The sequence below is a fragment of the Paracoccus sp. MKU1 genome, from assembly GCF_001447385.1.
In the GTDB taxonomy this organism is placed as follows: domain Bacteria; phylum Pseudomonadota; class Alphaproteobacteria; order Rhodobacterales; family Rhodobacteraceae; genus Paracoccus.
The window spans coordinates 55,988-102,246 of sequence record NZ_LLWQ01000163.1 but is presented as its reverse complement, the minus strand read 5'-3'; the positions used below and the strand labels follow the sequence as shown (position 1 = coordinate 102,246).

General features: G+C 69.5%; 46 protein-coding genes, 1 tRNA gene, 1 pseudogene and 1 riboswitch (1 of these 49 cut by a window edge). Of the genes and pseudogenes, 15 read left to right on the top strand and 33 right to left on the bottom strand.

The window, feature by feature from the left end; translation table 11 throughout:
* Window positions 1-28: 28 nt before the first annotated feature.
* Window positions 29-745: pseudogene (locus tag AQY21_RS12960) on the bottom strand (rhomboid family intramembrane serine protease).
* A 103-nt stretch (window positions 746-848) separates the two neighbouring features.
* Between AQY21_RS12960 and AQY21_RS12955 the strand changes: the two are divergent.
* Window positions 849-2,117, top strand: a complete 1,269-nt coding sequence (locus AQY21_RS12955) for a 4-aminobutyrate--2-oxoglutarate transaminase (RefSeq protein ID WP_058098061.1) — start codon at window positions 849-851, stop codon at window positions 2,115-2,117.
* Between the two features lie 130 nt (window positions 2,118-2,247).
* Here AQY21_RS12955 and AQY21_RS12950 read toward each other — a convergent pair whose 3' ends face one another.
* From AQY21_RS12950 to AQY21_RS12930, 5 genes are all read right to left on the bottom strand, one after another.
* The gene (locus tag AQY21_RS12950; RefSeq protein ID WP_058098060.1) at window positions 2,248-3,204 is read right to left on the bottom strand and encodes an acetyl-CoA carboxylase carboxyltransferase subunit alpha; all 957 of its coding nucleotides are present in this window, start codon (window positions 3,202-3,204) and stop codon (window positions 2,248-2,250) included.
* Window positions 3,205-3,276: 72 nt separating this feature from the next.
* The gene (locus AQY21_RS12945; protein WP_058098059.1) at window positions 3,277-3,717 is read right to left on the bottom strand and encodes a molybdenum cofactor biosynthesis protein MoaE; all 441 of its coding nucleotides are present in this window, start codon (window positions 3,715-3,717) and stop codon (window positions 3,277-3,279) included.
* A 1-nt stretch (window position 3,718) separates the two neighbouring features.
* Window positions 3,719-3,970, bottom strand: coding sequence for a molybdopterin converting factor subunit 1 (moaD, locus tag AQY21_RS12940; RefSeq protein ID WP_058098058.1), 252 nt, complete (start codon window positions 3,968-3,970; stop codon window positions 3,719-3,721).
* Window positions 3,960-4,589, bottom strand: coding sequence for a CDP-diacylglycerol--glycerol-3-phosphate 3-phosphatidyltransferase (gene pgsA / locus AQY21_RS12935; protein ID WP_058098057.1), 630 nt, complete (start codon window positions 4,587-4,589; stop codon window positions 3,960-3,962). The genes moaD and pgsA overlap by 11 nt, the downstream gene beginning before the upstream one ends.
* Window positions 4,590-4,658: 69 nt before the next feature.
* Complete coding sequence (locus AQY21_RS12930; RefSeq protein WP_058098056.1) at window positions 4,659-5,099, bottom strand: helix-turn-helix domain-containing protein; 441 nt, start codon at window positions 5,097-5,099, stop codon at window positions 4,659-4,661.
* Window positions 5,100-5,187: 88 nt separating this feature from the next.
* Here AQY21_RS12930 and AQY21_RS12925 point away from each other — a divergent pair, with 88 nt between their 5' ends.
* Entirely contained in the window at window positions 5,188-7,440 is a 2,253-nt protein-coding gene (locus tag AQY21_RS12925; RefSeq protein ID WP_058098055.1) for a heavy metal translocating P-type ATPase, read from the top strand.
* A gap of 276 nt (window positions 7,441-7,716) precedes the next feature.
* Here the strand turns inward: AQY21_RS12925 and AQY21_RS12920 are convergent.
* The 10 genes from AQY21_RS12920 to AQY21_RS12875 form a co-directional block, all read right to left on the bottom strand.
* Window positions 7,717-7,792 (bottom strand) — tRNA-Ala (locus AQY21_RS12920).
* Window positions 7,793-7,921: 129 nt separating this feature from the next.
* Window positions 7,922-10,750, bottom strand: a complete 2,829-nt coding sequence (gene gcvP, locus AQY21_RS12915) for an aminomethyl-transferring glycine dehydrogenase (protein WP_058098054.1) — start codon at window positions 10,748-10,750, stop codon at window positions 7,922-7,924.
* Between the two features lie 157 nt (window positions 10,751-10,907).
* A complete protein-coding gene (gcvH, locus tag AQY21_RS12910; protein ID WP_058098053.1) occupies window positions 10,908-11,264 on the bottom strand; it encodes a glycine cleavage system protein GcvH in 357 nt (118 codons plus the stop codon).
* A gap of 10 nt (window positions 11,265-11,274) precedes the next feature.
* Window positions 11,275-12,387 carry a glycine cleavage system aminomethyltransferase GcvT gene (gene gcvT, locus AQY21_RS12905; RefSeq protein ID WP_058098066.1) on the bottom strand — a complete coding sequence of 371 codons (1,113 nt, stop codon included), beginning with the start codon at window positions 12,385-12,387 and terminating at the stop codon, window positions 11,275-11,277.
* A gap of 132 nt (window positions 12,388-12,519) precedes the next feature.
* Window positions 12,520-12,608: riboswitch (glycine riboswitch) on the bottom strand.
* 54 nt (window positions 12,609-12,662) lie between these two features.
* Window positions 12,663-13,445: an SDR family oxidoreductase gene (locus AQY21_RS12900; protein WP_058098052.1), complete on the bottom strand. Its 783-nt coding sequence runs from the start codon at window positions 13,443-13,445 to the stop codon at window positions 12,663-12,665.
* 58 nt (window positions 13,446-13,503) lie between these two features.
* Entirely contained in the window at window positions 13,504-13,842 is a 339-nt protein-coding gene (locus AQY21_RS12895; RefSeq protein ID WP_058098051.1) for a hypothetical protein, read from the bottom strand.
* On the bottom strand, window positions 13,839-14,450 hold the full coding sequence (locus AQY21_RS12890; RefSeq protein ID WP_058098065.1) for a hypothetical protein: 612 nt from the start codon (window positions 14,448-14,450) through the stop codon (window positions 13,839-13,841). The genes AQY21_RS12895 and AQY21_RS12890 overlap by 4 nt, the downstream gene beginning before the upstream one ends.
* Before the next feature lie 84 nt (window positions 14,451-14,534).
* Window positions 14,535-15,860 carry a hybrid sensor histidine kinase/response regulator gene (locus AQY21_RS12885; RefSeq protein ID WP_058098050.1) on the bottom strand — a complete coding sequence of 442 codons (1,326 nt, stop codon included), beginning with the start codon at window positions 15,858-15,860 and terminating at the stop codon, window positions 14,535-14,537.
* Between the two features lie 3 nt (window positions 15,861-15,863).
* Window positions 15,864-17,045 carry an FIST N-terminal domain-containing protein gene (locus tag AQY21_RS12880; RefSeq protein WP_058098049.1) on the bottom strand — a complete coding sequence of 394 codons (1,182 nt, stop codon included), beginning with the start codon at window positions 17,043-17,045 and terminating at the stop codon, window positions 15,864-15,866.
* On the bottom strand, window positions 17,042-17,752 hold the full coding sequence (locus AQY21_RS12875) for a response regulator transcription factor (protein ID WP_058098048.1): 711 nt from the start codon (window positions 17,750-17,752) through the stop codon (window positions 17,042-17,044). The genes AQY21_RS12880 and AQY21_RS12875 overlap by 4 nt, the downstream gene beginning before the upstream one ends.
* A 191-nt stretch (window positions 17,753-17,943) precedes the next feature.
* On the opposite strand from AQY21_RS12875, the gene AQY21_RS12870 reads away from it, so the two are divergent.
* From AQY21_RS12870 to AQY21_RS12860, 3 genes are read left to right on the top strand one after another with little or no spacing between them, the layout of a single operon-like run.
* Window positions 17,944-18,933, top strand: a complete 990-nt coding sequence (locus AQY21_RS12870; protein ID WP_058098047.1) for an ABC transporter substrate-binding protein — start codon at window positions 17,944-17,946, stop codon at window positions 18,931-18,933.
* Window positions 18,934-18,940: 7 nt separating this feature from the next.
* Complete coding sequence (locus tag AQY21_RS12865; protein WP_058098046.1) at window positions 18,941-19,723, top strand: ABC transporter permease; 783 nt, start codon at window positions 18,941-18,943, stop codon at window positions 19,721-19,723.
* The gene (locus tag AQY21_RS12860; RefSeq protein ID WP_058098045.1) at window positions 19,713-20,303 is read left to right on the top strand and encodes an ATP-binding cassette domain-containing protein; all 591 of its coding nucleotides are present in this window, start codon (window positions 19,713-19,715) and stop codon (window positions 20,301-20,303) included. The genes AQY21_RS12865 and AQY21_RS12860 overlap by 11 nt, the downstream gene beginning before the upstream one ends.
* Here AQY21_RS12860 and AQY21_RS12855 read toward each other — a convergent pair.
* From AQY21_RS12855 to pqqA, 6 genes are all read right to left on the bottom strand, one after another.
* Window positions 20,291-21,061 (bottom strand): quinoprotein dehydrogenase-associated SoxYZ-like carrier, encoded by a 771-nt coding sequence (locus AQY21_RS12855; RefSeq protein ID WP_058098044.1) that lies wholly within the window; start codon window positions 21,059-21,061, stop codon window positions 20,291-20,293. The two genes, AQY21_RS12860 and AQY21_RS12855, sit on opposite strands and share 13 nt — an antisense overlap.
* The gene (pqqE, locus tag AQY21_RS12850) at window positions 21,058-22,194 is read right to left on the bottom strand and encodes a pyrroloquinoline quinone biosynthesis protein PqqE (protein ID WP_058098043.1); all 1,137 of its coding nucleotides are present in this window, start codon (window positions 22,192-22,194) and stop codon (window positions 21,058-21,060) included. The genes AQY21_RS12855 and pqqE overlap by 4 nt, the downstream gene beginning before the upstream one ends.
* Window positions 22,191-22,499 (bottom strand): pyrroloquinoline quinone biosynthesis peptide chaperone PqqD, encoded by a 309-nt coding sequence (gene pqqD, locus AQY21_RS12845; protein WP_058098042.1) that lies wholly within the window; start codon window positions 22,497-22,499, stop codon window positions 22,191-22,193. The genes pqqE and pqqD overlap by 4 nt, the downstream gene beginning before the upstream one ends.
* Window positions 22,496-23,290, bottom strand: coding sequence for a pyrroloquinoline-quinone synthase PqqC (pqqC, locus tag AQY21_RS12840; protein ID WP_058098041.1), 795 nt, complete (start codon window positions 23,288-23,290; stop codon window positions 22,496-22,498). The genes pqqD and pqqC overlap by 4 nt, the downstream gene beginning before the upstream one ends.
* Complete coding sequence (gene pqqB / locus AQY21_RS12835) at window positions 23,287-24,177, bottom strand: pyrroloquinoline quinone biosynthesis protein PqqB (protein ID WP_058098040.1); 891 nt, start codon at window positions 24,175-24,177, stop codon at window positions 23,287-23,289. The genes pqqC and pqqB overlap by 4 nt, the downstream gene beginning before the upstream one ends.
* A gap of 66 nt (window positions 24,178-24,243) precedes the next feature.
* A complete protein-coding gene (pqqA, locus tag AQY21_RS12830) occupies window positions 24,244-24,336 on the bottom strand; it encodes a pyrroloquinoline quinone precursor peptide PqqA (RefSeq protein WP_024843519.1) in 93 nt (30 codons plus the stop codon).
* Window positions 24,337-24,475: 139 nt separating this feature from the next.
* Here pqqA and AQY21_RS12825 point away from each other — a divergent pair, with 139 nt between their 5' ends.
* From AQY21_RS12825 to AQY21_RS12800, 6 genes are all read left to right on the top strand, one after another.
* Entirely contained in the window at window positions 24,476-25,531 is a 1,056-nt protein-coding gene (locus AQY21_RS12825) for a quinoprotein relay system zinc metallohydrolase 2 (protein ID WP_058098039.1), read from the top strand.
* Between the two features lie 57 nt (window positions 25,532-25,588).
* The gene (locus AQY21_RS12820) at window positions 25,589-31,087 is read left to right on the top strand and encodes an alpha-2-macroglobulin family protein (protein ID WP_058098038.1); all 5,499 of its coding nucleotides are present in this window, start codon (window positions 25,589-25,591) and stop codon (window positions 31,085-31,087) included.
* Window positions 31,088-31,216: 129 nt separating this feature from the next.
* Window positions 31,217-32,215, top strand: coding sequence for a helix-turn-helix domain-containing protein (locus AQY21_RS12815; protein ID WP_058098037.1), 999 nt, complete (start codon window positions 31,217-31,219; stop codon window positions 32,213-32,215).
* Between the two features lie 105 nt (window positions 32,216-32,320).
* Window positions 32,321-33,847, top strand: coding sequence for an aldehyde dehydrogenase (gene adh / locus AQY21_RS12810; RefSeq protein WP_058098036.1), 1,527 nt, complete (start codon window positions 32,321-32,323; stop codon window positions 33,845-33,847).
* 91 nt (window positions 33,848-33,938) lie between these two features.
* The gene (gene adhP, locus AQY21_RS12805) at window positions 33,939-34,973 is read left to right on the top strand and encodes an alcohol dehydrogenase AdhP (RefSeq protein WP_058098035.1); all 1,035 of its coding nucleotides are present in this window, start codon (window positions 33,939-33,941) and stop codon (window positions 34,971-34,973) included.
* A 2-nt stretch (window positions 34,974-34,975) separates the two neighbouring features.
* A complete protein-coding gene (locus AQY21_RS12800) occupies window positions 34,976-35,332 on the top strand; it encodes a DUF779 domain-containing protein (protein ID WP_058098034.1) in 357 nt (118 codons plus the stop codon).
* Window positions 35,333-35,385: 53 nt separating this feature from the next.
* Here AQY21_RS12800 and AQY21_RS12795 read toward each other — a convergent pair whose 3' ends face one another.
* The 7 genes from AQY21_RS12795 to AQY21_RS30015 all read right to left on the bottom strand — a co-directional run bounded on the left by AQY21_RS12795 (window position 35,386) and on the right by AQY21_RS30015 (window position 39,084).
* A complete protein-coding gene (locus tag AQY21_RS12795) occupies window positions 35,386-35,577 on the bottom strand; it encodes a Trm112 family protein (RefSeq protein WP_058098033.1) in 192 nt (63 codons plus the stop codon).
* Complete coding sequence (locus tag AQY21_RS12790) at window positions 35,574-36,212, bottom strand: LON peptidase substrate-binding domain-containing protein (RefSeq protein ID WP_058098032.1); 639 nt, start codon at window positions 36,210-36,212, stop codon at window positions 35,574-35,576. Before AQY21_RS12790 ends, AQY21_RS12795 begins: the two co-directional genes overlap by 4 nt.
* A gap of 1 nt (window position 36,213) precedes the next feature.
* Window positions 36,214-37,131: a co-chaperone YbbN gene (locus AQY21_RS12785; RefSeq protein ID WP_058098031.1), complete on the bottom strand. Its 918-nt coding sequence runs from the start codon at window positions 37,129-37,131 to the stop codon at window positions 36,214-36,216.
* A gap of 91 nt (window positions 37,132-37,222) precedes the next feature.
* Window positions 37,223-38,008, bottom strand: coding sequence for an exodeoxyribonuclease III (locus AQY21_RS12780; RefSeq protein ID WP_058098030.1), 786 nt, complete (start codon window positions 38,006-38,008; stop codon window positions 37,223-37,225).
* A 107-nt stretch (window positions 38,009-38,115) separates the two neighbouring features.
* Window positions 38,116-38,205: an SWFGD domain-containing protein gene (locus tag AQY21_RS30190; protein ID WP_152988217.1), complete on the bottom strand. Its 90-nt coding sequence runs from the start codon at window positions 38,203-38,205 to the stop codon at window positions 38,116-38,118.
* Window positions 38,206-38,505, bottom strand: a complete 300-nt coding sequence (locus AQY21_RS28655) for a hypothetical protein (protein ID WP_152988216.1) — start codon at window positions 38,503-38,505, stop codon at window positions 38,206-38,208. It lies immediately after the preceding gene.
* Between the two features lie 453 nt (window positions 38,506-38,958).
* Window positions 38,959-39,084, bottom strand: coding sequence for a hypothetical protein (locus tag AQY21_RS30015; RefSeq protein ID WP_255374804.1), 126 nt, complete (start codon window positions 39,082-39,084; stop codon window positions 38,959-38,961).
* A 482-nt stretch (window positions 39,085-39,566) separates the two neighbouring features.
* Between AQY21_RS30015 and AQY21_RS12770 the strand changes: the two genes are divergently transcribed.
* On the top strand, window positions 39,567-39,749 hold the full coding sequence (locus AQY21_RS12770; RefSeq protein ID WP_152988215.1) for a hypothetical protein: 183 nt from the start codon (window positions 39,567-39,569) through the stop codon (window positions 39,747-39,749).
* A 101-nt stretch (window positions 39,750-39,850) separates the two neighbouring features.
* The gene (locus tag AQY21_RS12765) at window positions 39,851-40,324 is read left to right on the top strand and encodes a sigma-70 family RNA polymerase sigma factor (protein WP_058098027.1); all 474 of its coding nucleotides are present in this window, start codon (window positions 39,851-39,853) and stop codon (window positions 40,322-40,324) included.
* A 255-nt stretch (window positions 40,325-40,579) separates the two neighbouring features.
* Here the strand turns inward: AQY21_RS12765 and AQY21_RS29735 are convergent, their stop codons facing one another.
* Together AQY21_RS29735 and AQY21_RS12755 are read right to left on the bottom strand one after the other, a co-directional pair.
* Window positions 40,580-40,867: a uracil-DNA glycosylase family protein gene (locus AQY21_RS29735; protein ID WP_255374803.1), complete on the bottom strand. Its 288-nt coding sequence runs from the start codon at window positions 40,865-40,867 to the stop codon at window positions 40,580-40,582.
* Between the two features lie 317 nt (window positions 40,868-41,184).
* Window positions 41,185-42,015 carry a Ku protein gene (locus AQY21_RS12755; RefSeq protein WP_058098025.1) on the bottom strand — a complete coding sequence of 277 codons (831 nt, stop codon included), beginning with the start codon at window positions 42,013-42,015 and terminating at the stop codon, window positions 41,185-41,187.
* A 213-nt stretch (window positions 42,016-42,228) separates the two neighbouring features.
* Here AQY21_RS12755 and ligD point away from each other — a divergent pair, with 213 nt between their 5' ends.
* The gene (gene ligD, locus AQY21_RS12750) at window positions 42,229-43,008 is read left to right on the top strand and encodes a non-homologous end-joining DNA ligase (protein ID WP_058098024.1); all 780 of its coding nucleotides are present in this window, start codon (window positions 42,229-42,231) and stop codon (window positions 43,006-43,008) included.
* On the opposite strand, the gene AQY21_RS12745 is transcribed toward ligD, so the two are convergent.
* Both AQY21_RS12745 and AQY21_RS12740 read right to left on the bottom strand, forming a co-directional pair.
* Window positions 43,005-43,811 (bottom strand): Ku protein, encoded by an 807-nt coding sequence (locus tag AQY21_RS12745; protein WP_058098023.1) that lies wholly within the window; start codon window positions 43,809-43,811, stop codon window positions 43,005-43,007. The two genes, ligD and AQY21_RS12745, sit on opposite strands and share 4 nt — an antisense overlap.
* A complete protein-coding gene (locus tag AQY21_RS12740; RefSeq protein WP_065169927.1) occupies window positions 43,811-44,092 on the bottom strand; it encodes a hypothetical protein in 282 nt (93 codons plus the stop codon). Before AQY21_RS12740 ends, AQY21_RS12745 begins: the two co-directional genes overlap by 1 nt.
* Before the next feature lie 253 nt (window positions 44,093-44,345).
* Between AQY21_RS12740 and AQY21_RS12735 the strand changes: the two genes are divergently transcribed.
* Window positions 44,346-46,259, top strand: partial view of a catalase gene (locus AQY21_RS12735; protein WP_058098022.1) — the 5' portion only. Its footprint extends 135 nt past the window's final position; only the first 1,914 of its 2,049 coding nucleotides appear in the window; it begins with the start codon at window positions 44,346-44,348; its stop codon lies off the right edge, out of view.

The window sequence follows — 46,259 nt, the reverse complement described above, 5'->3', positions numbered from 1 at the left end:
GCAMGCGTCACATGAGCCGCGGCCGGCTCTAGCGCCGGACCGGCGGGATGCGCGAGGGGGCATAGGTCGGCGCATGCGGCGGCCGGCCATGGGTGCGGCGCCAGAAACCCGGCCCGGCCCGGCGCAGGAGGACCGGCACCGGCAGCACGTGCCCGGCGACGAGGCAGGGGGGAGGGGCGCCTTAGGCCACGCCGTCATTCAGCATGCTGGCGCTCGACAAAAGCTGGATGCCGAACCAGGCCAGCAGCAGCACCCAGGCCGGGATGGTAAAGCGGCGGATGATGACGATGATGATGGCGATCACATCGACGCGGGCGCGCGGGAACATCAGCAGATAGCCACCCATCACCCCGGCGATCGCGCCCGAGGCGCCGACCATGGGAATGTCGCTCATCGGATCGGTGGCGATCGGCCCCGGCGCCCCCGCGAGCCCGCAGGCAAGATAGAAGACCAGAAAGCCGAGGCGGCCGATCTGATCCTCCAGATTGTCGCCGAACACCCCCAGGAACAGAATGTTGCCGGCGATATGCATGATCCCGGCATGCAGGAACATATGCGTCACCAGCCCCCACAGCCAGTCGCCATGCGCGATCGCCACCGGATAGAGCGCCAGCCGGTGCCACAGTTCGACCTGCCCGCCCGCCCAGGGCATGGTGATCAGGAACATCGCCACGTTCAGCAGGATCAGCGCATGGGTCACATAGGGCGTGCGCTCGGAGGGGTTGTGGTCGCGGATCGGGAACATGGCCTCAGCCTGAAGCATCGCATGGGCGCGCGCAAGCGGGCCTGTTCGGATCGCCGACCCGCGTATAGCATCGGCTCCGAATCGCATCGAGGAGGGGCCCGAGATGACCAGCCTGACCGACCGCAAGAATGCCGCCATCTCGCGCGGCGTGGGCATGACCACGCAGGTCTATGCCGAGCGCGCCGAGAATGCCGAGATCTGGGACAAGGACGGCAACCGCTACATCGACTTCGCCGCCGGCATCGCCGTGGTCAATACCGGCCATCGCCATCCGCGGGTGATCCAGGCGGTCAAGGACCAGCTCGACCGCTTCACCCATACCTGTCACCAGGTCGTGCCCTATGAGAATTACGTCGCCCTGGCCGAGCGGCTGAACGTGCTCGTCCCCGGCGACGGCCCGAGAAAGACCGCCTTCTACACCACCGGCGCCGAGGCGGTGGAAAACGCGGTCAAGATCGCCCGCCACCATACCGGCCGCGCCGGCGTCATCGCCTTCGCCGGCGGATTTCACGGCCGCACCTTCCTGGGCATGTCGCTGACCGGCAAGGTCCAGCCCTACAAGGCGGGCTTCGGACCGATGATGAACGACATCTGGCACCTGCCCTTCCCCAACACCCTGCACGGCGTCACGGCCGAGGACGCGCTGGCGGCGCTCGACCGGCTGTTCAAGGCCGATATCGACCCCTCGCGGGTCGCAGCCATCATCATCGAGCCGGTGCAGGGCGAGGGCGGCTTCTACGAGGCGCCGGCCGGCTTCATCCAGCGCCTGCGCCAGATCTGCGACCAGTATTCGATCCTGCTGATCGCCGACGAGGTGCAGACCGGCTTCGCCCGCACCGGCAAGCTGTTCGCCATGGAGCATCACGGCACCGCGGCCGACCTGACCACCATGGCCAAGGGGCTGGGCGGCGGCTTGCCGATCAGCGCCGTGACCGGCCGCGCCGAGGTCATGGACAGCCCGGCGCCGGGCGGCCTGGGCGGCACCTATGCCGGCAACCCGCTGGCCGTCGCCGCCGCCCATGCGGTGCTGGACGTGATCGCGGACGAAGGCCTCTGCGACCGCGCCACCCGCCTCGGCCAGCGGCTCAAGCAGCGCCTGGCCGGCATTGCGGATTCGGTGCCCGAGATCGTCGATATCCGCGGCCCCGGCTTCATGAACGCGGTCGAATTCAACATCGCCGGCAGCGACAGGCCCAATCCCGATTTCGCCAACCGCGTCCGCGAGGAGGCGCTCAAGCGCAAGCTGATCCTGCTGACCTGCGGCGTGCATGGCAACGTGATACGCTTCCTCGCGCCGCTGACCATCCAGGAGGACGTCTTCGACGAGGCCCTCGACATCCTCGAGGATTCGATCCGGGCCGCCAGATCCTGAACCAAGGCCCCGCCCTCTGAGGGCAGTCGCATGGGTATTTGGGCAACGAAGAAATCGCGGCCTCGGCCAGTTCGGCCGGACCTGCCCTTTCACCGTTTCGCAAATACTCCCGCGACCGGGCGACAGGCGCTCAGCCCAACGCCTTCGCGCCCATGGCCAGGAATTTCTGCCGCCGGTCCTTGATCAGCTCGGCCGGCTTTTTGCCGGCCAGTTCGCCCAGCATGGCGGCGATCGCCTCGCCCACCGCCGCGATGGTCTCGGCCGGCGCGCGCTGTGCGCCGCCTACCGGCTCGGCAATGATGCGGTCGATCACGTCCAGCTTCTTCAGGTCCTGGGCGGTCAGCTTCAGCGCATGCGCCGCCTCGCGCATCTTCTCGGCATCCTTCCACAGGATCGAGGCGCAGCCCTCGGGCGAGATCACCGAATAGATCGAATGCTCCAGCATGGCGATGCGATTGGCGGTGGCAAAGGCCACCGCGCCGCCCGAGCCGCCCTCGCCGATGATGACCGAGACCAGCGGCACGCCGATTTGCAGGCATTTCTCGGTCGAGCGGGCAATGGCCTCGGACTGCCCGCGTTCCTCGGCGCCCTTGCCGGGATAGGCGCCGGGCGTGTCGACCAGGGTGATCACCGGCAGGCGGAAGCGGTCGGCGATGTCCATCAGCCGGATCGCCTTGCGATAGCCCTCGGGGCGGGCCATGCCGAAATTGTGAAAGATGCGCGACTTGGTGTCGTTGCCCTTTTCATGGCCGATGACCACGCAGGGCTGGTCCTTGAACCGCGCCAGCCCGCCCATGACCGCGTGATCCTCGCCAAAGGCGCGGTCGCCGGCGAGGGGGGTGTATTCGGTGAAAAGCACGTCGATATAGTCGCGGCAATGCGGCCGTTCCGGGTGGCGGGCGACCTGCGTCTTGCGCCAGGGATCGAGCTGCTTGTAGAGGTCGCGCAGCATTTCCTCGGCCTTGCGGTCCAGGGCCGCCGCCTCCTTCTCCAGATCGACGCCTTCGCCCTTTCGGGCCAATGCCCGCAGTTCCTCGGCCTTGCCCTCAAGATCGGCAAGGGGCTTTTCGAACTCCAGGTAAGTCATGCAAGGCTCCGCGCTGTCATCCGGTCGTCTGGTCCGCGCCCTATATGATCGCCGCAGGGCGGGATTGCAACGTCAGCCTTGCCACCGCGACAGCGCGTCCTCGTCCTCGGCGCGGGCATCGACCCAGACGCCGGCGCCGTCGGGGCCGATCTCGCGCTTCCAGAAGGGGGCGCGGGATTTCAGCCAGTCCATCAGGTATTCCGCCGCCTGAAAGGCCGCCGCGCGATGGCGGGCGGCGGTGGCCACCATCATGATCGGCTCGCCCACCGCCAGCCGGCCGTGGCGATGCACGATGCGCCAACCGTCCAGCGCAAAGCGTTGCGCCGCCTGCTCGCCATAGGCTTGCAGCGCCTTTTCGGTCATGCCGGGGTAATGCTCGATCTCCAGCGCCACCAGCCGGCCGCCTTCGTCGCGCACCAGGCCGGTGAAGGTGACGACCGCGCCGGAACCCGCGCCGAAGCCGGCCAGTTCGGCGGCCAGGTCGAAGGGCGCGCTCTGGACCCGGGCCGCCATCTCAGCCCCCGGTCATCGGCGGGAAGAAGGCGACCTCGCGCGCGCCCTCCAGCGGCGCGTCCAGATCGGCGAGTTCCTGATCGACGGCGACCCGCACCGCCGACAGGTCCGCCAGTGCCGCCGCATGCCATTCGTCCATGGCGGCAAGCTGCGCGACCAAGTCGCGCACGGTCGCGGCCTCGGTCTCGATCCGCTCGCGGGGCTGGCCGATGCGTTCGCGCAGCCAAGCGAAATACAGCACGTCAAGCGCCATGGTCATCCCTCAGGAAGGGCCGGGCCTTGGCGAAATAGTCCCAGCCGGTGATCGCGGTCAGCACCGCCGCGACCCAGATCAGCGCCAGCCCGGCCTGCGTCGCCAGATCCGACCAGCTGTCGGACCAGGGCAGGCTGGTCTCGCCCACCAGCGGCGGGTGGCCGGTCTCATAGTAATTCAAGCCGGTGCCCAGGAAAAGCACGGCGATGGCCACCATCTGCGCCGTGGTCTTCCACTTGGCCAGCTTGGTGACCTTGAGCAGCCGGGCCTTGTCGCCCAGGAACTCGCGCAGGCCCGAGACGAAGACCTCGCGGAACAGGATCACGGTGGCGGGCAGGATCAGCCAGGGATTCATCCCGGAATAGCCGGTGATGACCACCACGGCGATGATGACCATGGCCTTGTCGGCAATCGGGTCCATGGCGGCGCCGAAGCGGCTTTCCTGCCCCCAGGCGCGGGCCAGGTAGCCGTCGAACCAGTCGGTCACGGCGGCGATCAGGAACAGCGCCAGCGCCGCGAAATCGGCAAAGGGCCGGCTGAGGAAAAAGAACATCAGCGGCACCAGCGGCGCGGCCGCAAGTCGCAGAACGGTCAGGGAATTGGGCAAGGTCCAGCGCATGGTCGCAATCTAGGGCTTCGGCACGGCGGGGGAAAGAGGCGACCGACAAGCGGCATCGCATTCCCGTGCCTAGGTCGGGTGGTCCGCCTCGGTCGCGCCATGGTCATGGGCGCAAAGCCTGTGATCGCCCAGCACCTCGATGACGCGGCAAGCGGCGATGGTGTCGCTGGCGCAATGGTCCAGCATGCGCCGCAACTCGTCGCGCAGCACCGTCAGCCGGGCGATGCGGGCCTCGACCGCCGCCAGCTGGCGCCGGGCGATCTCGTCGGCGGCGGCACAGGGGCGGGCGGGATCGTCCGACAGGCTCAGAAGCTCGCGGATCGCCTCCAGCGGAAAGCCCAGGTCGCGGGCATGGCGGATGAAGGCCAGCCGCTCCAGCGTGGCTTGCGTGTAAAGCCGCTGATTGCCCGCGGTCCGCTCGGGCGCGGGCAACAGGCCGATCTGCTCGTAATAGCGGATGGTCGGCACCTTGACGCCGGTGGCCTTGGCCAGCCTGCCGATCGGGAACATGAGAAACCCCTTGAAGCTCCAGTCGCTAGAGGAATTAGGTTGCCGAATCATCAAGGACAAGGCCCGCCACCCGGGCAGGAGAAGGATGATGAGCGGAGAACAGGCCCAACGGCACGAATGGACGGTGACGGGCATGGATTGCGCGTCCTGCGGCGCCAAGGTGACGCGGGCGGTCGAAAGACTGCCCGGCGTCAGCAAGGTCAGCGTCGCGCTGATGGCCGAGCGGCTGTCGCTGATGCTGGAGCCCGGCACCACCGGCAGCGACGAAATCGAGGACCTGGTGCGCCGGCTGGGCTATGGCGTCGCCCCCCGGGGACAGGAGGCGCCGCGCAGGAAACCCTTCGTGCTGCCCGGCCCGCCGGCGGGGCCGGCGGCCGCGCCTGGCCCCGAACCGCAGCACGCACAGGGCCATGGCGGCAGGCATGAAGGCCACGGCGCGCCAGGCCATGTGCATGACCACCCGTCCGAGCAGGGCAAGGGCTGGCATCGGACGGCCAAGGGCCGGCTGGTGATCCTGACCGGCGCGCTGCTGGCGACGGCCTGGGGCTTCGAGCTGCTGACCTCGGCCGAGGCGGGCTATTGGGCCTTTCTCGCCGCCTGCCTGATCGGCGTCGCCCCGGTGGCGAAACGCGCCTGGCAGGCGCTGCGCATGGGCCAGCCCTTCACCATCGAGGCGCTGATGTCCATCGCCGCCATCGGCGCGCTCATCATCGGCGCGGCCGAGGAGGCGGCGCTGGTCGTCTTCCTGTTCGCTGTGGGCGAGGTGCTGGAAGGCGTCGCCGCCGGCAAGGCCCGCGACGGCATCCGGGCGCTGGCCGATCTGGTGCCCAAGACCGCATTGCTGGAGGTGAACGGCAAGACGCAAGAGGTTGCCGCCGACAGCCTGGAGATCGGCCAGCAGGTGCTGGTCCGCCCCGGCGACCGCATCCCCGCCGATGGCGAGATCGTCGAGGGCATTGGCGGGGTGGACGAAAGCCCGGTGACCGGCGAAAGCCTGCCCCGGACCCGCGGCCCGGGCGAGCCGGTCTTCGCCGGCTCGATCAGCGCCGAATCGGCGCTGCGCATCCGCGTGACCCGCGAGCCCGCCGACAACACCATCGCCCGCATCATCCGGCTGGTCGAGGAGGCCGAGGAGGCCCGCGCGCCTACCGAACGCTTCATCGACCGCTTCAGCCGCTGGTACATGCCCGCCGTCGTGGCGGTGGCGGCGCTGGTGATGCTGGTGCCGCCGCTGGTCTTCGCCGCCGACTGGGGCACCTGGGTGTATCGCGGTCTGGCGCTGCTGCTGATCGGCTGCCCCTGCGCGCTGGTGATCTCGGTCCCGGCCTCGATCGCCTCGGCCCTATCGGCAGGGGCGCGGCGCGGGCTGCTGATGAAGGGCGGCGCGGTGATCGAGGCGGCGGCCGATATCCGGCGCCTGGCCTTCGACAAGACCGGCACGCTGACCCATGGCCGGCCTGCGGTGGTGCGGATCCTGCCCGCCCCCGGCGTGACCGAGGCCCGGCTGCTGGCGGTGGCCTCGGGCATCGAGGCCGGGTCGAGCCATCCGCTGGCCCAGGCCATCCTGCGCCGGGCCGAGGCGGCCGGCGTCGCGCCGCTGCCGGCGCGCGAGACCCGCGCCCTGCCGGGCAAGGGGGCCGAGGCCATGGTGGAGGGGAGCCGTGCCTGGGTCGCCTCGCCCCGCCATGCCGCCACGCTGGGCGGGCTTCACGACGCGGCCATGGCCGAGTCGCTGGAGGCGCAGGGCATGACGGTGGTCGCCGTCTTTCACGAGGGCCGGCCGCTGGGCCTGATCGCCCTGCGCGACGAGCCGCGCGACGATGCCGCCGGGGCGATGCGCCGGCTCAAGGCCATGGGCATCGAGCCGATCATGCTGACCGGCGACAACCCGCGCACCGCCGAGGCCGTCGCCGGCGCGCTGGGGATCGGCTTCCGGGCCGGGATGCTGCCCGAGGACAAGCTGGCCGCGATCCGCGAGATGGCCGGGGATGGCGTCATGATGATCGGCGACGGCATCAACGACGCCCCGGCGCTGAAGCAGGCAAGCGTGGGGGTGGCGATGGGCTCGGGCACCGACGTGGCGCTGGAGACGGCGGACGCGGCGATCCTGCGCGACCGGGTGTCGGATGTGCCGGCGCTGATCGGGCTGGCGCGGGCCACGATGGGCAATATCCGCCAGAACGTCGCCATCGCGCTGGGGCTGAAGGCGGTGTTCCTGGTGACTTCGGTTCTGGGCGTCACCGGCCTTTGGATCGCCATCCTGGCCGATACCGGAGCCACGGTGCTGGTCACCCTCAACGCTTTGCGGCTGCTACGGCACGATCCGGAAAGGGTGGGCTGAGGAGACGCTGGCGGTGCCTTCTGCCGACTGGCCGCCCATCTGCGCCACGGGCGAAACCGGATGACGGGTGCCCGGTCCGCCATGCAGACACGACACCAACGGGCGGGCAGATGGCCAACGCCCTCTCCCCTGCCCCGAGGCCAAGCCGCGATCCCAATGCGCCCGGCGCGGCGCGTGTACGGCATCGGCCATGGGATCCGGGCAATGGGCCAACGCCAACCAGCCTCAATCCGGTGCCGAAGCGCCCCGAAGTTCAACCGTTTTTTGTGATTTAATTGGTGGAGCCGAGGGGAATCGAACCCCTGGCCTCATCATTGCGAACGATGCGCTCTACCAACTGAGCTACGGCCCCATCGGCGTGCTATCTCGCTGAACCGCCGGGGCTTGTCAAGGGGCCGCAAGGCCCGAAACCACAGCTTTCTGCAACCGCATCCGCGCGCAGAAAAACCCCCGCCGCAATTGCGGCGGGGCAAAGCGCGGCCTACTCGGCCGCCTCGGCGTATTCCTCGAGCGGCGGGCAGGTGCAGACCAGGTTGCGGTCGCCATAGGCATTGTCCACCCGTCCGACCGGAGGCCAGTATTTGTCCACCCGGAAGGCGCCCGGCGGGAAACAGCCCTGCTCGCGCGAATAGGCGCGGTCCCAGTCGGCAACCAGATCCTCGACCGTATGCGGCGCATGACGCAGGGGCGAAGCCTCGGCGTCGATCCGGCCCTCGGCGATCTCGGTGATCTCGTCGCGGATGGCGAGGAAAGCGGTGATCAGCCGGTCGATCTCGGCCTTTGTTTCCGATTCGGTCGGCTCGACCATCAGCGTGCCGGCGACCGGCCAGCTCATCGTGGGGGCATGGAAGCCGTTGTCGATCAGCCGCTTGGCGATATCGTCCACGGTCACGCCATGCTCCTGGAACGGCCGGGTGTCCAGGATGCATTCATGCGCCACCCGGCCGCGATTGCCCATGAACAGCACCGGATAGGCCCCGGCCAGGCGGCTGGCGATATAGTTCGCGTTCAGGATCGCGACGCGTGTCGCCTGCGTCAGCCCCGCGCCGCCCATCATCAGGATATAGGCCCAGGAGATCAGCAGGATCGAGGCCGAGCCCCAGGGCGCCGCCGAGACCGCCCCCGAGCCCTCGCGCGGGTCGGCGGGCAGGAAGGGCGCCAGATGCGCCTTGACCCCGATCGGCCCCATGCCCGGCCCGCCGCCGCCATGCGGGATGGCAAAGGTCTTGTGCAGGTTCAGGTGGCTGACATCGCCGCCGATCTCGCCCGGCCTCACCAGGCCGACCAGGGCGTTCATGTTGGCGCCGTCGATATAGACCTGACCGCCATGCTCGTGGGCGATGCGGCAGACCTCGCGCACGGTGTCCTCGAAGACGCCATGGGTCGAGGGATAGGTGATCATCACCGCCGCCAGCCTGTCCCCGGCCTTCGCGGCCTTGTCGGCGAAATCCTCCAGGTCGATATCGCCGTTCGGCGCCGATTTCACCACCACGACCTTCATCCCCGCCATCTGCGCGCTGGCCGGGTTGGTGCCATGGGCGGACACCGGGATCAGGCAGATGTCACGATCCTCGCCGCGCGACTTGTGATAGGCGGCGATGGTCAGCAGGCCCGCATATTCCCCCTGCGCGCCGCTGTTCGGCTGCAAGGAAAACGCATCATAGCCGGTGATCGCGCACAGCTTCTCGGTCAGGTCGGCAAAGACCTCATGATAGCCGGCCGCCTGGTCCTCGGGCGCAAAGGGATGCAGCGCGCCGAATTCCGGCCAGGTGATCGGCATCATCTCGGCCGCCGCGTTCAGCTTCATCGTGCAGGAGCCCAGCGGGATCATCGCCCGGTCCAGCGCCAGGTCGCGATCCGAGAGGCGGCGCATATAGCGCATCATCTCGGATTCCGCCCGGTTCATGTGAAAGACCGGATGGCTCAGGTAGTCGCTTTCGCGGATCAGCGCCTCGGGGATCGCCGGCACCTTGGCCGGCGCGGCCGGATCGGTGATGCCGAAAGCGTCCAACACCCGGGCGATCACATCCGCATCCGTGGTCTCGTCAACCGAGATGCCGACGCGGTCGCGCCCGACCTTGCGCAGGTTGATGCCGCGATGCCGGGCGGCGGCCAGGATGCCCGCCTGCCCCACGCCCACCCGCACGGTGATGGTGTCGAAGAAGGCCTCGGGCTGCACCTCGGCCCCGGCGGCGCGCAAGGCCTCGGCCAGGGTAACCGCGTTCAGATGCACTCGCTGGGCAATGGCGCGCAATCCCACCGGCCCGTGGAACACGGCATAGAAGCTCGCCATCACCGCCAGCAGCGCCTGGGCGGTGCAGACGTTCGAGGTCGCCTTCTCGCGGCGGATATGCTGCTCGCGGGTTTGCAGCGACAGCCGATAGGCCCGGTTGCCCTTGGCATCGATCGAGACACCGACGATCCGCCCCGGCATGGCGCGCTTCATCTCGTCGCGGCAGGCCATGAAGCCGGCATGCGGCCCGCCATAGCCCATGGGCACCCCGAAACGCTGCGCCGAGCCGATGGCGATGTCGGCGCCCATGGCGCCCGGCTCCTTCAGCACGCAAAGCGCCAGCAGATCGGTGGCCATGATCGCCACCGCGCCCGCCGCATGCAGCGCCGCGATCTCGGCCGAATAATCGCGAATCTCGCCGAATGTGCCCGGATACTGGAAGATGGCGCCGAAGACCTGCGCGGGATCGCATTGCCGGCCGCGGACGATCTCGATGCCCAAGGGCGCGGCGCGGGTCTCGATCACGGCGACGGTCTGCGGATGCAGGTTCTCGCTGACGAAGAAGGCGCGGGCCTTGGACTTCGCCGCGCGCTGCGCCATGGCCATGGCCTCGGCGGCGGCGGTCGCCTCGTCCAGCAGCGAAGCATTGGCCACCGGCAGCCCGGTCAGATCGGCGACCATGGTCTGGAAGTTCAGCAGCGCCTCCAGCCGGCCCTGGGCGATCTCGGGCTGATAGGGGGTATAGGCGGTATACCAGGCCGGGTTCTCAAGAATATTGCGCTGGATCGCCGGCGGCGTCACCGTGCCGTAATAGCCCTGCCCGATCAGGCTGGTCATGACCTGGTTCTTCGCCGCCACCTCGCGCATGCGTTGCAGCAGCGCCGCCTCGGACAGCGCCGGCCAGTCCAGCGGCTCGGATTGCCGGATGCTCGCCGGGACGGTCTGGCCGATCAGCTCCTCCAGCGTTTCGGCGCCCACGACCTTCAGCATCGCCGCCATCTCGGCCGGAGAAGGCCCGATGTGGCGGCGATTGGCGAAATCGTCGGGATTATAATCGGTCGGGGTCCATTTACCCATCACTGGCCTCAATGCGTCAGAATGTTCACAAGCATTGCCTTCGGGATCGCACGGGCCGGGAACGCCCCCGCCCTGCCTTTCGCCGTTTTCCAAATACTCTCGGGGGTCCGGGGGCAGACAGCCCCCGGCTTCCGCCGGGCCCAAGGGCCCGGCAGCCTTAGCCGATCAGCGCCTGATAACCCGCCTCGTCCATGAAGCCGGACAGATCGGCCGAGGCCGGCTTGATGCGAAAGAACCAGGCCGCCAGCGGATCCTCGTTCACCGCGCCGGGCGCGTCGGGCAGCGCCTCGTTGACGGCGGTGATGACGCCGGCAACCGGGGCCACGATATCCGAGGCCGCCTTGACCGATTCGATCACCACGATCTCCTCGCCCGCCTCGACCTCCCGCCCGACCTCGGGCAGCTCGATGAAGACGACATCGCCCAGCTGCTCGCTGGCATGGGCGGTGATGCCGACGACGATCTCGTCGCCGTCCTGTTTCAGCCATTCGTGGTCTTCGGTGTATTTCAGCATGCCTTGCCTCTCAGCGCTTATAGCTCGGGTTGTGGAAGGGAAGCGGGGTGACGGCCACCGGAATGCGCTTGCCGCGCAGCTCGGCCCAGAGGGTCGCGCCGGGGGCAAGCCCGGCGGGCAGGATCGCCATGGCGACCGGCCCGCCGACCGAGGGGCCGAAGCCACCCGAGCAGACCGTGCCGATCGCCGTGCCGCCCTCGGCCGCGTCAAAGATCTCGACCCCCTCGCGGATCGGGGCACGGCCCTCGGGACGCAGGCCCATGCGGCTGCGGACGGGACCTGCGGCCAGTTCCCTCAAGATGGGATCGGCGCCCGGGAAACCGCCCGCCCGCGCACCGCCGGCGCGCCGCGCCTTGGGGATCGACCAGCCCAGCCCCGCCTCGCCGGGCAGGGTCGAGCCGTCCATGTCATGGCCGTAGAGCGGCATCCCCGCCTCCAGCCGCAGGCTGTCGCGGGCGCCCAGCCCGATGGGCGCGACCTCGGGCTCGGCCAGCAGCGCCTCGGCAAAGGCGACCACCCGGTCCCCGGGCACGGAAATCTCGAACCCGTCCTCGCCGGTATAGCCCGAGCGGCTGAGCCAGAGCGTGGCGCCCTGCCAGTCGAACTCGGCCACGTCCATGAAGCGCATCGCCGCCACGCCGGGAACCAGCCGCGCCAGCACCGCCTCGGCCTCGGGGCCTTGCAGCGCCAGCAAGCCGCGATCCGTCACCGGCTCGACCGAAATCCCGCGCGCCTCCAGCTGGCGCAGATGGGCGATGTCCTGTTCGGCGCAGGCGGCGTTCACCACCAGCAGCAGGTGGTCGCCCTTGTTGGCGATCATCAGGTCGTCGAGGATGCCGCCCGCGTCATTGGTGAACAGGCCGTAACGCTGCCGGCCCTCGGCCAGCCCGACGATATCGGCGGGCACCAGCCCCTCCAGCGCCTCGGCCGCGCCCGGCCCGCGCAGGATCACCTGGCCCATGTGGCTGACATCGAACAGCCCGGCATGGCTGCGGGTATGCAGGTGCTCGTTCAGCACGCCCATCGGATATTGCACCGGCATTTCCCAGCCGGCAAAGGGCACCATCTTCGCGCCGCGCGAAAGGTGCAGGTCGTATAGCATCGTGCGCCGAAGCTCGGCCATGGGCATCCCCTGTCTTGCGGACGGATCGATCCCGCCCGGTTAGATGCCCCCTCTGTCCCTACCCCGAAACGGGGGCGCCTGAGATCGTTATCCCTTCGGCGGACGGCACCTGCCGCCTCTCTCCAGAGCGTACATTGGAAAACGGTCCCTTTGCCTGAGAGATTCCCGGGGCGGTTGCTCCTTCGGCCCTGGCTTGCGCCAATGTCTCCCGATTTCCGCCTTTCGTCGTAGCCGGGCGGCAGGATTCTGGCAAGAGCCTTCTGCCGCCCGGTCTTTCAGATCGAGACGTTCAGCGCGCCCCCGTCCAGCAGGACGTTCTGCCCGACCATGAACCGCGCCTGCTGGCTGCACAGAAAGGCGCAGGCGGCGCCGAAATCCTCGGGCCGGCCATAGCTGCGGGTCGGGATGGTCGCCTCGCGGCGGCGGCGGGCCTCGTCCAAGCCGATGCCCTCGGCCTTGGCCACCGCCGAATCGAGGCTCTCGGCGCGGTCGGTGGCATGGATGCCGGGCAGCAAGTTGTTCACCACCACGCCATGCGGCGCCACCTGCCGCGACATGCCGGCGACAAAGCCGGTCAGCCCGGCGCGGGCGGTATTCGACAGGCCCAGCACCGCGATGGGCGAGCGCACGGATTGCGAGGTGATGTTGACCACCCTGCCCCAGCCGCGTTCCATCATGCCGGGCACCAGCGCCTGCATCAGCGCGACGGCGGTCAGCATGTTGGCGTCGATGGCCCTGATGAAATCCTCGCGCGACCAGTCGGTCCAGCTGCCGGGCGGCGGGCCGCCGGCATTGTTGATCAGGATGTCGGCCCGCCCGCCCAGCGCGTCGAGCACGGCGGCGCGGCCTTCCTCGGTGGTGATGTCGGCGGCGACCGGCGTGACCGCCACCCCGTGCCGCGCCGCGATCTCCTGCGCCGCGGCCTCCAGCGCCTCGGCGCCGCGGGCGTTGATGACCAGATCGACCCCGGCCTCGGCCAACGCCTCGGCGCAGGCCCGGCCCAAGCCCTTCGACGCGGCGCAGACAAGGCCCCGCTTGCCCCTGATCCCCAGATCCATGGCTTTCTCCTGTTCAGCTTTGCCGCCAAGGAAGCGCGGGGCGCGTGGATTGTCCAGTTCAGAAGCAGAGGATCTCGGCCTCGGCCTCGGCGCGGCGGAAGTTGGCAACGATGTCGTTGACGGCGATGCCCTGGCGGAAGATGCCCGCCCGCTCGCCGGCGGTCTGGCGCATGGCCAGCACCGTCTCGGCCCTGACGTAATCGTCATAGGGCAGGATCTCGGCGATCTGGTCGATGGCGCAGCTGCACCTGTCCAGCATCTCGCGGGTCTGGCCGTTCGTCGCCATGCAGACGAAGACATAGTCCGCCCGCGCGTTGGTCGGATAGTCGTTCACCGCCTGCGCCTCGGCCATGCCGGCCGAAAGCGTCAGGGCTGCCGTCAGGATTGCCCGGATCATTTCAACACCATCTCGCTGTGATAGGCCGGCCGCCCGCCGGCCAGCGGGCCGGTCTCGGCCAGCATGCGCCGGATCGGCCGCTTCGGATCGCCCAGGGTGAAGCGCAGCTCCAGCGTGTCGAAGCCGAACATGCGCTCGCGGTTCTGGTCTTCGCGGAAGGGCGCGAAGACGGCGACGGTCGCCGTGCCCTCGCGCCGCACCTCGCCGTCGCGGAACAGCGCATCCTTCAGCCGGTTGCGGATATAGAACGGGCTGCCCCCGGTCAGCGCCGCCATGTCCCGGGCGGTGGTTTCCAGAAAGAAGATCAGCGCCGGATCGCCGCCCGAGACCGGGAAGGGACCGATCCTGCGTTTGCTGCGCGCCGTCTCCTCGGTCAGCTCCAGCGCCGGCTGGCCGTCCGCGGGGTCGGCAGCGGCAAGCGAAACGGTGCCCTCGCTCATGGGCGCGAAGCCCTCGACCTCGGGGCCGGTCTGGCGCAGCGTCCAGACCAGCGGCCCCTGCGACAGGTCCCAGGGACCGCGCTCGGCAAAGACCAGATCGCCCGCCTCGCCCGCCCAAAGCGGCGAGGCCAGCAGTCCGATCAGTGCGAGCCCTCGCAAGACTTTCATCCCGGTCATTCCCTCCCTGTTTGCGACCCTGCCCCCGCCAGGGCCAGCGCGAAAGCCCGCCGCCCCCTGTCTCCTGCTTTGGTCTTAGGCCAGCATCTGCTGCAACATGGCTTGCAGATCCTCGGGGTGCACGGGTTTTTCCAGCACCGGCACGCCCATCCTCTGGCAGGCGCCGCCCAGTTCCGGCGCGCGCCGGGCCGAGACCACGATGGCCGGCACCACCTGCCCCGCAGCCTCGCGCAAGGCGGCGATGGCCTGCAAGCCGGTATCGCCGTTGTCGAGGTTGTAGTCGGCGATCACCACGTCGGGCGGCTCGTCGCCCATCTGCGCCAGCGCCTCGGCAATGCCGCCCGAGACGCGGGCCACCATCCCCAGCCGGTCCTGAAGCACCAGTTGCAGGGCGCGGCGCATGGCGTCGTCGTTCTCGACCACCAGCGCCACCCGACCGCGCAGATGCGAACCCTGGCCGGCCCCTTCGGACCGGGCGGTCTCGGCCCCCGGCGCCACCAGCGGCAGGCTGACGCGAAAGACGGTGCCGCGCCCCGGCTCGCTATCCATGGCGATGGGATGGCCCAGCTTGGCGCAGGCGCGGCGCACGATGGACAGGCCCAGCCCCATGCCGGGCGCGCCGCCCTCGCGGCCGATGCGCTGGAACTCGTCGAAGATGCGGGCGCGGTCGGCGGCGGCGATGCCGATGCCGGTGTCATAGATCTCCAGCCAGGCCCGCTCGCCGCGCTTGCGCACGCCGACCAGCACGCCGCCGCGGTCGGTATACTTGATGGCATTGGAGACCAGGTTCTGCGCGATCCGCCGCAGAAAGGTGGGGTCGCTTTCCACCACGGCCGAGGTCGGTGCAAAGCTCAGCCGCAGCTCCTTGGCCTCGGCCATGGGCGCGTATTCGATGGCGAGGCGGCGGAACAGCTCGCCCAGATCGACGGGCTTGCGCTGGAACTCGATGCGCTGGCTGTCCAGCCGCGAGATGTCCAGCACCGCATGCATCAACTCCTCGACCGACTCGAAGGCCCCCGACAGGCGGTCGGTCAGCTCGCGCTGCAAGGGATCGAGCGCGGTGTCCTTCAGCGCCGACAGGAACAGCTTGGCCGCCGACAGGGGCTGCAAGAGGTCGTGGCTCGCCGCACGCAGGAAGCGGGTCTTGGAGCGGTTCGCCTCCTCGGCCGAGGCGCGGGCGACGGCCAGCTCGCGGTTGCGCTCGGACAGGTCGGCCAGGGCCTGTTCCAGTTCGCGGGTGCGGGCCTGCACCTCCTGCTCCAGCGCCACGGCGGCCTGGAACATGGACCAGGCCGAGCCGCGGCTTTCCTCCAGCCGGTCGATGCGCTCGACCAGCACATCGGCGATGCGCGTCAGCTTTTCGACCCGCCGGGCGGGGGGATCGTCGTCGCGCAGGAACATGGCTCAGCCGGGTTCGGGCGGCATCAAGGCCATGCCGACGAAGGTCTGATTGACATGCATGCCGCTGTGCTGCTCGCCATAGGTGTTGAAGCCGGCGACGCGGTAACGCGCCAGCAGTTCCGACATCTGCCCGTCCATGCCGGCGCGCTCCAGCGCCAGCCGCCGCAGCACGCAGTCGAAGCCCAGCACCATCAGCGGCGGCCGCGGCAGCGCGTCCAGCGCCTCGGCAAAGCCGCGCATCATGTCCATCGCCCGGCCCAGCGTCAGGATGTTGCCGGCCTCGATCCCGGAAAGCAGCTGCAAGCCGCCCTCGGGGGTGATGGCGCGGATCGCGCGGACATGATGGCGCCGCCCGGTGCGAAGCAGCAAGGGATGGCGGGCGAATTCCGTCGGCGTCAGCGCATCGACCGGAATGCCGGCCAACCGGGCATATTCCTGGGCCGCCGGCTCGCCGTTCAGTTCCATGATGATGCGGTTGTGCCGGTCGGCGGCAGTCACCACCGCGCGCCGGTCGGTCGGGCTGAAATGCGAAAAGGACACCTCGGCCGCCGCCAGATCGGTCTCGACCAGCAGAAACAGCGCCGCACCGGGATGGGCCACGCCATCGAGCATCTGGCAAGTCGGCTCGAAGCGCATGCCCTCGGCGCTGGAGCCGCCGACGATCGGCAGGCCGGGGATCGCCGCGTCCAGCGTCGCGGTCAGCACGTCCTCCTGCCGGGCCAGCGCATCGGCCAGCAGCACGCCGAAGCTGGACCGCCGCAGGTCGGGCCGGAAATCGGCGTGAAAGCGGCGCAGCGTGGACATCCATTCCGACACCGGCACCAGCGCCTGGTCGCGCAGCACGCAGACCCCGACCCGGAAGCTGGCCGCAGGGAATCCCAGCGCCGTCACCGTCTCGGCGCAATAGCCGCCGGGGCCGATCTCGCCCACCGAGGAACAGCCGACGACCCGGCAGCCCTGGCCCAGCAGCTCGCGCAACGCGGCGCCCAGCGTGGGCAGCCCCTCGGCCGGCATGCCAAACAGCAGCACCAGCGCCGGCTGCAAGGGGGCCATCGCCGCGGCAATGCGCCGGGCGGTCTCGGCGCCGGCGGCGGGCACCGAGACGGCGATGGGCGCGGGCGGCAGCACCACCGGCCGCGCCCCGGACCGCGCGCCGGGCCAGGGTTCGGGCGACGCGGCGCTCATGCGGGTTCGAACAGCCTGACGCTATTGGCCAGCAGCACCGCCTGGGTGCGGCGGCGGGCGTTGATCTTGGACATGATCGCGGTGATGTGGGTCTTGACCGTCGCCTCGGCGATCGAGAGCTCGTAGCTGATCTCCTTGTTCGCCTTGCCCTGGCAGATCAGCCGCAGGATCTTCATCTGCTGCGGCGTCAGCGTGGCGAAGCGGCGGGCCAGTTCGGCCCGGGCCGCATCCTCTTCGCCGGCATGTTCGGGCTGGTAGCTGTCGGGCGTCACCCGCTCGCCCTCCCACATGCGGCGCAGGCTGTCCACCAGCGCCTCGCGGCCCAGCGACTTGCTGATATAGCCCTGCGCCCCGGCCGCCATCGCGGCCGAGATCATGGCGTTTTCCAGATCGGCCGAGATCATGGTGATCGGCACGTCCGGGATCTGGCGGCGCAGCGTCACCAACCCCTCGGCGCCCTTGGCATCGGGCAGGTTCAGGTCCAGGATCACCGCATCTGGGGCGCCCTGGTTGCGGATCTGCTCTTGCGCGGCGGCAAGGCTGCGGGCGGTGCGCACGTTCCTGAGCCCGAAGCTGATCTTCAGCGTCAGGGCCAGCGCGTCGCACATCAGCGGATGGTCGTCCACGATCAGGATCTCGCGGACGCGGTCAGCGGAAAGCCTTGGCGATGCGGCGCGGTCCTGCGACTGCATTTCGGCTGAGGCCATCGTTCTCCTCCCAAAGAAACGACAGGGGGGCCGGGGCCTTGGCGCGCCGGCCTTTACCCATCCATCTTAAGACCGCCACCCGCCGGCGCAAGCCCATTGGACCGCAAAGCCGGTTTCGGGTTACGACTTCGGTTGTATTGGCCGAAATATGGGCACATGGCAGTTTGAGCGCATCCAAGGGGGAAACCACCATGCCGTTCAGCCGCAGAATCACCCTGCTGGCCGGGGTCGCCGCCCTGGCCGGGCTGGCGCTGCCCGTTCATGCGCAAGGCCCGGCCCAGCCCCCGGCGATCCGCGTCGGCACGCTGGAGAACGGCACCGTCAACTGGGAAATCGAGACGATCCGCCGGCGCGGCTTCGACATCGCCAACGGCTTTCGGCTGCAACCGATGATCCTGGCCGGCAACCCCGCCACCCAGGTCGCCATGCAGGGGGGAGAGGTCGATACCATCGTCTCGGACTGGTTGTGGGTGGCACAGCAGCGGGCGCGCGGCACCGGTTTCCGCTTCCTGCCCTATTCCACCGCCGTGGGCGGCGTGATGGTGCGCGAGGGCAGCCCGGCGCAGTCGCTCGCCGACCTTCGCGGCAGGAAGATCGGCATCGCCGGCGGCCCGGTCGACAAGAGCTGGCTGATCCTGCGCGCCTGGTCGCGCGAGAAGCTGGGCGAGGACCTGGCCGATGTGACGCAGCAGGTCTTCGGCGCCCCGCCGATGATCCTGAATGCCGCCGAGACCGGCGAGGTCGATGCCGCGATCAACTTCTGGCACTTCCAGGCCAAGATGAAGGCACGCGGCATGCGCGAGCTGCTCTCGGTCGAGACGGCGGCCGGCGATCTGGGACTCGATCCCTCGACGCCGCTCTTGGGCTATGTGCTGCGCGACGACTGGATCGCGGCCAATCCGGCGCTGGCCGAGGGCCTGGCGCGCGCATCCCGCGCCGCCAAGGAGCTGCTGGCCAGTGACGATGCCGCCTGGGACGAGCTGCGCCCGATCATGGAGGCCGGGGACGATGCCGAGTTCCAGGCGCTGAAGGCCGGCTGGCGCGCCGGCATTCCCGCCCCCGGCCCGGTCGATGCCGCAAACGCGCAGAAGATGTTCGCGACCATGGCGGAACTCGGCGGCGCGGAACTGACCGGCGGCCTTGCCACCCTGCCCGAAGGCCTGTTCTGGTGGCCGGAGTAACGCCGCCTTGACCAAAGCCCCCAAGTCCCCGTCGCCGCGCCCGGGCCTCGTGCCCGGGGTGCTGTCGATCCTGGCGATGCTGCTGATCTGGACCCTGGCCTCGCAGCTCACCGACCGGCCGCAGACCCTGCCCGCGCCCTGGGACGTGGCGGCGCGCATCATGCGCCTTGCCGCGACCGGGGAGCTGTGGTTCAACGCCGGCATGACCCTGTTCCGCGTCGTCGCCAGCTTTGCGCTGGCCATGGCGGCGGGCATGGCGCTGGGGCTGTGGATGGGCCGCAGCCGCGGGGCCGACCAATGGCTCAACCCCGGCCTCATCATCCTGCTGAACGTGCCGGCGCTGGTGGTGATCGTGCTGTGCTACATCTGGATCGGGCTGAACGAGACCGCCGCCATCCTCGCCGTGGCGCTGAACAAGATCCCGGTGGTGGTGGTGATGATCCGCGAGGGCACGCGGGCGCTGCGCCCGGACCTGGACGACATGGCCCGCGCCTTTCGCATGGCGCCCCTGACGCGGCTGCGCCATGTCGTGCTGCCGCAACTCGCGCCGCATATCGCCGCCTCGGCGCGGGCCGGGATCTCGCTGATCTGGAAGATCGTGCTGGTGGTCGAGTTCCTCGGCCGCTCGAACGGCGTCGGCTTCAAGATCCACCTGCTGTTCTCCAGCTTCGACGTGACCGGGGTGCTGGCCTGGGCGCTGGCCTTCGTCGCGGTCATGCTGGCCATCGACCTGTTCCTGCTGCGGCCCTGGGAGAGCCGCGCCAACCGCTGGAGGCAGGATGCGGCTTGAGCTGGAGGCCAAGTCCTTCGGCCCCCGGCAGGTGCTGGAGGCGCTGGCGCTCTCGGTCGAGCGGGGCGAGCGGCTGGCGATCCTCGGCCCCTCGGGCATCGGGAAATCGACGCTGCTGCGCATCCTGGCCGGGCTCGACACGGATTATCGCGGCCGGCTGGAGGGTGCCGACCGCCTGGCCGTGGTGTTTCAGGAGCCGGTGCTGCTGCCCTGGCGCGACGCGGTCGGCAACATCGCCATCCCGACCGGCTGCGATGCGGCGACGGCGCGGAACTGGCTGGCGCAGGTCGGGCTGGCGGGGCATGAGACGAAATTCCCGCGCCAGCTTTCGCTGGGCCAGCAGCGGCGGCTGGCGCTGGCCCGCGCCTTTGCCGCCGGGCCGGACATCCTGCTGATGGACGAACCCTTCGCCTCGCTGGATGCCGATACGGCGGCGCGCATGCTGGCGCTGACCGACGCGCTGCTGGGCCGCAGCGGTGCCGGGCTGGTGCTGGTCACGCATGACCCGGCCGAGGCCGCGGCGCTGAAGGCCCGCGCCCTGCACCTGACCGGCGATCCGGCGCGGCTTCAGAAGGACTGATCCCAGGCCCGGCCCTCGGTATCCTCGGCATGGACCGTCACCGGCCCCACACCCGGCGCATGGGCAAAGCGGAACACCGGATCCTCGGAGATCGAGATCCCGGCCTCCATGGTGAACAGCGGCGCCTCGCCCTGCTTCACCTCCAGCGTCTGGATGAACTCGGCCGGGATGGTCAGCAGCGTCACCTGATCGCGTTGCAGGCCCGAGAAATTCGGGTGCCGGATCATCAGCGTGCCGATCCGGCGCCCGTCCCCTTCGGACTGGCGGAAGCGCATCTCGCCCATGGTGGCGCGCACCTCGTCCATGCTCTTGCCCGCCGGCGCCGCGCAGCCGCCCGAAGCCTTGACGAAGCGCCCGGCCATGACCTTGCGCCCATCCTCCAGCGTGGCGATGGCGCGCAGGTCGGAATAGCTGTCCACCCGCACCCGCACCTCGAAATCCAGCGGCATCAGCGCCGCGCCAAAGGTGAACTCGGCCGCGACCGGCGCCGGGTTGCCGTCCACCACCAGCGCGAGCGAGCGGATCGCCGGCGCGCCGGGCGGCTGGGTGATGCGCACCGGCACCAGCGCCGGATTGTCGGCCCGCGGCGGCGCGTCGAGGTCGAAGATCGCCGGATCGACCGGCGGCTCGTCATCCGTGCCGATCACCGCCAGCCGCATGTCGTCCCAAAGGGCCGAGGGCTGCATGGGATTCGCCACCTCGCCCGCCAGGGCCGCCGGGGTCAGCATCAAGGCGAAAAGCAGGCAAGCCAGTCTCATCCCCGCTTCTCCCGTGTCATGCGGCGATAGACCAGCACGGTCGAATCGCTGGCCGCCTCGGCCTCGGCCGCGGCGCGCAGCCGGGCATGCAGGGCCGAGCGCGAGCAGACCGGATCGGTGGCCCGGGCATCGCCGGCCAGCGCCATGGCCTGGCAACGGCAGCCGCCGAAATCGATCTCGCGCCGCTCGCAGGAGGCGCAGGGCTCGGGCATCCAGCCGGTGCCGCGAAAGGCGTTGAAGGCGGCGCCGTCGTGCCAGATCCGGGCCAGGGGCACATCGCGCACATTCTCGAACGCCAGGCCCTTGATGGTCTGGGCGGCGTGGCAGGGCAGCACGGTGCCGTCCGGCGCCACGTTCAGCCCGGTCGAGCCCCAGCCGCCCATGCAGCTTTTCGGAAAGGCCGCCAGATGATCGGCGGGCACATAGTCGATGACCATGCGGCCTTGCAGGCGCCGGCGCGCCTCGTCCACGACCTCGCGCGCGCGGGTCGCCTGGGCCTGCGTCGGCATCAGCGGCCGGCGGTTCAGGTCGGCCCAGCCGTGGAACTGCACGGTCGCGACCTCGATGCGCCGGCAGCCCAACTGCTCGGCCAGTTCGATCATCTCGGGCAGGCGGTCGAGGTTCTGGCGATGCACCACCGCGTTCAGCGTCAGCGGAAAGCCGATGGCGCGGACCCATTCCGCGACCTGCATCTTGCGGGCAAAGCTGCCGCCATAGCCGCTGATCCAGTCGGCCATCTCGGCGTCGATGCCTTGCAGGGACAGCTGGACGTGATCGACCGCGCCGTCCAGTTCGCGCAGCCGCGCCTCGGTCAGCCCGATCCCCGAGGTGATGAGGTTGACGTAAAGCCCGGCATCGCGGGCCGCGGCGGCGATCTCGGCCAGGTCGCGGCGCGAGGCGGGCTCGCCGCCCGACAGATGCACCTGCAACACGCCCAGATCGGCGGCCTGCCGGAACACATCGGCCCATTCCGCCGCCTTCAGCTCGGCGCTGGCGCGGGTCAGCTCGACCGGGTTCGAGCAATAGGGACAGGCCAGCGGGCAGCGATGCGTCAGTTCCGCCAGCATCGCCATGGGCAGGCCGACGCGGACCGGGTTGCCGTCTATGTCGCGGGGGGCTGGATCGTCTCTCATGCCGGCCTCCCGGCTTCGCCGTCCAGAAACACCATGCGCCGGTCCATCAGGTCGCGCAGGAAGTCCTGCACATCGCCCTCGATCTGCTCGGGCGGCGCTTCGTAGCGGGTGCAGAGCGTCAGGATCACCTCGGCCAGACTGCGCTTGCCGTCCAGTTCCGACAGGATGGCATGGCCCACCGGATCGAGCTGGATCACCCGCTCGGGCGCCAGCAGCACGCGGATGCCGCGCACGCGGTCGTCGTGCAGCCGCACCCCGCGCGGCAGATAGGGCACCGCAGCGCCGTTGATGCGCGCCCGGGTCATGGGACCGGGGCCGCCTCGGGGGCCGGCTCGGGGATGGCCGATGCCAGCAGCCCCTCGCCCGGCCGCCAGGCGCCGGGGGGTATGTTGCCCTCGACATAGCCATGCCACAGCGCGTCGAGCTGCGCCCAGAGCACGTCGGTCTTGAACACCAGCGCCGCCGCCGCCGCGTCCTGCCTTTCCAGCGTGTCGGCATGGTCCAGCACATAGTTCAGGCCGAATTCCACATCCTTGGGCGCCTCGCTCAGCCGATTGCGGAAATAGGCGAGGCTGGCATCGTCGGCGAAATCGTAATGCTTCAGCAGGCCCTCGATGCGCTCGGCATGGATCTTGGGCGCGAACATCTCGGTCAGGCTGGCGGCCACGGCATCGAGCAGCGGCATGTCGCGCACGAAGCGGACATAGGCATCGACGGCAAAGCGGGTCGCCGGCATCACCCCCACGCCGCTGGCGACGTAATCGGGGTCGAGGCCCACGGCACCGGCCAGCGCCAGCCAGCGCCGGATGCCGCCGCCCTGATCGACGCCGCCGTCGTGATCCTCGATGCGGCTACGCCAGATGCGGCGCAGCTGCGGATCCTCGACCCGCGACAGGAAGGCCGCGTCCTTCATCGGGATGCGCGACTGGTATTGCCAGCGGTTGATGACCCAGGCCCGCACCTCGTCCGGCGTGCATTTCCCGCCATGCAGGCGTTTGTGGAACGGGTGGCGGTCGTGATAGCGTTCGGCGCCGATGCGGCGCAGGCGCTCGTGGAACTCGGCGCGGGATTGCGCGCGGTGGTCGGCAAGTTTCATGGCGCGATCTCCATACCGTCATGGCCGATCTGCCAGCCTGCCGCCTGCGCCATCGCGCGCTCGGGGCTGGCGGGATCGACCAATGGATTCGAATTGTTCAGGTGCACATAGATGCGGGCGCCGAGCGCCAGGTCGCGCAGCCCCTCCAGGCTGCCGCCGGGGCCGGAGACCGGCACATGACCCATGCGCCGCCCGGTCTTGGCGCCAAGGCCGGCGCGGACCATTTCGTCATCCGTCCACAGCGTGCCGTCGAACAGCAGCGCATCCGCGCCCGAGATCCGCTCGCGCAGCCAGTCGGGGACCGAGGCGCAGCCGGGGATATAGAACACCCGCCGGCCCTGCCCGGCCAGTTCGACGCCCACGGTCTGCTCGCCCATCAGGTCGGTCTCGACCCGCTCGCCCTCCATGTAGAGCGGCACCTTGCCCGGGACGGCGAAAAGCCGCGCGGCAAGGCCGGGCGCCAGTTCGAAGCTTTCCTCCAGCACCACCTCGCGCCGGGCGACCAGCCGGGGGTCGAGCGCGGCAAGCATCGGATTGGCGGCCAGAACGCCATGGATGGCGGGCGTGGCGAACAGGTCGAACCCCTGCCCCTCGCGCAGCGTCAGCAGGCCGGCGACATGGTCGATATCGCCGTTGGTCACCAGAACCGAGCGGATCGGAGAGCCGCGCAGCCCCCCGGGCCGCAGCGCCGGCGTCGCGGCCAGTTGCTGGCGCAGGTCGGGCGAGGCATTGACCAGCGCCCAGTCCCGGCCATTCGCGGAAACGGCGATCCCGCTTTGGCTCATGGCGGGAATGCGCCCTGCGCGCGCGGCCTCGCAGTTGCGGCAACCACAGTTCCATTGCGGCACGCCGCCGCCAGCGCCGCTGCCGAGAATCACGATACGCATGGGAAAGGCTCCGGCAGGCCCGGCCCCCGTCGGCCGGGGACCGGGCCGGGGAATATCGCCGGCGGGTTAGAACAGAACCGGCTCGTCCTCGGCCGGGGCATACATATTGATTTCCATGCCGCAGGCGATTTCCTTCGGCGCGGGTTTTGTCCAGGCCATGTGTCCTCCTCCTCAAGGCCACCGCATGAATACGGCTGTTTCGATGCTAAGCCGCTTGGGCGGTCAGTCAACACGCCAAAGGTCGTAGATGGCGCCAGTCGCGGGCTTGTGTTAGCTTTGCGGCGCGAAAGGAAAGCGGATGTTCCATCTGGTCCTTGCCGCCTGCCTGGCGGCCCAGCCCGCCACCTGCCAGCCCCGCCTGCTGCCTGCCGGCGACGCCCCCACGCGCGAGGATTGCCAGGCGCGCGCCGCGCCCATCGCCCGCGACTGGCTGGCCCGGCATCCCGAGCTGACCGGCGACCGGCCGCGCTGCGTCGAGACCGCCGAACTGCCCGCGCTGACCGTGCAGGAGGCGGCGCCGGGCGTGCATATGCACCAGGGGGCGATGGCGCAGATCTCGCCGCAGAATCGCGGGCGGATCGCCAACCTGTCCTTCGTCATCGGCGAGACGGTGGCGGTGATCGACGCCGGCGGCAGCCGGGCCGAGGGCGAGGCGCTTTACGCCGCGATCCGGCAGATCACCGACAAGCCGGTCAGCCACCTGATCCTGACCCATATGCATCCCGACCACATCCTGGGCGCCGAGGTGTTTTCCGAAGCCGGCGCCACCATCGTCGCCGATGCCCGCCTGCCCGAGGCGGTCGCGCGGCGGGCGGAAAGCTGGATGATCTCGACCCCCCGCCAGATCGGCGAGGCGGCCTTTGCCGGCACCAGGATCGCCGCCGTGGACCAGACCGTCGAGGCCCCGCAGGCGCTGTTGCTGGGCGACCGGCAGTTGCGGCTGACGCCGGTTCCCTCGGCCCATACCGGCACCGACATGACCGTGCTGGACGAGGAGACCGCCACGCTGTTCACCGGCGACCTGGTGTTCCTGGGGCTGACGCCCTCGCTTGACGGTTCGCTTGCGGGCTGGCTCGACTGGACCGGGCAGAAGCCCGACCCCGAGCCGGCGCTGATCGTGCCCGGCCATGGCCCGGTCGTGGAAAGCTGGGACGAGGCCGTGACGCCCCAGCGCCACTACCTGACCGCGCTGCGCGACGCGACGCGCAAGGCGATCGGCGCCGGCCTGCCGCTGTCGCAGGCGATCCCGGCCATCGTCGCGGCGATGCAGCCCGTCTCGGAGGGCTGGGCGGATTTCCGGGGCACCACCGCGCGCAACGCCGCCGCGGCCTATGCGCAGCTGGAATGGGAATAGATTGCCTCGCCCGCGCGCCGGTGCCACAACTATGCCGAGCGCGGAAGGAGGAAGGTCATGGCAGGTCCCATCTGGCACGGTTTCATCGCGGCGGCCCTGAGCGGGCTTCTCGTCACCGGCGCGGCCCTGGCGCAGGATGCGCCGCTGCCCGAACGGCGGCTGTCTTTGCAAGCCGATACCGACCTGCCGGGCGGCGACCTGGGGCCGATCTTCGACACCACCTTGCGAGCCTGCGTGCAGGCCTGCCTGGGCAATGCCGACTGCCGCGCGCTGACCTATAACCAGCGGTCCCGCGCCTGTTTCCCCAAGGGCGAGGGCACGGGCGCCGCGACCGCCTTTGCCGGCGCGCTGTCGGGCCATGTGGTCGCGGCCACGGCCGAGGAACGGCTGCGCGCCGAAGCCCGCGCCGCCGCCGCGCCCTTCATCGGGACGCAGGACCTGGCCGCCGCGCAATCGCTGGTCCGGTCCTTTCCCGCCCTGCACCCGCCGCTGGGCACGGACTATCCGCAAGGCAGCGCACAGGAGGCCGAAGCCTCGGGCGAACTGGCGCTGGCGGCACGGATCACCGCCGCCGAGGTCGCGCGCTATGACCGGCCCGCCGACTGGACCAATCTGGCCCGGCTGACGCTTTACACCAGCGAGCAGGGCGACGGCGAGGCGTCGGCCGCCATCGCCTCGATGGCGATCAACGGCTATCTGCGGGCGGGCGAGGACGCGGTGGCGGCCCGGGCGCTGTCCTGGCTTGCCATGGCGTGGGAGCGGCTGGACCGCGGCCGCGACGCGCTGTCGGCGCTGCGGCTGGCGGCAGAGCTTGCCCCCGGCGACGGCGCCATCGCCTCGGCGCTCGAGGAGTCGCAGGCCCGCAACGGCTTGCGCGTCACCGACACCCAGGTCGAATCCGAAGGCAGGATGCCGCGTTTCTGCGCGGTGATGTCGCGCGCACTTTCCTCCGGCACCGATTACGCGCAATTCCTGCGCCTGCCCGGCCGCGACCTGACCGTCGAGGCCGATGGCGAGCGGCTTTGCGTCGCCGGCCTGACCCATGGGCAAGAGGTAGAACTGACCCTGCGCGCCGGCCTGCCCTCGGCCGATGGCGAGGTGCTGGCCCGCGATGTGACGCTGAAAGGCTATGTCCGCGACCGCGCGCCCTCGGTGCGCTTTCCCGGCCGCGCCTATGTGCTGCCCGCCTCGGGCGACCAGCGGCTGTCCATGGTGACCGTCAATGCCGACACGATCAACCTGCGCCTGCTGCGCATTTCCGACCGCAACCTGATCCGCGCCATGGCCGAGGACATGTTCGCGACGCCGCTGGACAGCTGGCGGGCCGATTATTTCAGCGACCGCATGGCGCGCGAGGTCTGGAAGGGCACGGCGCAGGTGGCGAAGCCCATGGGCCAGGAAACCCTGAACCAGGAGCTGACCACCAGCCTCGCCATTCCCGCCGAGGCCGGCCCGCTGGAGCCCGGCATCTATATCGTCGAGGCCGGCATCGAGAACCAGGATGTCTCGGATACCGGGCTGGCGACGCAATGGTTCGTGATCTCGGATTTCGGGATCTCCACCTTCTCGGGCGCCGACGGGCTGACCGTCGCGGTGCGCAGCCTGGCCGATACCGCCGCCAAAACGGGGGCCGAGGTGGCGCTGGTCAGCCGCTCGAACGAGGTGCTGGCCAAGACCCGGACCGACGATCAGGGTGTGGCGCATTTCGCGCCGGGCCTCGCCATGGGCAAAGACGGCGCCGCGCCGGCGCTGGTCACGGTGACCGACTGGCAGGGCGAGGGCGCCGAGCGCGCGCCGCGCGACATGGCCTTCCTGTCGCTTTCCGATCCCGAATTCGACCTCTCCGACCGCGGCGTCGAGGGCCAGCCGCCCAGCCCCCCCATCGACCTGTTCCTGACCACCGACCGGGGCGCCTATCGCGTCGGCGAGACGGTGAACGCGACGGTGCTGGCCCGCAATGCCGAGGCCCGGGCGCTGGAAAACCTGCCGCTGACCGCGGTGATCCTGCGCCCCGACGGGGTCGAGGCGACCCGCCTGCCCGCGCAGGATGCCGGCGCCGGCGGCAGCGTGGTCAACTGGCAGATCCCCGGCAACGCCCCGCGCGGCACCTGGCGGATGGAACTGCGCACCGAGGCGGACGGCCCGGCGCTGGCCACCGCGCGCCTGCTGGTCGAGGATTTCCTGCCCGAGCGCATCGACTTCACCCCGCGCCTGCCGGAAGGCCCGGCACGCGCGGGCGGCACGCTGGACCTGTCGCTTTCGGCGCATTGGCTGTTCGGCGCCCCCGCCGCCAACCTGCCGGTCGAGGGGCAGTTGCGCCTGTCGCCGACCCGCAGCCTGACCGGCTTCGACGGCTATGTCTTTGGCCGGCACGACGACGACAGCGCACCGGTGACCGACAGCCTGCCGCAGGGCACCACCGATGCACAGGGCAATTACCGGGCGCAGATCGAGCTGCCGCCGGCCGGCCAGCTCGGTCCGCGCCCGGTTCAGGCCGAAGTGGTGCTGGATATCCGTGAGGGCGCCGGCCGGCCGGTCGAGCGCACGGAATCGCGCGTGGTCATGCCCGAGGCGCCGGTCGTCGGCCTGCGTCCGCTGTTCGAGGGCGATACCGTCTCGGAAAACAGCGAGGCGCGTTTCGCGCTGGTCGCGGTCGGCCCCGACCTGAAACCGGCAGCCGAGCCCGTGCGCTGGGTGTTGAACCGCATCGACACCGATTACCAATGGTATTCGCTGGGCGGGCAATGGAACTGGGAGGCGATCACCAGCCGCACCCGCATCGCCGAAGGCACGGCTGAGCCGGGCGAGGCGCCGGCCGAGATCGCCGCCCCGGTCGAATGGGGCCAGTATGAGCTGGTGGCCGAGCCGGCATCGGGTCAGGGCGGGCAAAGCTCGGTGCGGTTCTATGCCGGTTGGGGTGCGGTAGCGAGCGCCGGCAGCGAGACGCCCGACCGCTTGCAGGTGGTGCTGGACAAGCCCGCCTATCGCAGCGGCGACACCGCCCGCGTCCGGGTCGAAGCGGCCAGCGACGGTCTGGGCCTGGTCTCGGTGCTGTCGAACCGGCTGGTCTCGATGCAGACCGTGGCGCTGAAGGCGGGCGAGAACCAGATCGACCTGCCGGTGACCGACGATTGGGGTGCCGGGGTCTATGTCACCGTCAGCGCCATCCGTCCGCTGGGCGAGGCGCAGCCCGGCGACCGCCAGCCGGTGCGCGCGCTGGGTCTGGCGCATGCCGCCGTGGATCCCGGCGACCGCAGGCTTGCCGCCAGCATCGAGGCCCCGGCCGAGACCCGCCCGCGCGGCACGATCCCCGTCACGCTGAAGGTCGAGGGCGCGGCGGGCGAGACGGTGCATGCCACCGTCGCCGCCGTCGATCAGGGCATCCTGAACCTGACCCGCTTCCAGCCGCCGAACCCCTCGCAGCATTATTTCGGCCAGCGCCGGCTGGGCGTGGCGCTGCGCGATCTTTACGGGCGGCTGATCCTGCCGACCGGCGCCCCGGACGGCGCGCTGCGCGAGGGAGGCGACGCCAGCCTTGCCGGCAATGCCGAGGCCCCGCCGCCGACCGAAAAGCTGATGAGCTGGTTCTCGGGCCCGCTGACCCTGGCCGCGGACGGCACCGCCACCGTCGAGGTGCCGGTGGGCGATTTCAACGGCGAGGTGCGGGTCATGGCCGTGGTCTGGTCCGCCAAGGGCCTGGGCCAGGCCGATGCCTCGGTGCTGGTGCGCGATCCGGTGGTGATGACCGTGACCGCGCCCGCCTTCCTGGCGCCGAACGACAGCGCCCGGCTGGGGCTGCGGCTGACCCACACTTCCGGCCCCGCCGGAGAGGTCCGGCTGGCGCTGTCGCAGGTCGGCGGCGAGGGCGGCTTGACCTATTCGGTGGAGCCCCAGGTGCAGCTGGGCGAAAAGGCCGAGGCGCAGGTGGACATCCCCGTGACCGCGACCGAGGCGCTTGGCACCGCCAACCTGCGGCTGGTGCTGACCACCCCGGACGGCGAGGCGCTGACCAAGGACATCGCCATCCCCATCGCGCTGAACGAATCCGACATCCAGCGCCAGGACCGTCTGGTGGTCGAGCCGGGGCAAAGCCTGACCATCCCGCCCGCTCTGACGCAGGGCCTGCTGCCCGGCGCCGAGGTGACGGCGGCGCTTGGCCCCTATGCCCGGCTGGACGTGGCCGGCGCGCTGATGCGGCTGGCGCGCTATCCCTATGGCTGCACCGAGCAGCTGGCCTCGGGGGCGATGCCGCTGATCTACCTGCCCAGCCTTGCCGCCGCCGAGGGCGTCGAGGGCAGCGACACGGCCGAGCAGGTGCAAAAGGCGATCACCCAGATCCTGACCCGGCAGGGCTCGAACGGCGGCTTCGGCCTGTGGTATGCCGATTCGGGCGATCTGTGGCTTGAGGCCTATGTCACCGACTTCCTGTCGCGGGCGCGGGCGGCGGGCTATCAGGTGCCGGAGACCGGCTTCCGCATGGCCATCGACAACCTGCGCAACCGCGCCAATTACGCCACCGAACCCGGCGCCGCCTCGGCCGAGGAAAACGCGGCGCTGGCCTATGCGCTGGCGGTGCTGGCACGGGAACGGGCGGCGACGGTGGGCGATCTGCGCTATTACGCCGATACCGCCGCCGGATCGTTCTCGACCCCGATGGGCGCGGCCAATCTGGGCGCGGCGCTGGCCTCCTATGGCGACCAGAGCCGGGCGGATCGCCTGTTCACGCAGGCGCGCAACCTCTTGAATCTCGGCGCGCCCGAGCCCTATGCCTTCCGCGCCGATTACGGCACCAGGTTGCGCGATGCGACCGCGCTGCTGGCGCTGGCGGCCGAGGCAAAGACGCAGGCCGTCGATGCCACCGACCTGACCAGCCAGATCGCCGAGCGCATCGCCCGGGCCGAGGAGGAGGGGCGCAGCCTGTCCACGCAGGAATCGGTCTGGACGGTGCTGGCGGCGCAGTCGCTGTTCAGCGCGACCCCGCCCGCGACGCTGAACGGGGTGGCGCTGACCCAGCCGGTCGCAAGCCTGCCGGCGGATGCGACCATCGCCAATACCGGCGAGAGCGCGCTGGAGGTAACGCTGACCGCGACCGGCAAGCCCGCCGGCCCGGTCGCGGCGGGCGGCAAGGGCTATACCATCGCGCGCCACTATTACAGCATGGAGGGCGAGGCACTGGACCCTTCCAGCGTGACGCAGGGCACGCGCATGGTGGTGGAGCTGGAAATCTCGCCGCAATCCGAGGGCGGCGGCCGGCTGGTGATCGCCGATCCCCTGCCGGCGGGATGGGAGATCGACAACCCGAACCTCTTGCGCGCCGGCGATGTCTCGGCGCTGGACTGGCTGGAGGGCCGGACCGATGCCGAGATGACCGAGTTCCGCGCCGACCGTTTCGCGGCGGCGCTGACCTGGACCTCGGCCGAGCGATTCCGGCTGGCCTATATCGTCCGCGCCGTAACGCCGGGCGAATTCCGCCACCCGGCCGCCAGCGTCGAGGACATGTATCGCCCCGAGTTCCGCGCCTGGAGCGACGGCGGCACCGTCACCGTCACGCCCTGAAAACCGCAAGCACCCCGGCCCCGAAACGGCCGGGGTGTTTCGTCGCAGGCGCTTCACGAAAGCATTGCTTGCCCCATCGCACCCGCCCGGGCAATAATCCCGCCATCGCGTAAGGAAGGGGAGGACGCCTTGCCCGAGACCCGCCCGGCAACGCCCAGCACAACCCGCCACGAGGACCGCGTGGTGCAGGCGTCGCAATCGCCCGGCGCCGTCACCCGGCTGGCGGCAAGCTGGCGCCGCTCGATGCTCAAGCACGGGCTGGACCCGACCCGGCCACCCGAGCCGCGCCGCCTGACCGAGCGCGAACTGTCCGAGCGCGTCGAGCGCATGGACCGCTTCATCGCCGTCGCCCGGCCGCAGCTGGACCAGCTGTTCCAGCTGGTCTGCCCGACCGGCTGCAACCTGCTGCTGACCGATGCGCAGGGCATCGTGCTGGAGCATCGCGTCAGCCAGGGCGACGCCGCCACCTTTCGCGGCTGGGGGCTGTGGCGCGGCATGGACTGGTCCGAGGAGGTGCAGGGCACCAACGGCATCGGCACTTGTCTGGCCGAGGGGCGGCAGGTCACCATCCACCGCGACGAACATTTCTATGCCCGCAATACCGGGCTGTCCTGCATGGATGCGCCGATCTGGGGGCCGGACGGTGGGCTGATCGCGGCGCTGGACGTCAGCTCGGCCCGTGCCGACCATACCGAGCGGCTGAACGCGCTGATCGCGGCGCAGGTCGCGCATAGCGCGCGGGCGATCGAGGCGGCCTTCTTCCGCGTATCCTTCCCTGGTGCGCGGATCATCGCGCCGCAGGCCGAGGGGGTCGAGGACGGCACGCTGCTGATCGCGGTGGACAAGGACGACTTGGCCATCGGCGCCAACCGCGCCGCCCGCCGCGCCTTCGGCCTGGAGAAAGAGGGGCAGTTGCGCCCGCGCCCGGCCTCGGACCTGCTGGGCCGGCAGGACGACGCGACCGGATTCGAGCGCGCCGAACGCGCCGCGGTGATTCGCGCGCTGGCCAGGGCCGAGGGCAATGTCTCGGCCGCCGCCCGCGCGCTGGGGGTGGGACGCGCCACGCTCTACCGCCGCATGGCGCGGCTGGGCATCGACGAAAATCCCGGCAAACTGTCTCGCCCCTGAAACACATCCGCCCCGCGGCGCGAAGCCCCGCGTTGACCCGGAAGGCGTCCGGGCACAGGCTCTTGTGCAACCGGCTGGAGGAGCCGGGATGACAGGAGGAAGATCATGCCGAACGATCAGACGCATCCTTTCCGGGGCGTGAACGCGCTGCCCTTCGAGGCGCGCTACGACAATTTCATCGGCGGCGAATGGGTGGCGCCCGTCTCGGGCAAGTATTTCACCAACACGACCCCGATCACCGGCGCCGAGATCGGCCAGATCGCGCGCTCCGAGGCCGGCGATATCGAACTGGCGCTGGATGCCGCCCATGCCGCCAAGGACAAATGGGGCGCGACCAGCCCGGCCGAGCGCGCCAACATCATGTTGAAGATCGCCGACCGGATGGAGCAGAACCTGGAACTGCTCGCCACCGCCGAGACCTGGGACAACGGCAAGCCGATCCGCGAGACCATGGCCGCCGACCTGCCGCTGGCCATCGACCATTTCCGCTATTTCGCCGGCGTGCTGCGGGCGCAGGAAGGCTCGATCAGCCAGATCGACGACGACACCGTCGCCTATCACTTCCACGAGCCGCTGGGCGTGGTGGGGCAGATCATCCCGTGGAACTTTCCGCTGCTGATGGCCTGCTGGAAGCTGGCCCCGGCGATTGCCGCCGGCAATTGCGTGGTGCTGAAACCGGCCGAGCAGACCCCCGCCGGCATCATGGTCTGGGCCAACCTGATCGGCGACCTGCTGCCGCCGGGCGTGCTGAACATCGTCAACGGCTTCGGGCTCGAGGCCGGCAAGCCGCTGGCGTCCAGCAACCGGATCGCCAAGATCGCCTTTACCGGCGAGACGACGACCGGGCGGCTGATCATGCAATATGCCAGCGAGAACCTGATCCCGGTGACGCTGGAACTGGGCGGCAAGTCGCCGAACATCTTCTTTGCCGATGTCGCGCGCGAGGATGACGATTTCTTCGACAAGGCGCTGGAAGGCTTTACCATGTTCGCGCTGAACCAGGGCGAGGTCTGCACCTGCCCGTCGCGCGTGCTGATCCAGGAATCGATCTATGACAAGTTCATGGAACGCGCGGTCCAGCGCGTGCAGGCGATCAAGCAGGGCGACCCGCGCGAAAGCGACACCATGATCGGCGCGCAGGCGTCGAGCGAGCAGAAGGAAAAGATCCTCAGCTATCTCGACATCGGCAGGAAGGAAGGCGCCGAGGTGCTGACCGGCGGCAAGGCGGCCGATCTGGGCGGCGAGCTGTCGGGCGGCTATTACATCGAGCCGACGATCTTCCGCGGCAACAACAAGATGCGGATCTTCCAGGAGGAAATCTTCGGCCCGGTGGTCTCGGTCACCACCTTCAAGGACCAGGCCGAGGCGCTGGAGATCGCCAACGACACGCTTTACGGCCTTGGCGCCGGCGTGTGGTCGCGCGATGCCAATACTTGCTACCGCATGGGCCGCGGCATCAAGGCGGGGCGGGTCTGGACCAACTGCTATCACGCCTATCCGGCTCATGCGGCCTTCGGCGGCTACAAGCAGTCGGGCATCGGGCGCGAGACGCACAAGATGATGCTGGACCACTATCAGCAGACCAAGAACATGCTGGTCAGCTATTCCCCGAAGAAGCTGGGCTTCTTCTGATGGAATGGCCGGGCGCACGTCACCCAGCGCCCGGCACCCTCCTCCCCCTCCGCTTCCCTCCCCCAAGAGCAACTGCAAGGAGTTCCCCCTCATGGCCAAGACCATGAAAGCCGCCGTCGTGCGCGCATTCGGCAAGCCGCTGACCATCGACGAGGTGCCGGTCCCCGAGCCCGGCCCCGGCATGATCCAGGTCAGGATCCAGGCCTCCGGCGTCTGCCACACCGACCTGCACGCCGCCGAGGGCGACTGGCCGGTCAAGCCGAATCCGCCCTTCATCCCCGGTCATGAAGGCGTGGGCTTCGTCTCGGCCGTCGGCGCCGGGGTGAAGCATGTCAAGGAAGGCGATCGGGTCGGCGTGCCCTGGCTCTATACCGCCTGCGGCCATTGCCGGCATTGCCTGGGCGGCTGGGAAACCTTGTGCGAAAGCCAGCTCAACACCGGCTATTCGGTGAATGGCGGCTTTGCCGATTACGTCGTGGCCGATCCGAACTATGTCGGCCACCTGCCCAAGAACGTCGATTTCCTGGACATCGCCCCCGTGCTCTGCGCGGGCGTGACCGTCTACAAGGGGCTGAAGGTCACCGATACCAAGCCCGGCGACTGGGTGGTGATCTCGGGCATCGGCGGGCTGGGGCACATGGCGGTGCAATATGCCAAGGCCATGGGCCTGAACGTCGCCGCCGTGGACATCGACGACGAGAAGCTGGCGCTGGCCCGCAAGCTGGGCGCCACGGTGACGGTGAACGCCGCGACCGACCCCGACCCGGCGGCCGCGATCAAGAAACAGACCGACGGCGGCGCGCAGGGCGTGCTGGTGACGGCGGTCGGCCGCAAGGCCTTCGAGCAGGCCATCGGCATGGTGGCGCGCGGCGGCACGGTGGCGCTGAACGGCCTGCCCCCGGGCGACTTCCCGCTGGACATCTTCGGCATGGTGCTGAACGGCATCACCGTGCGCGGCTCGATCGTCGGCACGCGGCTGGACTTGCAGGAATCGCTGGATTTCGCCGGCGAGGGCAAGGTCAAGGCGACCGTGCACACGGCGAAGCTCGAGGATATCAACGACATCTTCGGCAAGATGCACCAGGGCCAGATCGAGGGCCGCATGGTGCTGGATCTGGCGGATTGACCATGGAACCCGTCGCCAACCCCGATGGGCCGGACCAGGTCGAGGCCACCCCGGCGGCGCTGGCGCTGCTGGCCGAGATCGTCGCCGATCACGGGCCGGTGCTGTTCCACCAGTCCGGGGGCTGCTGCGACGGGTCCTCGCCCATGTGCTACCCGCAGGGCGAATTCCGCATCGGCGCGCATGACGTGAAGCTGGGCGAAATCGGCGGCATGCCCTTCTATATCTCGGCCAGCCAATACGAAGCCTGGAAGCACACCCGCCTGATCATCGACGTGGTGCCGGGTCGCGGCGGCATGTTCAGCCTGGACAACGGCCGCGAGCGGCGCTTCCTGGTGCGGTCCGAGATCTGCCGGCTCTGACCGCGACGCGGGCGCACGGCCTCCCCCAAGCCGTCCGTGCGCCCGCCCTTTCCTCAGGCGCGGATCTGGCGCGCCTCGTTCAGCAGCATGATCGGGATGCCGTCGCGGATCGGAAAGGCCAGCCCGGCCGCCTCCGAGATCAACTCCTGCGCCTTGGCATCATAGCGCAGCGTCGTATGCGTCACCGGGCAGACCAGCGCCTCGAGCATGTGGCGGTCATAGCCGTGTTCGCTTGTGTCGGTCACTGGATCGTCTCCTCGTTGTCGCCGCCGTGCAGGGCGTATTCCAGCAGCCCCTCCAGCAGCACCCGGCGCTTGAACAGCGTCGGCGCCTCCAGCAGGGCCTGCTTTTCCTCGGGGGCGAAGGGCAGCAGCATGGACAGCGAATTGATCAGCGTCTCGGCCTCGGACGCCGCGGCGGCGTCCCAGTCGGTGGACAGGCCGCGCTGCTCCATATAGCGGCCCAGCCGCGCCATGAAGGCCTTGCGCTCGAACCGCGGATCCTCCTCGGCCTGGGCGGCCAGGTCGGCCTCATAGCCCGACCAGTCCACCTGGCCGCGCAGATAGGGGGTAAAGCCGGGCCGCACCTCGTTCAGCCGAAAGCGCGAGCGCGCCTTGAGCGAGATCATCAGCCGGCCGTCGTCCAGTTCGGAAAAGGCCACGATCCGTCCCGCGCAGCCGACCGAAGCCAGCGAATCGAGCCCGCCTTCGGCCGGCTGGATCATGCCGATCAGCCGCGCCGGGGTCTTCAGCACGTCCTCGACCATCTGCAAGTAGCGCGGTTCGAAGATCTGCAACGGCAGGCGGGTGCGGGGCATCAGCACCGCGCCCGGCAGCGGGAACAGCGGGACGGTCTCGGGCAGGTCGATGCCGCGCGACATGTCAGGCGAAGATCAGCGAGGACAGCCGGCGGCGCCCCTTCTGCGCCAGCGGATCGGTGGGTTTCATGGCATCGAAGATGGTCAGAAGCTGCGCCTTGGCCGCGCCCTCGTTCCAGTCGCGGTCGCGGCGGAACCCCTCCAGCAACTGGTCGATCGCCTCCTCGACCTCGCCCGCCGCATGCAGCGCGGTGGCATAATCGAAACGCGCCTGCTGGTCGGCGGGATCGGCCTCGACCTTCTGGCGCAACTCGTCCAGGGGACCGGCGCTCGCGGCCTGCCGCGCCAGTTGCAACTGCGCGCGGGCCGCCTCGACCGGCGCGGCATTGGCAGCGGCGGCGGGCACCTGCGCCAGCGCCTCCTCGGCCCGGTCCGGGTGACCGGCGGCCAGATGGGCGCGGATCAGCCCGCCCCAGGCGGCAGGATTCTCGGGCTCCTCGCCCAGGATGGCCGAAAAGGTCTCGGCGGCATCCTCGGCCGCGCCCTCGGCGATCATCGCCTCGGCCGCCTCCAGCGCCTCGGCCAGCCCGCCGTCATCGCCGCCCAGGGCGACCAGCTTCTCGACGAACTGCTTGATCTGGCTTTGCGGGATCGCGCCCTGGAAGCCGTCGACAGGCTGGCCCTGGAAGAAGGCATAGACCGTCGGGATCGACTGCACCCGCAACTGGCCGGCGATCATCTGGTTCTCGTCCACATTGACCTTGGCCATGCGGACGCGGCCCTTGTGGCGGGCCACCTCGGCCTCGAGCTGCGGGCCCAGCGTCTTGCAGGGGCCGCACCAGGGCGCCCAGAAATCGACGATCACCGGCACCTTCATCGAGGCATCGACCACATCGGCCATGAAGGTCGCCTCGGTCACATCCTTGATGATATCGGCGGGGGCGGCGTCTTTGGGGGCGGGGGCGGAGCCAAGCTCGAGCATCGGAATTCCTCATGCGAAAGGGTTGCCCCTTAGATGGCGCAGCGACCGGCGCGATGCAAGTTTCGGCTGGCGGCGCGGTCTCCGGGCGGGTTCAGAGATCGAAGCTGGCCAGCACCGGGACGTGGTCGCTGGGTTGCTGCCAGCCGCGCAGCGGCCGCAGGATGCGGCTGTTGTGGCCCGCATTGGCGATATCGGGCGTCGCCCAGATGTGATCGAGGCGCCGGCCCTTGTCGGCCGCGTCCCAGTCGCGCGCGCGATAGCTCCACCAGCTGTAAAGCAGGCCCTGCGGGATGTCCTTGCGGGTGATGTCCACCCATTTGCCGGCATCCTGGGCGGCGCCCAGATGCTCGACCTCGATGGGCGTATGGCTGACGATCTTCAGCAATTGCTTGTGCGACCAGACGTCGTCCTCGCGCGGGGCGATGTTCAGGTCGCCCACCATGATCGCGCGCGCCGGCCTGTCGGCGTGGAAGGCGTCGCGCATCTCGGTCAGGAAATCCAGCTTCTGGCCGAACTTGAGGTTCTGCTCGCGGTCCGGGATGTCGCCGCCCGCCGGCACGTAGAAGTTGTGGATGGTGACGCCGTTCTCCAGCCGCGCGGCGACATGGCGGGCATGGCCCAGCCCGGCATAATCGCGGTCGCCCGCATCCTCGATCGGCAGCTTCGACAGGATGGCGACGCCGTTATAGCCCTTTTGCCCGCGCGCCACGAAATGCGTGTAGCCAAGCGCCCGGAACGCCTCGAGCGGGATCTTCTCGACCGGGCTTTTCGTCTCTTGCAGGCAGAGGATGTCCGGGGCTTCCTCGGCCAGGAAGCGGGCGACGAGCGCCTCGCGCAGGCGGACCGAGTTGATGTTCCAGGTGGCAATGGTGAACATGGGGGCTCCTTTTCAGGGACGGACCCTAGGGGCGCGGGCGCGGCTTGTCCACCGGTCGGCGCCCAGGGGGCTTCGCGCCCCCCGCATGCCCTCTCCAGTCGGTTGATTTATCGATCAGATTTCTCATCCCGGCGGCGGCAGCCCTCGGCATCCTCGTCGCCGAACCACGAGACGACCCCGTCCCCGGCACGGTCCATTCAGTCGCGCTTGCCGCGATCATCACGGTCGTGGCGCGCGGCGCCTTGGCGACGATGGGTCCCGTAGGCACCGCCATAATCGCCCTGGCCATTGCCGTGGCGAGCGTCATCGTCATCACCGCCGCCCGGGCTGGCATGGGTGTCATGGGGCATGCCATGGGTGCCGCGGCGACCATCACCATGGCGCTCCGGCCGTCCGGAGCTTCGGCCGCGGTGATCGCCATCCGCAGGCTCACAACCACCTCTGCCGCCATAGGGCCCGGCCGGAATGATCCGGATCCCGACGATAGCGGTCTTCATCTCTCCAACGATCTTCCATGTCGCCCTCCTGTTCACGGTCGATGCCGTCACGGCTGGGGGCGGACAACCGGGAGCGGGCCGGAATGTTCCTGAAGATCGGCACCCGACGAGCGGATCTGCGGCAGCCGGGGCGACCATCCGCCAGAAGGTGATGCAACAGGACAGCCCGATCGCCGCCCACGGCCCGCGCCGGGCCATCCCGCGCTCGGCTATGTCCCACGCGCCGGTCCAGGCGGCCTGGAAATGCATCGCGACGCCCACCGGCAGACCGCGCCCAGCAGGTTTGTGCCGCCGGCGAGGTCGTCCATTCGCTGAACCAGATCGCCGTGGCCCTGGCACAAGCCGCCATCGCGGCGACCGCCATTCACAACGCCCTGCGCTCCAGCGACGAGGAGATCACCGGGGGTTGCTTCCCTCGTTCCGACGCTTCTCGCTTAAGGCAGGGCGGATCCGTCACGGACCGGCCTGTTCGATCCATACCCCCATGGCCTGCATGGTGATGACCGATGCGGCCGCAAATGCGGCGCCGGCCATGAGGCCCGCAACCATCGCGGATGCGAGGACTGTCTGATGTGGCATGCTCGGTTCCTCAGGTTCCTTGAGCGATGTCCCTACACGCCTGAAGAACCAACGCATGAGCGGAAAGCCATCGGCGAAAAATCGCTGCCCTGCCCGTTACGGCCGCAACGCGCCGCTGCGCGCGCATCACCCGGCGCTGCCGGCGCTGCTGGGCGAATGCGCCGAGGCGCCCGTTGCCGAGACGGTCCGGATCCGGCCGGCTCCTCCGGCCGATCCCCCTCCCGGAGCTTGTTGCCGGATGCCTCCGGGCTGTGGGGCCGGCGAACCGGCCAGGGCGGAAACGTTCCCGCGGCAAACCCGCCTCGGTGGCGGCAGGCCGGGCCGGGCACCGCCGCGCCGTCCGGCGGGCTGCTTCGCCCGAATGTGACCGGGAATCCGCGGCCCGACCTGCAACACTGCCGGAATATGCGGGTTGGGAAGGCTCGCCATTCGGCGCGGTTCGATTAAAATACGTCAAGTCAAGCAGAAGCATGGAGACCCTGATGGCCAACGGCGAAAGCGGCCCCATCGTCGATCCCGCCCTCGACAAGGCCCTGTCCGAGCTGCTGGCGCAGACGGAGAAGGAGGCGGTCTCGCCCCGGCTGCGCGAGCTGGCCAGGCGGCTCGAGGCGGCGCTGGAGGACGCCCGGCATCGCCAGGCCGGCCAGGGCGGCGGCCCCCGCTAGGCCGCGGCCGGTTTCCGTCCTTGCCGGGGCCCGGAACGGAACCATCCCCCCTTCCCGGCATTGACTCTCCGCCGTCACCGCGAGGATTGCGAAGGACCGTCATGTCGGACGACATACTCGGACATATTCCGGCGCTCCGGGCCTATTCGCGCGCCTTGTGCAGATCGACCCCGGATGCCGAGGATCTGGTCCAGGAGACCCTGCTGCGCGCCATCGAGAACGCCCATCGCTACCGGCCCGGCACCAATATGCGGGCCTGGCTGTTCACCATCATGCGCAACCGTTTCTTCACCCATTGCCGGAAGGCCGCGCGCGAGCGCACCGGGGCGGCGGATTGCGCCTCGCTGGTGCCGCAGGTCCGGCCCGCCCAGGAATGGCACATGCAGGCCAGCGAGTTGCAGGCCGCGCTGCGCGTGATGCCGCGGCATTACCGCGAGGCGATCGTCCTGGTCGGCGCGCTCGGCGAGAGCTATCTCGACGCGGCCAGGCTCCTCGATTGCGACATCGGCACCGTCAAGAGCCGGGTGAACCGCGCCCGCACCATGCTGCGCCGGGCGCTGGAGCCGGCATTCTGAGCCGCCGCTCTCTGTCCCTCGGCGAAGCGGCGCGGGAAAGACCGGCCCCCTCCCCCTCACGGGCAGCCCGCCCGGCGCGGTGGTCCTAGCGCCGCCATCGGCTTGGGAAATGCACGCCCCCGCCCCTGGGGCGGGGCCGCGCCGTCAGGCGGGCTCGACCGCCTCCCGGTTGGCCCCGCGCCCGGCGATCCCGGTCGGCAGCGCGTCGGTGGCGGATTCCTTCCCCAGCACCCGGCCGAGCAGCGCCGCCGCTTTTCAGCCCCAGCCCTGCACCCATTGCCGCAGGGTGCCGTAGCGGGCGATCTCGTCCGCATTCGGGCTGTGGTGCAGCCGGCGGTGCTTGCCGAGCGGCTCGAACTGGAAAGGCTTCGCGGCATTGGTCACGAAGATCTGGTCGCTCGGGATCCCCGCCTCGGCCAGGGTCTGGTCGAACAGGCACCCCATCAGACCGACGAAGGGGCCACCGGCCAAACCTGCGTTATCGCCCGGCCGCTCGCCCACGACCATCATGCGGGCCTGCCGGCAGCCCTTGCCCGGCAACACCTGCGTCGCGTCGCGACAAAGCGTGCAGCTCGCCTCGGCCTCGGCCAGCGCGCCAAGGGTCGCGACCTCCCTCGGGTCTCCTCCTTGCGGCTCGGCATCGGGCCTGTCCGGGCCCGGTGGGTCTGTTCGCCCCGTCGGCGCTGCTGACGGGGCCGGACCGGTTGATGGCGGCTTTGCCGACAAGTTCCCGTCTGGTCTTGCATCGCCGGCCGCTGGAGGAGGCCGCCATGGGCTACAAGGGTTTCCGCGACAACCGGGACGAATGAGCCAAGCTGGTGCTGAGCCCGCGCTGACGGGCTCACGCGCGACGCCCAGGCTCAGCCGCTTTTCCGCTGCCGGGGCGCGGGCTTTTTCCGCGCGGCGGGCTTTTTCGCCGCCAGCGCCGCACTTTCGCGCAAGGCGGCCATCAGGTCCACGACATTCTCGCGCCGGGACGGGGGCGATGTCGCGACCTTGCGGCCCTCCAGCTCGGCCCTGACCAGATCGGCCAGCGCCGCCTCATAGCGGTCGTCGAAGGCGGCAATGTCGAATTCGCCCATCTTGGTGGCGATGATATGCTCGGCCAGATCCAGCATCTCGCCCTTGACCTTCTTGGCCGAGATGTCGCCGAAGGCCCCGGCGGCCGAGCGGACCTCATAATCGAAATTCAGCGTCGTCGCGATCATGCCGGGACCATGGGCACGGACCAGCACCGTGCACACGCGCCGGAACAGCACCGCCCGCGCCAGGGCCGCCACCTTCTTGCGGCGCATCCCCTCGCGGATCAGGGCGAAGGCTTCTTCCGCCGTCCGGTCGGCGGGGGTCAGGTAATAGGGCCGGTCGAAATAGACATCGTCGATCTCCTTGCAGGCGATGAAGGTCGAGACGGCCAGCGTCTTGTCGCTTTCCGGGACGGCGGCGGCGATCTCCTCGGACCCGAGGATGACGTGATCGCCGTCGCCGACCTCATAGCCCTTGACCTGATCGCCCTTTTCGACCGGCTTGCCGGTGTCGGCGTCGACGAACTGCCGCCGCACCCGGTTCCCCATGGCCCGGTTCAGGGTGTGAAAGGCGATGCGCTCCGAGGTCGAAGCCGCGGCATGCAGCGCCACCGGGCAGCTGACCTCGGCAATCCTCGGCAGGCCTTTCCAGATCGCCCGGGGTGCCATGGCGCATCCTTCTTGCTGGGTGATGCTCAACGCCGGGGCCAGGCGGGGTTCCGGCATGGGCCACGACGGCGCCAATCCCACGCCATCCAGCAGGGATGGCACCGTTTTCAGGAACATTGCGGCTCTTGGCCGGTTCAAACGGACCTGAAAGCAGAGGCCGGCACCAGCGATGTCCCTCGCGCCCGACAGATCGGGGCTGAGCCAGCCCCGATCATGGCCTGGATCACCGGCCGGCCGCTGGCGCTGCTGCGTTGCCCGAACGGCATCGCGGGCGAGACATTCTTCCAGAAGCACGCGTGGAGGGGGCTCAGCCCGCATATCGTCCAGGTGCAGGACCCCAAGGACCCCACGGGCGAGCCGCTGATCGCCATCGAGGATCTGGACGGGCTGATGGGGCTGGTGCAATCGGCCGCGTTGGAGATCCACCCCTGGGGCGCGACCATCGCCGATTGGGAGCACCCGGACATGATCACCATGGACCTCGACCCGGGCGAGGCGGTCGAATGGCCCGCCGTGGTCGCGGCCGCGCGCGAGCTGCGCCAGCGGCTGGAGGACCACGGCCTCGCCGGTTTCGTCAAGACCTCGGGCGGCAAGGGGCTGCATGTCGTCGCGCCCTTGCGGCCGCTGGCGGAATGGCCGGCGGTCAAGAGCTTCACCAAGACGCTGGCCGAGGCCATGGCCGCCGACGATCCGGACCGCTACGTCTCGACCATCGGCAAGGCCCGCCGACGCGGCAGGATCCTGATCGACTATCTGCGCAACCAGCGCGGCGCCACCGCCGTCGCCGCCTATTCCACCCGCGCCCGACCAGGTGCAGCCGTCTCGGCCCCGCTGCGCTGGGAGGAGCTGGACGCCGGCATCGGCCCGGCCTGGTTCACCATACGGAACATGCCGACACGGCTGGCCACGCTGGCCTCGGACCCGTGGGACGGCTTTCGCAGTGCCGCCGCGCCACTCGAGGCGCCGCGCGCCCGGCGCAGGAAGGCCGGCTAGCGCCGTCGGCCCTTGCTTTCCGCGGCGATGCTTTTCTTCAGCGCATCCATGATGTTGATGACATTGCCCGGCGCGGCGGGCTTCTCGGATTTCGGCTTGGCCGCACGCTTGCGCCCCTTGGTTTTGGCGGCGATGATCTCCAAGAGCTTCTCCTGCACCGGATCGGCGACCATGGCCGGGTCCCAGGGCGCGCTGCGCTCGTCGATCAGCCGGGTGACCAGCTTCAGCAGTCCGGCATCGACCTTCCCGTCGCCGATCCGGCCGAAATAATCCGCCTCGGGCCGCACCTCGTCGCCATAGCGCAGGGTCCAGAGCACGATGCCCTTGTCGCGCGGCTCCAGCATCACCGCCCGTTCGCGGCGATAGAGCACCAGCCGCGAGATGCCCACCGTCCCGGTCGAGCCCATGGCGTCGCGGATCACGCAATAGGCTTCCTCGCCGATGGGATCGTCCGGCACCAGGTAATGCGGCTTGTCATACCAGATCCAGCCGATCGAATCCGAGGGCACGAACATCTCGATGTCGATGGTGCGGGCACTTTCCAGCGCCACCGAGGCGATCTCGTCATCCTCCAGGATCACGTGCTCGTCCTCGCCCCTTGGATAGCCCTTGACCTCGTCTTCCTCGGCCACCGGCTTGCCGGTCCCGGCATCGACGTAGCGGCTGACGACGCGGTTACCGGTTTTCGCATTCAGGGTATGGAAGCGAACCTTCTCGCCCTCGCCGGTGGCCGGCATCATCGAAACCGGACAGGTGACCAGCGACAGCTTCAGATAACCCTTCCAGAACGAACGCGGTGCCATCAGGGTTCGGCGCGGATCGGCTCGTCACCGGGGCGCCGGTCGGGCAGGTCCTCCTCCTCTGCCGTGCGCTCGCGGTTGCCGGCATGGTCGTGGTGCTGCTGGTTCTGCACATGCCGGCTGTCGAGACCGCGCTGGCGCCAACGCCGCGCGGTGTCGCGATTGGACAGGACTTCATTCTCGGGCAGGCCCTCGGCCATGTCCGGGGTCATGCCGCCCGAGGCGTCGCCCTTGCCCTGATCCTGCTGCCCTGCCCCGAACTCCTTGCGGCTTGCATGGGCCATGGCACTTTCCTCCTGCATCTCGGATCGTGATGCGGGGTCAACCACGCACGCACCGCAATGTTCCCGGCATGCTGGAGCGTGAAGAGGCGAAACCGCGCGCCAACACCCCCGGCCGTCATAAGCCAGGGAACAGGCGGGAGAGGCTGCCGGCCGCGCTGGCGGGGAACCGGGGCAATCGTCCGGCGTTGGCATCGAAGCCCGCGGCGGCAACAGGAAGGTTGCGGCCGCACCCACCTCGAAAAAGGCAGGAAAGATGGCACCCGATCCCTATCAGTCCGATCTTGGCAATGCCGGCGAAACGCAGCAGCGCGGCGGCGAGACCCTGACCACCAACCACGGCATCCCGTTTTCCGACAATCAGAACAGCCTGCGCGCCGGCCATCGCGGCCCGACGCTGCTGGAAGATTTCCTTCTGCGCGAGAAGATCTTTCATTTCGACCATGAGCGCATCCCGGAACGCATCGTGCATGCCCGCGGCTCGGCCGCGCATGGCCATTTCGAATGCACCGACCCGATCCCCGAACTGACGCGCGCCGGCCTCTTTGCCAAGAAAGGCAAGAAGACACCGGTTTTCGTGCGGTTTTCCACGGTTGCGGGCGGGGCCGGCTCGGTCGATACGCCTCGCGACGTGCGCGGTTTCGCGGTCAAGTTCTATACCGACGAAGGGAACTGGGATCTGGTCGGCAACAACATCCCGGTCTTCTTCATCCAGGACGCGATCAAGTTTCCCGACCTCGTGCATTCGGTCAAGATGGAGGCCGACCGCGGCTATCCGCAGGCTGCCTCGGCCCATGACACGTTCTGGGATTTCGTCTCGCTGATGCCCGAAAGCCTGCATACGGTGATCTGGGCCATGTCCGACCGCGCCATCCCGCGCAGCTATCGGATGATGGAGGGTTTCGGCGTCCATACCTTCAAGCTGGTGAACGCCCGCGGCGAGACGCGTTTCGTCAAGTTCCACTGGCGCCCGCGCCTGGGCATGCAATCGCTGGTCTGGGACGAAAGCGCCAGGATGCAGGGCGCCGACAACGACTATCACCGCCGCGACCTCTACGAGGCGATTGCGGCGGGCGACCATCCCGAATGGGATCTGGGCTTGCAGATCTTCGACCAGGCACTGGCCGACAGCCTGCCCTGGGACGTGCTGGACGCGACCAAGATCATCCCCGAGGAGATCGTGCCGCTGCGGATCGTCGGCCGCCTGGTGCTGGACCGCAACCCCGACAACTTCTTCGCCGAGACCGAGCAGGTCGCCTTCCTGCCCTCCAACATCGTGCCGGGCATCGACTTCAGCGACGACCCGCTGTTGCAGGGCCGGCTGTTTTCCTATCTCGACACGCAGAAATCCCGGCTGGGCACGACGAATTTCCACCAGGTCCCGGTGAATGCGCCGAAATGCCCCTATGCCAACATGATGCGCGACGGGATGATGCAGACCCAGGTGCCGAAGGGCCGCGCCAATTACGAGCCGAACAGCCTCGACCAGGCGGGCGAGGACCCCGGCCCCCGCGCCAGTGCCGAGGGCTTCGCCACCGCGCCGCAGCAGGTCGAGGGCGACAAGCTGCGCATCCGGGCCGAAAGCTTCGGCGACCATTACAGCCAGCCACGGCTTTACTGGCGCTCGATGACGGAAAACGAGCAGGCGCATATCGCCTCGGCCTTCGTCTTCGAACTGTCCAAGGTGGGGCTGGGCCATGTGCGCGCCCGCGTCGTCAGCCATCTGCGCAATATCGACGAGGATCTGGCCAGGCGGGTGGCGGCGGGGCTCGCGATCGACCTGCCCGCGGCCGCGAAACCGTTTCGCGAGCCGATCGATATCGCGCCTTCCGACGCGCTGTCGATCCAGAAGAACTGGCAGAACACGCTCAAGGGACGCAAGGTCGGCATCCTGTTCGCCGAAGGCTCGGACAAGGCGGAACTCGACGGGCTGGCCGCGGCGGTGGAAAAGGCCGGCGGCACGCCCTTCACCATCGCCCCGAGGGTCGGCGGCATTCGGCTGGAGGGCGGCGAGGCCAAGGCCGACGGCCAGCTTGCCGGCTCGCCCTCGGTGCTGTTCGACGCGGTGGCCCTGGTGCTGACCGAGACGGCGGCGCAAAACCTGGCGCGGGACGGGGCGGCGGTCGGCTTCGTCATGGACGCCTTCGCCCATCTCAAGGCCATCGGCCAC

Coding starts and splice junctions, on each gene's coding strand:
- AQY21_RS12955 (WP_058098061.1), top strand. CDS start 849: ATGACCAGCCTGACCGACCGCAAGAATGCCGCCATCTCGCGCGGCGTG.
- AQY21_RS12950 (WP_058098060.1), bottom strand. CDS start 3,204: ATGACTTACCTGGAGTTCGAAAAGCCCCTTGCCGATCTTGAGGGCAAG.
- AQY21_RS12945 (WP_058098059.1), bottom strand. CDS start 3,717: ATGGCGGCCCGGGTCCAGAGCGCGCCCTTCGACCTGGCCGCCGAACTG.
- moaD (WP_058098058.1), bottom strand. CDS start 3,970: ATGGCGCTTGACGTGCTGTATTTCGCTTGGCTGCGCGAACGCATCGGC.
- pgsA (WP_058098057.1), bottom strand. CDS start 4,589: ATGCGCTGGACCTTGCCCAATTCCCTGACCGTTCTGCGACTTGCGGCC.
- AQY21_RS12930 (WP_058098056.1), bottom strand. CDS start 5,099: ATGTTCCCGATCGGCAGGCTGGCCAAGGCCACCGGCGTCAAGGTGCCG.
- AQY21_RS12925 (WP_058098055.1), top strand. CDS start 5,188: ATGAGCGGAGAACAGGCCCAACGGCACGAATGGACGGTGACGGGCATG.
- gcvP (WP_058098054.1), bottom strand. CDS start 10,750: ATGGGTAAATGGACCCCGACCGATTATAATCCCGACGATTTCGCCAAT.
- gcvH (WP_058098053.1), bottom strand. CDS start 11,264: ATGCTGAAATACACCGAAGACCACGAATGGCTGAAACAGGACGGCGAC.
- gcvT (WP_058098066.1), bottom strand. CDS start 12,387: ATGGCCGAGCTTCGGCGCACGATGCTATACGACCTGCACCTTTCGCGC.
- AQY21_RS12900 (WP_058098052.1), bottom strand. CDS start 13,445: ATGGATCTGGGGATCAGGGGCAAGCGGGGCCTTGTCTGCGCCGCGTCG.
- AQY21_RS12895 (WP_058098051.1), bottom strand. CDS start 13,842: ATGATCCGGGCAATCCTGACGGCAGCCCTGACGCTTTCGGCCGGCATG.
- AQY21_RS12890 (WP_058098065.1), bottom strand. CDS start 14,450: ATGAAAGTCTTGCGAGGGCTCGCACTGATCGGACTGCTGGCCTCGCCG.
- AQY21_RS12885 (WP_058098050.1), bottom strand. CDS start 15,860: ATGTTCCTGCGCGACGACGATCCCCCCGCCCGGCGGGTCGAAAAGCTG.
- AQY21_RS12880 (WP_058098049.1), bottom strand. CDS start 17,045: ATGAGCGCCGCGTCGCCCGAACCCTGGCCCGGCGCGCGGTCCGGGGCG.
- AQY21_RS12875 (WP_058098048.1), bottom strand. CDS start 17,752: ATGGCCTCAGCCGAAATGCAGTCGCAGGACCGCGCCGCATCGCCAAGG.
- AQY21_RS12870 (WP_058098047.1), top strand. CDS start 17,944: ATGCCGTTCAGCCGCAGAATCACCCTGCTGGCCGGGGTCGCCGCCCTG.
- AQY21_RS12860 (WP_058098045.1), top strand. CDS start 19,713: ATGCGGCTTGAGCTGGAGGCCAAGTCCTTCGGCCCCCGGCAGGTGCTG.
- AQY21_RS12855 (WP_058098044.1), bottom strand. CDS start 21,061: ATGAGACTGGCTTGCCTGCTTTTCGCCTTGATGCTGACCCCGGCGGCC.
- pqqE (WP_058098043.1), bottom strand. CDS start 22,194: ATGAGAGACGATCCAGCCCCCCGCGACATAGACGGCAACCCGGTCCGC.
- pqqD (WP_058098042.1), bottom strand. CDS start 22,499: ATGACCCGGGCGCGCATCAACGGCGCTGCGGTGCCCTATCTGCCGCGC.
- pqqC (WP_058098041.1), bottom strand. CDS start 23,290: ATGAAACTTGCCGACCACCGCGCGCAATCCCGCGCCGAGTTCCACGAG.
- pqqB (WP_058098040.1), bottom strand. CDS start 24,177: ATGCGTATCGTGATTCTCGGCAGCGGCGCTGGCGGCGGCGTGCCGCAA.
- pqqA (WP_024843519.1), bottom strand. CDS start 24,336: ATGGCCTGGACAAAACCCGCGCCGAAGGAAATCGCCTGCGGCATGGAA.
- AQY21_RS12825 (WP_058098039.1), top strand. CDS start 24,476: ATGTTCCATCTGGTCCTTGCCGCCTGCCTGGCGGCCCAGCCCGCCACC.
- AQY21_RS12820 (WP_058098038.1), top strand. CDS start 25,589: ATGGCAGGTCCCATCTGGCACGGTTTCATCGCGGCGGCCCTGAGCGGG.
- adh (WP_058098036.1), top strand. CDS start 32,321: ATGCCGAACGATCAGACGCATCCTTTCCGGGGCGTGAACGCGCTGCCC.
- adhP (WP_058098035.1), top strand. CDS start 33,939: ATGGCCAAGACCATGAAAGCCGCCGTCGTGCGCGCATTCGGCAAGCCG.
- AQY21_RS12800 (WP_058098034.1), top strand. CDS start 34,976: ATGGAACCCGTCGCCAACCCCGATGGGCCGGACCAGGTCGAGGCCACC.
- AQY21_RS12790 (WP_058098032.1), bottom strand. CDS start 36,212: ATGTCGCGCGGCATCGACCTGCCCGAGACCGTCCCGCTGTTCCCGCTG.
- AQY21_RS12785 (WP_058098031.1), bottom strand. CDS start 37,131: ATGCTCGAGCTTGGCTCCGCCCCCGCCCCCAAAGACGCCGCCCCCGCC.
- AQY21_RS12780 (WP_058098030.1), bottom strand. CDS start 38,008: ATGTTCACCATTGCCACCTGGAACATCAACTCGGTCCGCCTGCGCGAG.
- AQY21_RS30190 (WP_152988217.1), bottom strand. CDS start 38,205: ATGGACCGTGCCGGGGACGGGGTCGTCTCGTGGTTCGGCGACGAGGAT.
- AQY21_RS28655 (WP_152988216.1), bottom strand. CDS start 38,505: ATGAAGACCGCTATCGTCGGGATCCGGATCATTCCGGCCGGGCCCTAT.
- AQY21_RS30015 (WP_255374804.1), bottom strand. CDS start 39,084: ATGCCACATCAGACAGTCCTCGCATCCGCGATGGTTGCGGGCCTCATG.
- AQY21_RS12770 (WP_152988215.1), top strand. CDS start 39,567: ATGGCCAACGGCGAAAGCGGCCCCATCGTCGATCCCGCCCTCGACAAG.
- AQY21_RS12765 (WP_058098027.1), top strand. CDS start 39,851: ATGTCGGACGACATACTCGGACATATTCCGGCGCTCCGGGCCTATTCG.
- AQY21_RS12755 (WP_058098025.1), bottom strand. CDS start 42,015: ATGGCACCCCGGGCGATCTGGAAAGGCCTGCCGAGGATTGCCGAGGTC.
- ligD (WP_058098024.1), top strand. CDS start 42,229: ATGGCCTGGATCACCGGCCGGCCGCTGGCGCTGCTGCGTTGCCCGAAC.
- AQY21_RS12745 (WP_058098023.1), bottom strand. CDS start 43,811: ATGGCACCGCGTTCGTTCTGGAAGGGTTATCTGAAGCTGTCGCTGGTC.
- AQY21_RS12740 (WP_065169927.1), bottom strand. CDS start 44,092: ATGGCCCATGCAAGCCGCAAGGAGTTCGGGGCAGGGCAGCAGGATCAG.